The 57,671-nt window shown below is 57.2% G+C and carries 51 protein-coding genes, 1 tRNA gene and 1 riboswitch (2 of these 53 cut by a window edge); of the genes, 26 read left to right on the top strand and 26 right to left on the bottom strand.

Annotation, left to right across the window (positions count from 1 at the left end):
• Positions 1-626: the 5' portion of a DNA topoisomerase IV subunit A gene (parC, locus tag FJW00_RS16135; RefSeq protein WP_140924928.1), read on the bottom strand. 1,648 nt of this gene lie to the left of the window's left edge; 626 of the gene's 2,274 nt are visible here — the first part of the coding sequence; the start codon lies at positions 624-626; the stop codon falls past the left edge of the window.
• A 193-nt stretch (positions 627-819) separates the two neighbouring features.
• The gene (locus FJW00_RS16130) at positions 820-1,584 is read right to left on the bottom strand and encodes a transporter substrate-binding domain-containing protein (protein WP_140924926.1); all 765 of its coding nucleotides are present in this window, start codon (positions 1,582-1,584) and stop codon (positions 820-822) included.
• A gap of 156 nt (positions 1,585-1,740) precedes the next feature.
• On the opposite strand from FJW00_RS16130, the gene FJW00_RS16125 reads away from it, so the two are divergent.
• Positions 1,741-2,322 (top strand): NAD(P)H-dependent oxidoreductase, encoded by a 582-nt coding sequence (locus tag FJW00_RS16125; RefSeq protein WP_009087272.1) that lies wholly within the window; start codon positions 1,741-1,743, stop codon positions 2,320-2,322.
• A gap of 48 nt (positions 2,323-2,370) precedes the next feature.
• A complete protein-coding gene (locus tag FJW00_RS16120; RefSeq protein WP_009087274.1) occupies positions 2,371-2,679 on the top strand; it encodes a putative quinol monooxygenase in 309 nt (102 codons plus the stop codon).
• A 297-nt stretch (positions 2,680-2,976) separates the two neighbouring features.
• Here the strand turns inward: FJW00_RS16120 and FJW00_RS16115 are convergent, their stop codons facing one another.
• From FJW00_RS16115 to nudF, 6 genes are all read right to left on the bottom strand, one after another.
• Positions 2,977-3,876 (bottom strand): LysR substrate-binding domain-containing protein, encoded by a 900-nt coding sequence (locus FJW00_RS16115; RefSeq protein ID WP_140029536.1) that lies wholly within the window; start codon positions 3,874-3,876, stop codon positions 2,977-2,979.
• Positions 3,877-3,973: 97 nt separating this feature from the next.
• Entirely contained in the window at positions 3,974-5,869 is a 1,896-nt protein-coding gene (gene parE, locus FJW00_RS16110) for a DNA topoisomerase IV subunit B (protein ID WP_009087278.1), read from the bottom strand.
• A 48-nt stretch (positions 5,870-5,917) separates the two neighbouring features.
• On the bottom strand, positions 5,918-6,499 hold the full coding sequence (gene yqiA, locus FJW00_RS16105; RefSeq protein ID WP_009087280.1) for an esterase YqiA: 582 nt from the start codon (positions 6,497-6,499) through the stop codon (positions 5,918-5,920).
• Between the two features lie 3 nt (positions 6,500-6,502).
• Positions 6,503-7,330 (bottom strand): 3',5'-cyclic-AMP phosphodiesterase, encoded by an 828-nt coding sequence (gene cpdA / locus FJW00_RS16100; protein ID WP_009087282.1) that lies wholly within the window; start codon positions 7,328-7,330, stop codon positions 6,503-6,505.
• A gap of 42 nt (positions 7,331-7,372) precedes the next feature.
• On the bottom strand, positions 7,373-7,798 hold the full coding sequence (locus FJW00_RS16095; RefSeq protein WP_009087284.1) for a DUF1249 family protein: 426 nt from the start codon (positions 7,796-7,798) through the stop codon (positions 7,373-7,375).
• Positions 7,795-8,430 carry an ADP-ribose diphosphatase gene (gene nudF, locus FJW00_RS16090; protein WP_009087285.1) on the bottom strand — a complete coding sequence of 212 codons (636 nt, stop codon included), beginning with the start codon at positions 8,428-8,430 and terminating at the stop codon, positions 7,795-7,797. Before nudF ends, FJW00_RS16095 begins: the two co-directional genes overlap by 4 nt.
• A gap of 211 nt (positions 8,431-8,641) precedes the next feature.
• Between nudF and tolC the strand changes: the two genes are divergently transcribed.
• The 3 genes from tolC to FJW00_RS16075 all read left to right on the top strand — a co-directional run bounded on the left by tolC (position 8,642) and on the right by FJW00_RS16075 (position 12,094).
• The gene (gene tolC, locus FJW00_RS16085; protein WP_058956432.1) at positions 8,642-10,111 is read left to right on the top strand and encodes an outer membrane channel protein TolC; all 1,470 of its coding nucleotides are present in this window, start codon (positions 8,642-8,644) and stop codon (positions 10,109-10,111) included.
• A gap of 144 nt (positions 10,112-10,255) precedes the next feature.
• Entirely contained in the window at positions 10,256-10,927 is a 672-nt protein-coding gene (locus FJW00_RS16080) for a DUF1190 family protein (protein WP_009087289.1), read from the top strand.
• A 6-nt stretch (positions 10,928-10,933) separates the two neighbouring features.
• Entirely contained in the window at positions 10,934-12,094 is a 1,161-nt protein-coding gene (locus FJW00_RS16075; RefSeq protein WP_046102560.1) for a glutathionylspermidine synthase family protein, read from the top strand.
• Positions 12,095-12,145: 51 nt separating this feature from the next.
• On the opposite strand, the gene ygiD is transcribed toward FJW00_RS16075, so the two are convergent.
• Positions 12,146-12,931, bottom strand: coding sequence for a 4,5-DOPA-extradiol-dioxygenase (ygiD, locus tag FJW00_RS16070; protein ID WP_140924923.1), 786 nt, complete (start codon positions 12,929-12,931; stop codon positions 12,146-12,148).
• A gap of 156 nt (positions 12,932-13,087) precedes the next feature.
• The gene (gene ribB, locus FJW00_RS16065; RefSeq protein WP_009087293.1) at positions 13,088-13,744 is read right to left on the bottom strand and encodes a 3,4-dihydroxy-2-butanone-4-phosphate synthase; all 657 of its coding nucleotides are present in this window, start codon (positions 13,742-13,744) and stop codon (positions 13,088-13,090) included.
• Between the two features lie 110 nt (positions 13,745-13,854).
• A riboswitch (FMN riboswitch) is annotated at positions 13,855-14,012 on the bottom strand.
• Between the two features lie 170 nt (positions 14,013-14,182).
• On the opposite strand from ribB, the gene ubiK reads away from it, so the two are divergent.
• Positions 14,183-14,578: a ubiquinone biosynthesis accessory factor UbiK gene (gene ubiK / locus FJW00_RS16060; RefSeq protein ID WP_009087294.1), complete on the top strand. Its 396-nt coding sequence runs from the start codon at positions 14,183-14,185 to the stop codon at positions 14,576-14,578.
• Between the two features lie 39 nt (positions 14,579-14,617).
• On the opposite strand, the gene hldE is transcribed toward ubiK, so the two are convergent.
• The 3 genes from hldE to FJW00_RS16045 form a co-directional block, all read right to left on the bottom strand.
• Positions 14,618-16,042, bottom strand: coding sequence for a bifunctional D-glycero-beta-D-manno-heptose-7-phosphate kinase/D-glycero-beta-D-manno-heptose 1-phosphate adenylyltransferase HldE (hldE, locus tag FJW00_RS16055; RefSeq protein WP_140029540.1), 1,425 nt, complete (start codon positions 16,040-16,042; stop codon positions 14,618-14,620).
• A 70-nt stretch (positions 16,043-16,112) separates the two neighbouring features.
• Positions 16,113-18,965, bottom strand: a complete 2,853-nt coding sequence (gene glnE, locus FJW00_RS16050) for a bifunctional [glutamate--ammonia ligase]-adenylyl-L-tyrosine phosphorylase/[glutamate--ammonia-ligase] adenylyltransferase (protein WP_140924921.1) — start codon at positions 18,963-18,965, stop codon at positions 16,113-16,115.
• A 33-nt stretch (positions 18,966-18,998) separates the two neighbouring features.
• The gene (locus FJW00_RS16045; protein WP_140924919.1) at positions 18,999-20,309 is read right to left on the bottom strand and encodes a CYTH domain-containing protein; all 1,311 of its coding nucleotides are present in this window, start codon (positions 20,307-20,309) and stop codon (positions 18,999-19,001) included.
• A gap of 270 nt (positions 20,310-20,579) precedes the next feature.
• On the opposite strand from FJW00_RS16045, the gene FJW00_RS16040 reads away from it, so the two are divergent.
• The gene (locus FJW00_RS16040) at positions 20,580-21,200 is read left to right on the top strand and encodes a TIGR04211 family SH3 domain-containing protein (protein ID WP_009087298.1); all 621 of its coding nucleotides are present in this window, start codon (positions 20,580-20,582) and stop codon (positions 21,198-21,200) included.
• 158 nt (positions 21,201-21,358) lie between these two features.
• Positions 21,359-22,591 carry a multifunctional CCA addition/repair protein gene (locus FJW00_RS16035; protein WP_140924917.1) on the top strand — a complete coding sequence of 411 codons (1,233 nt, stop codon included), beginning with the start codon at positions 21,359-21,361 and terminating at the stop codon, positions 22,589-22,591.
• Positions 22,592-22,606: 15 nt separating this feature from the next.
• On the opposite strand, the gene bacA is transcribed toward FJW00_RS16035, so the two are convergent.
• Together bacA and folB are read right to left on the bottom strand one after the other, a co-directional pair.
• On the bottom strand, positions 22,607-23,425 hold the full coding sequence (bacA, locus tag FJW00_RS16030; RefSeq protein ID WP_009087300.1) for an undecaprenyl-diphosphate phosphatase: 819 nt from the start codon (positions 23,423-23,425) through the stop codon (positions 22,607-22,609).
• 191 nt (positions 23,426-23,616) lie between these two features.
• Positions 23,617-23,976: a bifunctional dihydroneopterin aldolase/7,8-dihydroneopterin epimerase gene (gene folB, locus FJW00_RS16025; RefSeq protein WP_010249061.1), complete on the bottom strand. Its 360-nt coding sequence runs from the start codon at positions 23,974-23,976 to the stop codon at positions 23,617-23,619.
• A 108-nt stretch (positions 23,977-24,084) separates the two neighbouring features.
• Here folB and plsY point away from each other — a divergent pair, with 108 nt between their 5' ends.
• Complete coding sequence (plsY, locus tag FJW00_RS16020; protein WP_009087302.1) at positions 24,085-24,690, top strand: glycerol-3-phosphate 1-O-acyltransferase PlsY; 606 nt, start codon at positions 24,085-24,087, stop codon at positions 24,688-24,690.
• A gap of 29 nt (positions 24,691-24,719) precedes the next feature.
• Here plsY and tsaD read toward each other — a convergent pair whose 3' ends face one another.
• Entirely contained in the window at positions 24,720-25,733 is a 1,014-nt protein-coding gene (tsaD, locus tag FJW00_RS16015; protein ID WP_140924915.1) for a tRNA (adenosine(37)-N6)-threonylcarbamoyltransferase complex transferase subunit TsaD, read from the bottom strand.
• A 277-nt stretch (positions 25,734-26,010) separates the two neighbouring features.
• Between tsaD and rpsU the strand changes: the two genes are divergently transcribed.
• The 3 genes from rpsU to rpoD all read left to right on the top strand — a co-directional run bounded on the left by rpsU (position 26,011) and on the right by rpoD (position 30,163).
• Positions 26,011-26,226 (top strand): 30S ribosomal protein S21, encoded by a 216-nt coding sequence (rpsU, locus tag FJW00_RS16010; protein ID WP_001144069.1) that lies wholly within the window; start codon positions 26,011-26,013, stop codon positions 26,224-26,226.
• 118 nt (positions 26,227-26,344) lie between these two features.
• Complete coding sequence (gene dnaG / locus FJW00_RS16005) at positions 26,345-28,090, top strand: DNA primase (RefSeq protein WP_140924913.1); 1,746 nt, start codon at positions 26,345-26,347, stop codon at positions 28,088-28,090.
• Positions 28,091-28,321: 231 nt separating this feature from the next.
• Positions 28,322-30,163 carry an RNA polymerase sigma factor RpoD gene (rpoD, locus tag FJW00_RS16000; protein WP_009087305.1) on the top strand — a complete coding sequence of 614 codons (1,842 nt, stop codon included), beginning with the start codon at positions 28,322-28,324 and terminating at the stop codon, positions 30,161-30,163.
• A 40-nt stretch (positions 30,164-30,203) separates the two neighbouring features.
• Here rpoD and mug read toward each other — a convergent pair whose 3' ends face one another.
• Entirely contained in the window at positions 30,204-30,734 is a 531-nt protein-coding gene (gene mug, locus FJW00_RS15995; RefSeq protein WP_140029543.1) for a G/U mismatch-specific DNA glycosylase, read from the bottom strand.
• A 374-nt stretch (positions 30,735-31,108) separates the two neighbouring features.
• Here mug and FJW00_RS15990 point away from each other — a divergent pair.
• Positions 31,109-31,184, top strand: a tRNA-Ile gene (locus FJW00_RS15990).
• Positions 31,185-31,402: 218 nt separating this feature from the next.
• On the opposite strand, the gene FJW00_RS15985 is transcribed toward FJW00_RS15990, so the two are convergent.
• Complete coding sequence (locus FJW00_RS15985; protein WP_140924911.1) at positions 31,403-31,786, bottom strand: hypothetical protein; 384 nt, start codon at positions 31,784-31,786, stop codon at positions 31,403-31,405.
• Positions 31,787-31,863: 77 nt separating this feature from the next.
• Here FJW00_RS15985 and FJW00_RS15980 point away from each other — a divergent pair, with 77 nt between their 5' ends.
• The 7 genes from FJW00_RS15980 (at position 31,864) to ddlA (ending at position 39,922) form a co-directional block, all read left to right on the top strand.
• Positions 31,864-32,469, top strand: coding sequence for a sigma 54-interacting transcriptional regulator (locus FJW00_RS15980; protein ID WP_309147972.1), 606 nt, complete (start codon positions 31,864-31,866; stop codon positions 32,467-32,469).
• An 831-nt stretch (positions 32,470-33,300) separates the two neighbouring features.
• On the top strand, positions 33,301-33,615 hold the full coding sequence (locus FJW00_RS15975; RefSeq protein ID WP_009087309.1) for a DUF5862 family protein: 315 nt from the start codon (positions 33,301-33,303) through the stop codon (positions 33,613-33,615).
• Between the two features lie 753 nt (positions 33,616-34,368).
• A complete protein-coding gene (locus tag FJW00_RS15970) occupies positions 34,369-35,058 on the top strand; it encodes a DUF1120 domain-containing protein (protein WP_140924907.1) in 690 nt (229 codons plus the stop codon).
• Between the two features lie 63 nt (positions 35,059-35,121).
• Positions 35,122-35,802, top strand: a complete 681-nt coding sequence (locus FJW00_RS15965) for a fimbria/pilus chaperone family protein (protein ID WP_111208126.1) — start codon at positions 35,122-35,124, stop codon at positions 35,800-35,802.
• 18 nt (positions 35,803-35,820) lie between these two features.
• On the top strand, positions 35,821-38,184 hold the full coding sequence (locus FJW00_RS15960; RefSeq protein ID WP_140924904.1) for a fimbria/pilus outer membrane usher protein: 2,364 nt from the start codon (positions 35,821-35,823) through the stop codon (positions 38,182-38,184).
• Positions 38,181-38,732, top strand: coding sequence for a DUF1120 domain-containing protein (locus FJW00_RS15955; RefSeq protein ID WP_140924902.1), 552 nt, complete (start codon positions 38,181-38,183; stop codon positions 38,730-38,732). The genes FJW00_RS15960 and FJW00_RS15955 overlap by 4 nt, the downstream gene beginning before the upstream one ends.
• Before the next feature lie 92 nt (positions 38,733-38,824).
• Positions 38,825-39,922, top strand: coding sequence for a D-alanine--D-alanine ligase (gene ddlA, locus FJW00_RS15950; RefSeq protein WP_140924900.1), 1,098 nt, complete (start codon positions 38,825-38,827; stop codon positions 39,920-39,922).
• 19 nt (positions 39,923-39,941) lie between these two features.
• Here ddlA and FJW00_RS15945 read toward each other — a convergent pair whose 3' ends face one another.
• The 4 genes from FJW00_RS15945 to FJW00_RS15930 all read right to left on the bottom strand — a co-directional run bounded on the left by FJW00_RS15945 (position 39,942) and on the right by FJW00_RS15930 (position 45,130).
• Entirely contained in the window at positions 39,942-41,363 is a 1,422-nt protein-coding gene (locus FJW00_RS15945) for a GGDEF domain-containing protein (protein WP_140924898.1), read from the bottom strand.
• A gap of 269 nt (positions 41,364-41,632) precedes the next feature.
• On the bottom strand, positions 41,633-43,108 hold the full coding sequence (locus FJW00_RS15940) for a SulP family inorganic anion transporter (protein ID WP_009087324.1): 1,476 nt from the start codon (positions 43,106-43,108) through the stop codon (positions 41,633-41,635).
• On the bottom strand, positions 43,108-43,740 hold the full coding sequence (locus FJW00_RS15935) for a carbonic anhydrase (protein WP_033736060.1): 633 nt from the start codon (positions 43,738-43,740) through the stop codon (positions 43,108-43,110). Before FJW00_RS15935 ends, FJW00_RS15940 begins: the two co-directional genes overlap by 1 nt.
• A gap of 580 nt (positions 43,741-44,320) precedes the next feature.
• Positions 44,321-45,130 (bottom strand): 5'-nucleotidase, lipoprotein e(P4) family, encoded by an 810-nt coding sequence (locus FJW00_RS15930; protein ID WP_140924896.1) that lies wholly within the window; start codon positions 45,128-45,130, stop codon positions 44,321-44,323.
• 106 nt (positions 45,131-45,236) lie between these two features.
• Here FJW00_RS15930 and FJW00_RS15925 point away from each other — a divergent pair, with 106 nt between their 5' ends.
• A complete protein-coding gene (locus tag FJW00_RS15925) occupies positions 45,237-45,944 on the top strand; it encodes a purine nucleoside phosphorylase YfiH/LACC1 family protein (RefSeq protein WP_140924893.1) in 708 nt (235 codons plus the stop codon).
• 150 nt (positions 45,945-46,094) lie between these two features.
• A complete protein-coding gene (locus FJW00_RS15920; protein ID WP_140924891.1) occupies positions 46,095-48,113 on the top strand; it encodes an NADPH-dependent 2,4-dienoyl-CoA reductase in 2,019 nt (672 codons plus the stop codon).
• Here FJW00_RS15920 and rlmG read toward each other — a convergent pair whose 3' ends face one another.
• Positions 48,114-49,232, bottom strand: a complete 1,119-nt coding sequence (gene rlmG / locus FJW00_RS15915) for a 23S rRNA (guanine(1835)-N(2))-methyltransferase RlmG (protein ID WP_058956445.1) — start codon at positions 49,230-49,232, stop codon at positions 48,114-48,116. It abuts the gene before it with no gap.
• 85 nt (positions 49,233-49,317) lie between these two features.
• On the opposite strand from rlmG, the gene FJW00_RS15910 reads away from it, so the two are divergent.
• Positions 49,318-49,821 (top strand): M48 metallopeptidase family protein, encoded by a 504-nt coding sequence (locus FJW00_RS15910; protein WP_009087337.1) that lies wholly within the window; start codon positions 49,318-49,320, stop codon positions 49,819-49,821.
• On the opposite strand, the gene FJW00_RS15905 is transcribed toward FJW00_RS15910, so the two are convergent.
• A complete protein-coding gene (locus tag FJW00_RS15905) occupies positions 49,818-51,506 on the bottom strand; it encodes a chloride channel protein (protein WP_140925023.1) in 1,689 nt (562 codons plus the stop codon). The genes FJW00_RS15910 and FJW00_RS15905 overlap by 4 nt on opposite strands.
• A 146-nt stretch (positions 51,507-51,652) precedes the next feature.
• Here FJW00_RS15905 and FJW00_RS15900 point away from each other — a divergent pair, with 146 nt between their 5' ends.
• The 3 genes from FJW00_RS15900 (at position 51,653) to sstT (ending at position 55,332) form a co-directional block, all read left to right on the top strand.
• On the top strand, positions 51,653-52,639 hold the full coding sequence (locus FJW00_RS15900) for a Gfo/Idh/MocA family protein (protein ID WP_140924889.1): 987 nt from the start codon (positions 51,653-51,655) through the stop codon (positions 52,637-52,639).
• A gap of 256 nt (positions 52,640-52,895) precedes the next feature.
• A complete protein-coding gene (locus FJW00_RS15895) occupies positions 52,896-53,864 on the top strand; it encodes a TerC family protein (protein WP_009087344.1) in 969 nt (322 codons plus the stop codon).
• A 235-nt stretch (positions 53,865-54,099) separates the two neighbouring features.
• Positions 54,100-55,332, top strand: coding sequence for a serine/threonine transporter SstT (gene sstT / locus FJW00_RS15890; protein ID WP_111208118.1), 1,233 nt, complete (start codon positions 54,100-54,102; stop codon positions 55,330-55,332).
• Positions 55,333-55,519: 187 nt separating this feature from the next.
• Here sstT and FJW00_RS15885 read toward each other — a convergent pair whose 3' ends face one another.
• Positions 55,520-57,010: a UxaA family hydrolase gene (locus tag FJW00_RS15885; protein WP_111208117.1), complete on the bottom strand. Its 1,491-nt coding sequence runs from the start codon at positions 57,008-57,010 to the stop codon at positions 55,520-55,522.
• Positions 56,994-57,671: the final stretch of a tagaturonate reductase gene (locus FJW00_RS15880; protein WP_140925021.1), read on the bottom strand. 792 nt of this gene lie beyond the right edge of the window; 678 of the gene's 1,470 nt are visible here — the last part of the coding sequence; its start codon lies off the right edge, out of view; the stop codon is at positions 56,994-56,996. Before FJW00_RS15880 ends, FJW00_RS15885 begins: the two co-directional genes overlap by 17 nt.

Below are 57,671 nucleotides of genomic sequence, written 5' to 3'. Positions count from 1 at the left end.
TGTTCCAGCGTGGTTTTTGGCGAGTCGATCAGGGCAATCGCCGCCTGCGCCACTTCACGCAGGTTGTGCGGCGGGATGTCGGTCGCCATACCGACTGCAATACCGGTGGTGCCGTTGAGCAGAATGTTCGGCAGGCGCGCCGGCAGCATCTTCGGCTCCTGCAGCGTACCGTCGAAGTTCGGCTGATAATCGACCGTCCCCTGCCCCAGCTCGCTCAGCAGCACTTCAGCATATTTTGACAGGCGCGATTCGGTGTAACGCATCGCGGCAAACGACTTGGGATCGTCCGGCGCCCCCCAGTTTCCCTGGCCATCAACCAGCGGATAGCGGTAGGAGAAAGGCTGCGCCATCAGCACCATCGCTTCGTAGCAGGCGCTGTCGCCGTGCGGATGGTATTTACCCAGCACGTCACCGACAGTACGCGCCGATTTTTTAAATTTTGCGCTGGCGTTCAGTCCCAGTTCGGACATGGCGTAGACAATACGGCGCTGGACCGGCTTTAACCCGTCGCCAATATAAGGCAGGGCGCGGTCCATGATGACGTACATCGAATAGTTTAAGTACGCGTTCTCGGTAAACGTATGCAGGGCAAGACGCTCTGCACCATCCTGAGTCAGTTCACTCATTAATTTCTCATCCTCACATCGTGGCCCACAACGGCGGGACACCCGGCGGTGGTTTGGCGAGGATAGTACCTTATTCGCTGGTGTTAGTCACAGGGGAAGCGCGGGTCTGCGCGCCGTGCACCCGCGCGATTTCAGCCGCCCGAGGCGTGTCAGTCAGCGACCGGCACGCCTCGCGTCGTCAGGCAGGAGCAGGTCAGCGCGCGGTCCCCATCCACTGGCGGGCAATATCACGGTATTCCCCGGTCGCGGTGCTGAGGTGCAGCCACTGATCGACATAGAGCTTCCAGCTGATGTCATCACGCGGAATCATGTACGCCTTCTCACCATACTGCAGCGGCTTGTCAGCATTCAGGGCACAGAGCGTCGGATAGTGCTGCTGCTGATAGCGCGCTTCGGAGGCGTCAGTGATCATGACATCCGCCTTGTTGTCCACCAGCTGCTGAAAGATGGTGACGTTATCGTGGAACAGCGTCAGTGATGCGCTGGGCAGATGGCTGTGAACAAAGGCTTCGTTGGTGCCGCCTGCCGGTTCAATCAGGCGCACATCGGGACGGTTGAGCTGCTCAATCGTCTGAAAGCGCGCTTTATCGGCGCAGCGCACCAGCGGGATTTTGCCATCGACATCCAGTGGCTGGGCGAACCAGGCAGTCTGCTGGCGTTTCAGGGTGACCGAAATGCCCCCGACGGCGATATCACACTGCTTCGCCAGAAAGTCGGGCATCAGGGTTTTCCAGGTGGTCGGCACCCACTGCACCTTAGCGTTCAGCGAGGTCGCCAGCGCGTCAGCCATCGTGATATCCAGGCCCTCATACTGACCATCGGGACGCAGGAAGCTGTAAGGCTTGTAGTCGCCGGTGGTACAGACTTTCAGGACTTTAGAACTGAGGATAGTGTCGAGATGAGATTGAGCCTGGACAGCACCGCTGGCCAGCAGCAAAGCGAAGACGATTTTTTTCATTGGTGTTTTTTTCATGATGAGTTTGCCCACTCATCGTGCCATAGACGGGCCGATTATTGCTGTCATAGCAAAAGTCTTGTGATCAACGTCCCATTTTTCTGCGGCCGCAGCGCGCGTAAGCTGAGCCCCATATTCAGACAATGAGGTAAACAGTTGATGAGCAAAATTTTAATTATCGATGGCGGCAAAACCTTTGCCCACTCTAAAGGCGAACTGAACCACACCCTGACCGATGTGGCGGCCAGTCAGCTGCGTGACATGGGACATGAGGTTTCTGTCACCGTCGCGGACAGCGACTACGTGGTAGCGGATGAAGTACAGAAGTACGTTGAGAGCGATGTGGTGATTTATCAGATGCCGGGCTGGTGGATGGGTGAGCCCTGGACCGTGAAGCGTTACATCGACGAAGTCTTCACCGAAGGCCACGGCTCGCTCTACGCCAGCGATGGTCGTACCCGCTCCGATGCTGCGAAAAAGTATGGTTCCGGCGGCCTGCTGCAGGGCAAAAAATATATGCTGTCACTGACCTGGAACGCGCCGCTGCAGGCCTTTACCGATCCGGAGCAGTTCTTTGAAGGCGTCGGCGTGGATGGTCTCTATCTGCACTTCCACAAAGCGAATCAGTTCCTGGGAATGGAGGCGCTGCCGACCTTTATCTGCAACGACGTGATTAAAGCCCCGGACGTGCCACGCGACATCGCCGCTTATCGGAACCATCTTAGCCAGGTTTTTGCCTAAGATAGAGGGTGGAGACTTACACTTTTCCCACGAAAGAGGAATTCGCGAATGTTAACTGTCGTAGCAGAAATTTGTGTCAAACCCGGACGCCGTCAGGCCGTGCTTGATGCCGTGAACAAGCTGATCCCGCAGGTGCTGGCAGAAGATGGCTGCCATCAGTATGACGCGCTGCTGGATCATCAGGCTCAGGTGCCGTGGAAGCAGAACTCCCCCGACTCTATTTTCATGCTGGAACAGTGGGAAACGCTGCGCCATCTGGAGCAGCATCAGCAGATGCCGCACATGGATGCCCATCGCGCGCTGATCAAAGATGACGTGGTGGATGTGAAGATTCTGGTGCTGGAACCCAGCGCCTGATTGTTGCTGAAGCTTTAATCCCTGTGGTGTAACCGGGGTTAAGGCTGGTGATAAAACCCGGCCAGATTCGCTTTGCGATCGAGCCGGCACAGGGAACAGGGTCAGATCGGAAAAACGCAAAAACGTCATCCATGACTGCTCGGCCCGCGCCGTCCATGGCGCGGGACGTTTTCCTCTTCTGACCCTGTTCCCTGCGCGCTGAGCTAATACATTGCGGCCAGACGTGCCCGAATGCGGGTTTAGAACTCATCAGAACCCCTGTCCCGCGACAGGGGTTTTTTATTTCTGACAAACGGCTCAGAGCAGCTGTCGACGATCGATCTCGCTGCGGAGAAAATCCAGGAAGCAGCCAATGCGCGAAGAGAGCGTGGTGTTTCGGTAGTAGACCGCATGTACCGGCAGTCGCAGCTCGCGGGTTTCCGCTGTCAGCACCGGCACCAGTCGCCCGGCGGCGCAATCTTCCCGACTGACAAAGTCGGAAAGGCGCGCAATCCCCTGTCCTGCCAGCGCCAGCTGCCGGATGGTCTCTCCGCTGGAAGCCGCGATCGTCGGCTTAACCCGCATAAACTCCCCTTCCGCCTGCCAGATCGGCCAGAGGTTATGGATCTCAGGATGACTGAAGCCAATGGTCTGATGCTGCGCCAGATCGGCAACGCTTTGCGGTGTGCCCGCCTTCGCCAGATAAGCCGGACTTGCCATCAGCCGGATCGCGCTGCTACCCAGCATCCGGGCGCGCAGCGTGGAGTCGCGCAGTTCACCAATGCGAATGGCCACGTCGGTCTGCTGCTCCAGCAGATCGATCAGGATATCGTCGGTATTCAGCTCAAGCTGGATCAGCGGATAGCGGGCGCGGAAATCCTCCACCAGCGGCACGATCACATGCAGCATAAAGGGCGTCGCTGCGTTGACCCGCAGCCGTCCTGACGGCATTTCACGCCGCAGGGCAATCTGCTCTTCAGCCTGTTCAACCGAGGCCAGAATCTGGCGCGCATGCTCCAGAAAGACCTGCCCCTCTTCGGTGAGTGCCAGCCGTCGGGTGGTGCGATGCAGCAGCGTGGTCTGCAGTTTACTCTCCAGCCGCGACAGTGCCCGACTGATACCGGAACTGGTCTGCGCCAGCTGAGAGGCCGCCGCCGTAATCGAGCCGCTGTCCACCACCGCCACCCAGGCGCGTAGCTCTTCCAGGGTAATTTTCACAAGGGTTACTGTCTCTGCTGAGTGGACTGGCTTTCCGGCCACCGTTCACGGGTGATGCGTCGGGCATAAAAGAACAGGACGCTTTCGCGTCCTGCTTTTACACTTCGATGTCGGCCATATCGCCTTTTTCCTGCAACCAGTTGCGCCGGTCTTCGGAACGTTTTTTCGCCAGCAGCATATCCATCATGCGCAGGGTCTGATCCGCATCCTCGTCGCTGATGGTCAGCTGCACCAGACGGCGGGTATTGGGATCGAGCGTGGTTTCACGCAGCTGCAGCGGGTTCATCTCACCCAGCCCTTTAAAGCGCTGTACGTTAGGTTTACCCTTTTTGCGTTTCAGCTGCTCCAGCACGCCCTCTTTCTCATCTTCGTCCAGCGCGTAGTAGACCTCTTTGCCGAGGTCGATACGGTAAAGCGGCGGCATGGCGACGTAGACGTGCCCGCCTTTAACCAGGGAACGGAAATGCTTCACGAACAGCGCACAGAGCAGCGTGGCGATGTGCAGCCCATCCGAGTCCGCATCTGCCAGGATGCAGATCTTGCCGTAACGCAGCTGAGAAAGATCTTCGCTGTCGGGATCGATACCGATCGCCACCGAAATATCATGCACTTCCTGCGACGCCAGCACCTCATCGGAAGAGACTTCCCAGGTGTTCAGGATCTTGCCTTTCAGCGGCATGATCGCCTGATATTCACGATCGCGGGCCTGCTTGGCCGATCCGCCTGCCGAGTCCCCTTCGACCAGGAACAGTTCTGTCTTATTCAGATCCTGGGCGGTGCAGTCCGCCAGCTTGCCTGGCAGCGCCGGCCCGCTGGTGAGTTTCTTACGCACCACCTTTTTGGCGGCCCGCATACGCCGCTGGGCGCTGGAGATCGCCAGTTCAGCCAGCAGTTCTGCCGTCTGGATGTTCTGGTTCAGCCACAGGCTGAAGGCATCCTTCACCACGCCCGACACAAAGGCGGCACACTGACGTGATGACAGGCGCTCTTTGGTCTGACCGGCAAACTGTGGATCCTGCATCTTCACCGACAGCACATAGGCACAGCGATCCCAGATATCTTCCGCAGAGAGCTTCACGCCACGCGGCAGGATATTGCGGTATTCGCAGAACTCACGCATCGCATCCAGCAGCCCCTGACGCAGACCGTTAACATGGGTTCCGCCCTGCATGGTCGGGATCAGGTTGACGTAGCTCTCCGTTAACAGCTCACCGCCTTCCGGCAGCCATAACAGTGCCCAGTCCACCGCCTCCACATCACCGGCAAAACTGCCGACAAACGGTTTTTCAGGCAGCGTAGGCAGGCCGTTCACGGCTTCACACAGATAGTCGGTCAGGCCATCTTCATAGCACCAGCGCTGTTCGGTGTTGTTGAGCTTGTCTTTAAAGATTATCTCAACGCCCGGACAGAGCACCGCTTTGGCTTTCAGCAGATGTGAAAGGCGCGAAACCGAGAAACGCGGGCTGTCGAAGAAGCTCTCATCGGGCCAGAAGTGGACGCGCGTACCGGTGTTGCGTTTTGCCACCGTGCCGGTCACGGTCAGATCCTGAACTTTGTCGCCATTCTCAAACGCCATGTCATAGATCTCGCCATTACGGCGCACCGTGACTTCGACGCGTTTAGAGAGGGCGTTAACGACCGAGATCCCGACGCCGTGCAGGCCGCCCGAAAACTGGTAGTTCTTGTTGGAAAACTTGCCGCCCGCATGCAGGCGGCAGAGGATCAGCTCGACGGCTGGCACGCCCTCTTCCGGGTGAATATCCACCGGCATGCCGCGCCCGTCATCAATGACTTCCAGCGACTGATCGGCGTGCAGAATCACTTCAACCCGCTTCGCGTGGCCGCCCAGCGCCTCATCGACGCTGTTATCAATCACTTCCTGACCCAAATGGTTGGGCCGCGTCGTATCGGTGTACATCCCCGGGCGACGGCGAACAGGCTCAAGGCCAGTCAGGACCTCAATGGCATCCGCGTTATAATTTGATTGACTCATCGTAAATGTCTGTCAGATGGGTGAAATGGGGTGCGATTTCCGCGTTACTCAGGTGTGATTCAGACCAAGAAAGTCCAGAATCTGCGGGAAATGGCGCTCGAATCCAGTAAATGCATGATTTCCGCCCTCTTCTACCGTGTGGCGACACGCGCTGTAGTAGTCGAGCGCCTGACGGTAATCGAGAACTTCATCGCCGGTTTGTTGCAGCAGCCAGAGTAAATCGGGCGCTTCCAGCGGTTCGATCTGCATCACTTTCAGATCGTAAATGTGGCGTGACTCTAACACATATTGCTGGCCGGTGTAGGGATTCTGATTGTCGCCGAGGAAATCGGCCAGCAGCTCAAAGGGGCGTACCGCAGGGTTGACGACAACCGCCGGCAGCATAAAGCATTGTGACAGCCAGGTGGCGTAATAGCCCCCCAGCGACGAGCCGACCAGCCCCAGGGTTTCACCGCTGTGGCTCAGGACCAGCTCTTCCAGCAGGGCGGCAGCGTCCGCCGGAAAGGTTGGCAGCTGCGGCACAATCATCTTAATCGACGGATGATGCGTCTCTAACCATTGCCGGAACTGCGTCGCCTTCGCCGACTGCGGCGAGCTGTTAAAACCGTGCAGATAGAGCAGTGCCGCCACGCGTCAGTATCCTTCTGAGTCTAAATCGGGACGAAAAGCGTCGGTGTCGAGCCGGTTAACCTCGGTCTCTACGCCGCCATCCGGATGCAGGGTAAACCAGCGCCAGCCTGGCGCGACGGTATCAATCGCAAAGCTGGTGCAGTGGGGTTTGAACTGCACGCAGGTCGATGGCGTCGCCAGCACCCGGCGGCCATGCCACAGCAGATCCAGCTCCTGATGAATATGACCACACACCAGCGTCCGGGCCAGCGGATAGCGCTGTAGCACCGCGTCAAGCTGATGGGAATTGCGCAGGCTATGCTGGTCGAGCCAGGTGCAGCCTGAGGCCAGCGGATGGTGATGCAACAGGACCAGCGTGTGTCGTTGTGGAAAGCGGGCCAGCGCATTATCGAGCCACTCCAGCTGGTAGTCGCTCAGCATGCCGTGCGGCACACCGGGCACCTGGCTGTCGAGCAGAACGATCTGCCACTGATCGCCCAGCAGCACCTGCTTGTGGGCATTGATATGGGCGGCTGCCAGCGTATCGACCATCGCGGGCTGGAAATCGTGATTTCCCGGCAGCCAGACGCAGGGGCGGGGCAAACGTGAGATACCCTCAGCAAAATGCTGATAGGCCTCCACTGAGTGGTCCTGAGCCAGATCGCCGGTGGCAATGATCAGGTCGTAGTCGCGCTGCTGCGCAGTAATTGCCTCCACGACCGCTTCATAGCTCGACCAGGTATTCACCCCAAGTAGCGACTCATGTTTTCCAGCGAACAGGTGGGTGTCCGTGATTTGTAAAATCCTGATTTCGGAACCGTTCGCCACAGGAAGAGTTAGCAGGCTATCCAAAGCGTTTCCTTCGTCTCCACGCCATTTACTGCATTATACGCATCAGCAGACCGGAACTGCCATTGCGCCATGTGCCAGGCAGTAGCGCAGCCAGTCTGCGAGAAACTGGTTTATCTGATGTTTTTCATCGCGCTGATGCAATTTTTTATTAGGATAATCATAGCGCGCTTTAAAGCGATAGATCTGTTGAGTTGAACACACTTCAGCGACCATCGCATCGTGATAGAGCCGTACCGACATCGAAGGCAGGCTCCAGTAACTCACGGCAGGCGCGACCTGGCGAATCTCCACCAGCGTGGTGTAGCGGGTCGACTCCTGGATGGTCAGCTGATAACGGGCGCCACTCACCTGATAGATCACCGATGCACCCGCCTCATCGCTGCGCGGCAGCAGGCGGCGTAACTGGGCGAAATTGGTTTCGCAGAGCCGCATCATTTCGGGGAAATCAGGGGTATAGCGCTGTTTCATTTTTGTATCCACTCTTCACGTAGTTTTTCATGGTGCAACGCCAGCCATTGCAGGGCGATGACAGACGCCGCATTATCGATAATCCCCTCTTCCACCCAGCGATAAGCCTGTTCGCGGCTCACCACATGGACAAGAATATCCTCATTCTCTTCCTCCAGACCATGGCATCCCTCTGCCAGGCTGGCATCCACTTCCCCAATCAGCACCGACAGTCGTTCGCTGGTGCCGCCAGGGCTGGCCAGATAGCTCAGCATAGGCTTAATCCGGCCGACCTCTAATCCTGCTTCTTCCACGGCTTCACGACGCACGACCTGCTCAACAGACTCCCCCGGCTCGATAATGCCGGCGACCATCTCCAGCAGCCAGGGCGAGGCACTGCTGTCATAAGCCGGGATGCGGATCTGTTCAATCAGCACCACTTCATCACGTAAGGGATCATAAGGTAGCAGCACGGCGGCATGTCCGCGCTCAAAAACTTCGCGCTGCACTTCGCCGCTCATTTCGCCATTAAACTGGCGGTGGCGGAAGCGGTAACGTACAACGGAAAAAAAACCATCATAGACGGTTTCGCGTGTAATAATTTCTACATCGTTTTTTGTGAAAGTCACGGGGGATTTTTTTTCTTCCGGCATCATCAGGTTCCTTATGCAGATTGGGTGGAGCGAAAAAAGCCTCTGACCGTGCTCCATGTAGGGTGTTCTTTCTGAATTATTTACGTAAATTAGAGGGAGAAGGCACGTTCAGCCAACTTATCTCACAGTTGCCCTCTGCTAGAATCGGCGATAATTTTTGGCTTACCCGGCAGCGCACGCACTGCAATTTGCTGCAACAAAAGGAATGCAAATGAAAAAACTGCTCCCATTTTTTATTGGGCTGAGCCTGGGCGGTTTCAGCTTTACCGGCCAGGCCGAAGATCTGCTGCAGGTTTACCAGCAGGCACGTCTGAGCAACCCGGATCTGCGCAGCGCCGCAGCCGATCGCGATTCTGCTTTTGAGAAAATTAACGAAGCGCGTAGCCCATTATTACCACAGCTCGGCCTGGGTGCAGATTACACCTACAACAGCGGTTATCGCGATAACAGCGGACTCCATTCCAACACGACCAGTGGCTCGCTGCAATTAACCCAGACCATTTTCGATATGTCGAAATGGCGCGCGCTGACCCTGCAGGAAAAAGCGGCCGGTATTCAGGATGTGACCTATCAGGTTGCACAGCAGGATCTGATTCTGAACACCGCCACCGCCTACTTCAACGTGCTGAAAGCGATTGATACGCTTTCTTACACCGAAGCGCAGAAACAGTCCATCTATCGTGAGCTGGACCAGACGACTCAGCGCTTTAACGTCGGCCTGGTGGCCATCACTGACGTTCAGAACGCCCGCGCGCAGTATGACAGCGTGCTGGCTAACGAAGTGACCGCGCGAAACAATCTGGATAACAACGTAGAGACGCTGCGTCAGATCACCGGCATGGACTACCTGTCGCTGGCGTCGCTGAACATCGACCGTTTCAGAACCGATAAGCCGGAAGCGGTCAGCGCGCTGCTCAAGCAGGCCGAGAGTCGTAACCTGTCGCTGCTGTCTGCACGTCTGAACCAGGATCTGGCCCGTGAGCAGATCCGCTCCGCGGAAACCGGTCATATGCCGACGCTGGATCTGACCGCCTCTACCGGCATGTCGAACAGCAAATATGGCGGCAGCCGTGCTAACCAGAGCGCAGGCTCTACCGACTCCATCACCGGTTCAAACCAGGTGGGTCTGAGCTTCTCTCTGCCGCTTTACAGCGGCGGCGGCGTGACCTCTCAGGTGAAACAGGCGCAGTACGGTTTCGTCAGCGCCAGCGAACAGCTGGAAAGCGCTCACCGCACTGCGGTGCAGACCGTGCGCTCATCGTTCAACAACGTGAACGCCTCGATCAGCAGCATCAACGCCTATAAACAGGCCGTTGTCTCTGCGCAGAGTTCACTGGATGCGTCAGAAGCCGGTTATCAGGTGGGTACACGTACTATCGTCGACGTGCTGGATGCGACCACCGTACTCTACAATGCCAAGCAGCAGCTTTCTGATGCGCGCTACAGCTACCTGATTAACCAGCTGAACATCAGCTATGCGCTGGGCACGCTCAACGAGCAGAGCCTGCAGAAACTGAACAGCCAGCTGGGTAAAGAGATCCCGACCTCTCCGGAAACCGTGGCACCGGAAAACGCGCAGCAGACCGCGCGCGTGGACAACGGTCCGGTCGCGACGGGTTCAGCAGAGGCTGCACGTCCTGCCGCTGCCCGCCAGAAAAGCGGTAACCCTTTCGGTAACTAATCAGCACTGACGGGCTGCTTTGCGGCCCGTCTCTCTGTTGAACGTATAACTAAGTAAAGATCCCTGCGGCATCAGGCCTTCAGCTTCAATTTTACCCCCCCATCCCCTATTCTATGCGCTACCTTTGGGCACAGGATAATCATAATGAAACGCACAAAATCTATTCGCTATGCCGCTTTTCGTAAGAGCTGGCAGGCGCGCCATTTAACGCCTGTTGCTATCGCGGTTTCAGCGGTATTTATGCTGGCAGGCTGCGAGCAGAACGATGAAACGGTTTCGATGTATCAGAACGCCGATGACTGTTCTAAAGCCAATCCGGGTCAGAGTGCGCAATGTACCACCGCCTTCAATGAAGCCAAAAAAGAGGCGGAGCGCACCGCGCCAAAATATGCCACACGTGAAGATTGTGTCGCTGAATTTGGTGAAAACCAGTGTCAGCAGACCCCGGCTCAGGCGGGCGCCGGCACCACCAATGCTGAAGCCCAGCAGAGTGGCGGCAGTTTCTGGATGCCGCTGATGGCCGGTTACATGATGGGTCGCATGATGGGCGGTGGCGCAGGCTTCGCACAGCAGCCACTCTTCTCGTCGAAAAACCCGCGCAGTCCGGCAAACGGCCAGTTTGTCGATGCCTCCGGCCGTAATTATGGTGCCGCGACCTCCGGCAAAACCATGAACGTGCCGAAAACGGCGCTGGCTCCTAAACCGGCGACGACCTCGACCATTACCCGTGGTGGCTTCGGTGAAACCGTGGCGAAGCAGAACAGCATGCAGCGCAGCAGCGCCAGCGGTACTTCCAGCCGCTCAATGGGAGGCTAATCCCCGATGGAACGCATTGCCATTTCAGAGCGTCCGGGCTGGCGCGAAAAAGCCACCGAGTTCGGTTTTCGTTTTCACACCATGCATGGCGAGCCCTACTGGTGCGAAGAGGCGTACTACCAGTTCACGCTGGCGCAAATCGATCATCTGGAAGAGGTGACGGCTGAGCTGCACCAGATGTGTCTGCAGGTGGTGGAAAAAGTGGTCAACAGTGAAGCCCTGCTGACCCGCTTCCGCATTCCCCGGCACACCTGGGATTTTGTGCGGGATTCGTGGCGTCAGCGTCAGCCCTCGCTCTATTCGCGCCTCGATCTCGCCTGGGATGGCAAAGGCGACATCAAGCTGCTGGAGAACAATGCCGATACGCCGACCTCGCTGTATGAAGCGGCCTTTTTCCAGTGGCTCTGGCTGGAAGACCAGCTAAATGCCGGACAGCTCCCGGCTGGCAGCGATCAGTTCAACAGCCTGCAGGAAAAACTGATCGAGCGCTTTGCCACCCTGCATCAGCAGCATGGGTTTAACCTGCTGCATTTCGCCTGCTGCCGTGACACCGAAGAAGATCGCGGCACGGTGCAGTATCTTCAGGACTGCGCGACCGAAGCGGGTCTGCCGGTTGAATTTCTCTACATTGATGAAATTGGCCTGGGAGAAAAAGGCGAGTTTACCGATGCGCAGGATCAGGTGATCAGCAACCTGTTTAAGCTCTATCCGTGGGAATTCATGCTGCGTGAGATGTTCTCCACCAAGCTGGCTGATGCTGGCGTGCGCTGGCTCGAACCGGCCTGGAAGAGCATTCTGTCGAACAAAGCCCTGCTGCCGATGCTCTGGGAGATGTTCCCGAATCACCCTAATCTGCTGCCCGCCTGGTTCGCGGAAGATGATGTCCCGCCGATGGAAAAGTATGTGGTTAAGCCGCTGTTTTCCCGCGAGGGCGCGAACATCCGCATCATCGAGAAGGGTCAGGAGATCGCCCGCGTCGACGGGCCTTACGGTGAAGAAGGAATGATCGTCCAGCAGTTTCATCCGCTGCCTAAGTTTGGTGACAGCTACACGCTGATCGGCAGCTGGCTGATTGACGATCAACCCGCCGGTATCGGCCTGCGTGAAGATCGCGAGCTGATCACTCAGGATCTTTCACGTTTCTATCCGCACGCGTTTATCGGTTAACGCAGCGCGACAAGAACAGGCCAGCCTCTGGCCTGTTTTTTCTCATCAGCCCTAACCTGCCTGAACCGACAACATGCTGATGGCACCCATCTCCATACCCTCAACCGGAAGGGTGATGGCGTCATCCGGCTGACGCGCACCCAGCACATAGAGCAGCGGCAGATAGTGCTCAGGCGTCGGGTTCGCCAGCGCCGCATCAGGATGCGTCATAAAGTTCACCAGCGGATGGGAAGCGGCATCGCTCTGCACCTCAAGGTTATCGCGGACAAACTGCTCAAAGCGGCTGGCCCAGGGATAGACCTCGTCCCCGCCTCCCCAGCGCACCTTACGCAGGTTATGCACCACGTTACCACTGGCGACGATCATCACGCCCTGATCGCGCAGTGCGGCCAGTTTCTGCCCCATCTCAAAGTGAAATGCAGCAGGTTTTGTGCCGTCGATGCTGAGCTGCACCACCGGAATATCGGCCTGCGGGTACATCTTAATCAGCACGCCCCAGGAACCGTGATCGAACCCCCATTCATGATCCAGCGTTACCGCCACCGGCGCCAGCTGCTCCACCAGCTGCTGCGCCAGCTCAGGCGAGCCCGGTGCGGGATAGCGGGTGTCAAACAGCGCCTGCGGAAAGCCACCAAAATCATGAATGGTTCTGGGAGAGGACATCGCCGTTACCGCCGTACCGCGCGTATACCAGTGCGCAGAGACCGCCACAATCGCCCGCGGGCGTGGCAGAGTCTCACCTGCATGGCGCCAGGCGGCCGTATAACGGTTCTCTTCAAGGGCATTCATTGGGTTGCCGTGGCCCAAAAACAGCGCCGGCATGCGTAACTGGCTCATTCGTGATCCCCCGGGATCGGTTAGGTGATAGCCACTACGATACGCGCATTCCCGACGTTAGCACGCTGATAAGCGTGATGATGATTATCAGAAAATTTGAATAACTCAGAAAGGAAAACAGGTCACGCTGCGTGACCTGTTTTTGACTGTCGGCGATTAGCTGGCGTGACGCGTCTCGTGTTCACGACGCCAGGCAATCAGATCTTCAATGGTCACCACCGGCATGTTGTGCTGACGCGCGAACGCAATCGCCTCAGGCGCATGCGCCATAGTGCCGTCGTCGTTGGTCAGTTCACACAGTACGCCTGCGGGCTTAAAGCCGGCCAGCGTCACTAAATCGATGGTCGCTTCGGTATGACCGCCACGGCTTAAGACGCCGCCTTCACGCGCACGCAGCGGGAAGACATGGCCAGGGCGATGCAGATCGGTGGGTTTAGCGTCATCAGCAATCGCCGCACGGATCGTGGTAATACGGTCCTGAGCAGAAACGCCGGTGGTAACGCCCTCTGCAGCCTCGATGGTCACCGTGAAGCCGGTGCCAAACGAGCTGGTGTTGTTCTCCACCATCATTGGCAGGTCGAGCTGCTGACGACGTTCCTCGGTCAGGCAGAGGCACACGATGCCGCTGCCGTGACGAATGGTCAGGGCCATCTGTTCAACGGTCATGGTTTCTGCGGCGAAGATCATATCGCCTTCGTTTTCACGATTTTCATCGTCGAGCACCATCACACCGCGTCCCTCACGCAGGGCGGCGATAGCACGTTCTACACGCTGTTGAGGCGTGCCAAATTCAGAAAGTAGCGTCTGATTCATGGTAATAAAAACCTTAAAATGTATGGGTTACCAGAATCAGGGCATGCTTAGGAGTGACGTCAAAAAGACGTGGCAATAACGTGATGCAGACACAATTGTCCGACAGGTGTCGTTACCCTCTCCCATCCGGACTGTAACCGTCGGCCCCGGAATTGCACCGGATCTGCTGTCCTTTACCCCGCTTTTCAGTGGAATAAAGCGCTCGCGGGCTTTCAGCCGAGGCTGATTTACCGCCGGTGGGGAATTGCGCCCCGCCCTGAGAATAAGCAAATCAACTATAACGCCGATCGTTTGTAGCGGCAATCATCAATAGCGCAATTGCTTTTGCATTTTCTGCGTTACCGATTTGAGGTTTATCCTTTTCATTTCTGGCATTACACTTAACACTTATTACGTTGGTAAACACGCTGACACAGCTCCCGTAACCAGGAAATCATCATGATCGACACGAAAAAAATTGAACAACTTGCCCGCCAGGTTCACGACGCGATGCCTAAAGGCGTTCGCGAGTTTGGCGATGATGTCGAAAAGAAAATTCGTCAGGTTCTCCAGGCGCAGCTGACCCGGATGGATCTGGTTAACCGTGAAGAGTTTGATGTGCAGACGCAGGTGTTACTGCGTACGCGTGAGAAAATGGCGGCACTGGAGCAGCGTCTGGCCCAGCTGGAAAGTCAGGGTTCATCAGCAGGTACGCCGCCGACCGCGACCGCACCGGTTGCCCCTGCTGCGCCGGTTACCCCGCCGTCATCCGTAGCGACCTCCCCTGCCGCAGCACCGGTATCAACACCGGCTGCCGATGTCGTGAAACCTGCTGCGGATAACAAGCCAGAATAAGCCGTTAAGCGGGAGCACGGCTCCCGCTTAATACCGCTGTCAGCGGCTGCGGATGGTTTTGATGATGTTGGTGGTCGAGATACCGTCTTCGAAGTTCAGCACCTGTACGTCACCGCCATTTGCCCACACCTCTTTGCTGCCCGCGATATCTTCCGGCTTGTAATCGCCGCCTTTGACCAGCAGGTCCGGCAGAATGCTGGCGATCAGCCGCTGCGGGGTATCCTCTTCAAACAGCACCACCCAGTCGACCGCTTCCAGCGCACCGAGAACAATCATGCGGTTTTCCTGCGGATTGACCGGACGGCTCTCCCCTTTCAGACGTTTGGTTGACGCATCGCTGTTAACCGCGACAATCAGCCGATCGCCGAGTTTGCGGGCGTTCGCCAGGTAAGAGACATGACCGGCATGCAGAATGTCGAACACCCCGTTGGTCATCACTACTTTTTCACCGCGGCGGCGCGCCATCTCAACGGCGGCTTTTAACTGCGCTTCCGTCATGATGCCGAACCCCTGCTCCGGTCGGGCATGAATGGCGTTTTCCAGCTCAACGGTACTGACCGTCGAGGTTCCCAGTTTGCCGACCACGACACCGGCCGCTGCATTAGCGAGGAAACAGGCTTCTTCCAGTGAATCGCCTGCCGCCAGTGCCGCCGCCAGTACGCCAATGACCGTATCGCCGGCACCGGTCACGTCATAGACCTCCTGCGCCTGAGTCGGCAGATGCAGCGGCGCTTTGCCTGGCTGCAGCAGCGTCATGCCATTCTCGGAGCGGGTCACCAGCAGCGCAGAGAGATCGAAATCGGCAATCAGCTGCATGCCGCGCGAGACAATCTCCTCTTCGCTTTTGCATTTGCCGACCACGGCTTCAAATTCTGAAAGGTTTGGCGTCAGCAGCGTCGCGCCACGGTAGCGGGCAAAATCGGTGCCTTTCGGGTCGATGAGAACCGGCACACCGGCGTCACGCGCCAGAGTAATCATGGTCTGCACGCTTTCCAGCGCGCCTTTGGCGTAATCGGATAGCACCAGCGCACCGGCAGCCACCAGGGATTCGCGCATCTTCTGATGAATCGGTTCCGGATCGACCTGATCAAAGCCCTCTTCAAAGTCGAGGCGGATCAGCTGCTGATTGCGGGAAAGCACGCGCAGTTTGGTGATGGTCGGATGGCTTTTAACCGCCACGAAGTCACAGTGTACGTTGACATCTTTCAGCGTGCTGCTTAACACGCGCGCCGCATCATCTTCGCCGGTCAGGCCAATCAGGCGTGACGCGGCACCGAGTGCTGCAATGTTCATCGCCACGTTTGCTGCGCCGCCAGGACGCTCTTCAACCGTGTCCACTTTCACCACCGGCACCGGTGCCTCAGGGGAGATACGGCTGGTTGGGCCATACCAGTAGCGGTCCAACATTACATCGCCGACGACCAGCACTGAGGCTTGACCGAACGCGGGCAGAGTCACTTTCATTCCAGACACTCCAGACTGCATTAAAAATAGTGCGCGGATGATAGCACAGTTGCGATTTGTGCTATCAGCATCACGCCAGGATAGACGCAGGCGTTACCAGCCAGCGCTGCCAGCTGCTCAGCACCGTCTGCTGCTCCGCGCCATAGGCCTCTGGCTCCACGTGGCCAGGCAGCTCCTGCAGCGCGCGATGGTGCAGGGCGTCGCGCAGGGTAACGTAAGCCTGCGTCAGGGCCTCCGCTTCATCGGCGGCCATTTTGTGGTACGTCGCCATCAGCTCAAAAATGCGCACATTATCTGACCAGCGGGTGAGTTCAGGCTGCTCAGCGGCGTAGCGTAAGACAAGATATTGCGCGATGAATTCAATATCGGTGATGCCGCCCGCGTCCGTTTTAATATCCCAGCGACCTTTGTGCTTGTTGCTGAGGTGAGTGCGCATCTTTTCACGCATCTCACGCACTTCGGTCTGCAGGGCTTCCGCGCTGCGCGACTGCGAGAGGATCGCCCGGCGAATGGCATTGAAGCGTTCCCCCAGCGCCGCCTCGCCAAATACCACGCGCGCCCGGACCAGTGCCTGATGCTCCCAGGTCCAGGCTTCGTTGCGCTGATAGTCGTCAAAGGCGTCAAAGGTACTGACCAGCATGCCCGCCGCGCCGGAAGGACGCAGCCGCGCATCCACTTCATAGAGAATGCCGGAGGCGGTGCGGGTACTGAACAGATGCATGATGCGCTGAGCAAGGCGCAGATAGAACTGACGGCCATCGATGCTGCGCTCGCCGTCCGTCACCGCGTCTGCCGGGCAGTCATGCAGGAAGACCAGATCGAGGTCAGAACTGTAACCCAGCTCCCAGCCCCCCAGCTTGCCGTAGCCCAGCACGGCAAAGCCGCGCTCATGTTCGCTGGTCAGGTGCGAGGGGCGGCCGTAGCGCTGCACCATCATCGTCCACGCCTGCCGCACCACGGAGTCGATAATCGCCTCTGCCAGCCAGGTCAGGTGATCGCTCACTTTCATCACCGGCAGCGTGCCCGCGATGTCGGCGGCGGCAATACGCAGATGCTGAGCCTGTTTAAACTGCCGCACCGCTTCCAGCTGCTGCTCTTCATCCTCGGTGGGAATACGCAGCAGATACTGTCGCAGTTCGTCACGATAGGCGTCGGTGGCGGTGGGCTGATAGAGCGTGGCGGGATCGAGCAGCTCATCCAGCAGCAAGGGGTGACGTGCCAGCTGGCTGGCCACCATCGGTGAGGCGGCACACAGCCGGATCAGATGCCGCAGCGCGCCATGATATTCGGTGAGCAGCTCCAGATAGGTGCTGCGGGTCAGCACGCCAAGCAGCAGCGGCGTCACGCGGCTGAGCGTGACCGCCGCGTCTTCGCGCAGGCAGACTTCGCTCAGCAGCCGCGGCATCAGCTGATCCAGCGCCTGACGGCCACGCGGGCCGATGGTGCGCCGGCTGATGTCCTGACGAAAAGCTTCCAGCGTCTGATGCAGTGACAGCCGCTGATCGTCGCTGAGCTGCGGCACCAGCGGAGCCAGCTCGCTGTCCTCCAGCTGGTCCTGCCACAGAACCTGAAACTCCGCCAGCTCACGCTGGTCGTCGATGTCCGGGGTGTCCTCACCAATCAGCTCGTCAAAGATAGTGCGCACGGCCGCCATCTGGCTGTCGAGCTGCGTCATCAGCGTCGCCCAGTCGGCACAATCCATTGCCCATGCCAGCCGGGCGCGATGCAGCGCATCCTCCGGCAGGGTCTGTGTCTGCTCATCGCCCAGGCTCTGCAGCAGATTCTCAAGCCGCCGCAGAAACAGGTAGGCCTCGCGTAGCGCATCGACCTGTTCAGCAGGGAGCAGAGCCAGCGTTTTAATCGCCTCCAGCGTTGGCAGCAGCGCACGCAGCTGAAGTGAGCGCTCACGTCCGCCCCGAATCAGTTGAAACACCTGCACGATAAATTCGGTTTCGCGAATGCCGCCCGCGCCCAGTTTGATGTTGTTTTTCAGTCCACGTCGCCGCACTTCGCGGCTGATCATCCCTTTCATGTTACGCAGCGACTGAATCACGCTGAAGTCGATATAGCGCCGGTAAACAAAGGGCCGCAGCATCTGCTGCAGCTCAAGGCTCCAGCGATCCTGGTCATCGCCCATCAGCCGCGCCTTGACCATGGCATAGCGCTCCCAGTCGCGCCCCTGCTCCTGGTAGTAATCTTCGAGCGCGGCAAAGCTCATTACCAGCGGGCCGCTGTCGCCAAAGGGGCGCAGCCGCATATCCACCCGATAAACAAAGCCATCCATGGTGGGCTGATCGAGCACTTTGATCAGCCGCTGCCCCATACGGGTAAAGAACTGCGCGTTGTCGAGTTCACGCCGTCCGCCACGCGTGGTGCCGTTTTCTGGCCAGGCAAAAATCAGGTCGATATCAGAGGAGAAATTGAGTTCGCCGCCGCCCAGCTTGCCCATCCCCAGGATCAGCAGCGGCTGTGCCTCACCATCGGCATTGCAGGGTGTGCCGAAATCATGACAGCAGGCCTGCCAGACCCAGTCACGCGCCCGGCTGATCAGCACTTCCGCTAACACGCTGAGCTGCTGCAGGCTCTGTACGGTCGAGGCCTGTTGCAGGGCCTGCATCCAGGCGACCCGCACCAGCATACGACGACGAAACAGCCGCAGTTCCCGCATCAGGCTCGCTTCACTGTCAACCGTACTCAGCGCCTGATTCAGCCACGCGGCATAGTGTTGCCACTCATCAGGCTGCGGCGGCTGGTCGCGTATCGCCTGCCACCAGTCGGGATGTTGTTGCAGGTTTTCCAGCACGAAATCACTGAAAGCCAGCCCGGCAGCCTCCTCCGGGCTGAGCGAGGCCAGCGGCACCTCAAGCTGTCGGGCGGCCTCTTCGGCCTGATTGCGTAACAATGCGGGAAGTGCTGACAACATAACGCCCTCCTTGATGGCGTGACCTGAAAGCGGTTAGCGGCCTGTGCCGCTGGTGAGCCAGAACGGCGACTGTTTCATTGCCTGCGAGGCCAGCCAGGCTAAGCCCGACTCCTGCTTTTCATGAATGGCTGACAGCAGCTGCTGCCAGGGTTCCAGCCAGCTGGCGACGGTTTCAGGCGCGTAGGATCCGGCCAGCAGGTGAACCGTCAGCAGCTGACGCGCCAGACGGGTCGCCTTGTCCTGATATTCGTTCGGCTGTTTCACCGTGCTGAAGGTCTCTCTCAGATCGGCATTCACGCGGCTCAGCATGATGTCGCTGAAGCGTTTAAAGGAGCCCTGTAGCTTGGTTTCCCCTTTGACGTCGATCCACTGACGCCACTGAGATTCCGCCAGCCAGTGCGTCAGAGCCAGCTGGGTCTCAACGGAGAGTGAAGAGAGACAGAAGGCAGCAGCGGCCTGCTCTTCATTCACCAGCGTCTCTTCCAGCGTGGTCAGTTGCTGACGCAGCGCGCTGCTGGCTTTGCGTGGCACCAGAGCACCAAACAGGCTGAACGCCTGGCGCAGCAGATCCAGCGCTTCGCGCACCGCATCCTGTGCTGCCGCGTTGCCCCGCAGCCAGACCTCTTCATGATATTGCCAGTGGCTGAGACCAGCCGACATGGCGGCGACCATCCCCTGCTCCACGGTGGCTTTCGCCCCCGCTTTGAGCAGCGGGAACGGCTTGATCAGGCGCGGCGGATTCCCCTGCGCCAGCTGATAACCCCGGGCGGCTTTACTCAGGCTGCCCATCCGCAGTCCCCCCTGCGCCACCAGCTGCTGTGCAAAGGTCAGCAGATCCTGACGTTCGCCACGCTTCAGCTCAAGCTCGACCTCGCACAGCGGTTCGCTGAACTCACCGGCCGACACCTCGCCCTGGTCAAACGCCACTTCAATTTCGCTGTTTCCAGCGGTAATCAGCCAGATCTCGCGCTGGAAATGGGTGGTGAAAAGCGGCTGTAAGCGCGACTGGAGCGCCGCGACATCGGTGCCCTGCGGCCAGATCGTGGCGGGCAGGCGCGCAATATCGAGCACCGGTTCGCTGAGTTCAACGTTGTATTCCGGGCGCTGATGCAGTCCGCCCAGCGTCTGCCCCGCGGCCTTCAGGGTCATCTCATACTGTTTATCGATGCCACGAATGCGTAAGCCCATGTCCCAGCGTCGCAGCTGGTTGTCATCGGTCTCAAAGTAGATGTTGGTCAGTTCACGGGCCGCCTGATGCTGATGCGGCAAAGTGGAGAAGTACTCAGCCAGTTTCCCGGCCGCTTGTGGAGTTGCAATGAACTTTAGTTCGATTTCGATGGTCATAATTTTTTATTCACTACGCCGCTGGCACTTAAGAGGGTTTTTCCTGCATATTTCAGGCGATTATCAGCAGGCTGGTTACGCTGTCGCCTGAGGGCAAGGGGTTATGAGGCGAAGATTAATGCACAGAAGCGGCGCTGTCTCTGCTTTCTTTGCGCTTTGCAGACCTTTTCGCACTCCCATGAGACCAGGATAGTTCTCATTCAGATTTATGCGGGGCCTCTCCAGACTGTGCCGGTAAATTTTTAGTCAGATTAAGCCAAACGAAATCGAATGAAAAAAATCACACTCGCTGGAATCACTTTGCTGGCCCTCAGCACCCTTGCACCTGCCCACGCCGACGAAAAACGCTATGTCTCTGATGAACTCTCGACCTGGGTGCGCAGCGGCCCCGGCGACCAGTTCCGCCTGCTCGGTAAGCTGAACGCCGGGGAAGAGGTGCAGCTGTTACAGACCAACAATGATACTCATTATGGCCAGATCCGCGATTCGGAAGGCCGCACCACCTGGATCCCCCTGTCGCAGCTCAGCGCAAATCCGAGCCTGCGCACCCGGGTGCCGCAGCTTGAGCAGCAGGTCAAAGATCTGACCGCCAAGCTGGATAACATCGACAACAGCTGGAACCAGCGCACCGCCGAGATGCAGAACAAAGTCGCCAGCAGCGACGGTGTCATCAACGGGCTGAAAGACGAAAATCAGAAGCTGAAAAATGAGCTGATCGTCGCGCAGAAGAAAGTCAGCGCCGCCAACGTTCAGCTGGATGACAAGCAGCGTACCATCATCATGCAGTGGTTTATGTATGGCGGCGGCGTGCTGGGCGTCGGCCTGCTGCTGGGTCTGTTACTGCCGCACATGCTGCCGCGCCGCAAGAAAAGCGATCGCTGGATGAACTGACCGCATTCTGCCGGTTTTAAAGGGGGGATCAGACGATCCCCCCTTTGGCATGTCTGCAATCCGGGCAATCTGTGCAACAATAAAACCAGATGCACCGCTGATTTCAGGCGCGGGATGCGCCCGGCGTGCCGATCATTTCTTTTTCTCTGGAGTTTTACGTGAAGACGTTTCTTGTTGGCGGTGCGGTGCGTGATGCGCTGCTGAATCTGCCGGTTACAGACAAAGACTGGGTGGTGACCGGTGCCACGCCTGAAGCCATGCTGGAGCAGGGCTATCAGCAGGTCGGTCGCGATTTTCCCGTTTTCCTGCATCCTGTCAGCCGCGAAGAGTATGCGCTGGCACGAACCGAGCGGAAAAACGGGAAAGGCTATACCGGATTTGTGACCTGGTCTGCTCCCGACGTGACGCTGGAGCAGGACTTACAGCGGCGCGATCTGACGATTAACGCTATAGCGCAGGATGAGCATGGCAAACTGGTCGATCCCTACAACGGCCAGCGTGATATCGCTCAGCGCCTGCTGCGCCATGTTTCTGCGGCTTTCAGTGAAGACCCGCTGCGGGTTTTGCGGGTCGCGCGCTTTGCGGCGCGTTTTGCTCACCTCAACTTTCGTATCGCCCCTGAAACCCGGCAGCTGATGCAGCAGATGGCGGAGAGCGGAGAGCTGGCAAATCTTACGGCTGAGCGGGTGTGGAAGGAGACGGAAAAAGCGCTCAGCACCCGTAATCCGCAGGTCTATTTTCAGGTACTGCGCGACTGCGGTGCGCTGCAGGTGCTTTTCCCCGAACTGGACAATCTGTTTGGCATCCCGGCCCCTGCGAAGTGGCACCCGGAGATCGACACCGGCGTCCACACGCTGATGACGCTGGCGATGGCTGCCGCGCTCTCCGGAGAGATCGAGGTGCGCTTCGCCACGCTGTTCCATGACGTCGGTAAGGCACTGACGCCGCCTGAGCTTTGGCCCAGCCATCATGGTCATGGTCTGGCGGGTGTGCCGCTGGTTGAGGCGCTGTGTCAGCGGCTGCGGGTGCCCAACGCGATTCGCGATCTGGCCCTGATCGTGACCGAATTTCACGACGTGGTGCACACCATTGAGCGGCAATCCGCGGCGTCGCTGGTGGCGCTGTTCGACCGGATTGATGCGTGGCGCAAGCCGCAGCGCGTCGAACAGATGGCGCTGACCAGTGAAGCGGACGCACGCGGGCGTGCCGGGCTGGAGAGTATGGCCTATCCGCAGGGTGACTATCTGCGTCGCGCTTTTGCGCTGGCCCAGGCGGTTCCCACTAAAGCCGTGATCGAGGCGGGATTTAAAGGTGCGGAAGTGCGGGAGGAGTTAACGCGACGACGGGTTGACGCCGTCGCGCAGGGTCTGGCGATCGGGCAGACTGACTAGCAGTCTGCCTGCGGTTTACATGAAGACCATGTAGACCGCTGCCGCGACGATAAAGCGGTAGATGGCGAACGAGACAAAAGAGATGCGTTTGATCAGCTCAAGGAAGGCTTTGATCGCAATCAGCGCCACGATAAATGCCGTCACAAAGCCCACCGCGAACATCGGGAAATCGGCCATCGTCAGGAAGCCGATGCTCTTGTACATATCCAGCACGGTCGCGCCCATCATCATTGGCACGGCCAGGATGAAGGAGAACTCCGACGCGGCATAGCGGCTCACGCCCATCAGCATCCCGCCAGAGATAGTGGCACCGGAACGGGAGAAGCCAGGCCACAGCGCCAGGCACTGGAAGCAGCCAATCATAAACGCCTGACGATAGGTAATATCATCGACGCCCACGGCTTTCGGCTGTTTTGGCTTCAGGAACTCGGCGGCCAGCAGCAGCACACCCCCGACCACCAGCGCGTACATCACGTTGATCGGATTAAACAGCGTTTTAATCTGATCGTGCAGCACCAGACCCACAACCACCGCCGGTACCATGCCCAGCAGAATATGGATCAGCGACAGACGACCGCTGCCGACGCCCTCATGTTTCACTTCGCCAAAGTGGATGCCGATCAGCCCGAACAGACGGCGCCAGAACATCACCACTACGGCCAGAATCGATCCTAACTGGATCACAACTTCAAAGGTCTCGGCTTTTTCACCCTCAAAGCCCAGCAGGTGACCCACTATAATCATGTGCCCTGTGGAAGAGACCGGTAAAAATTCGGTCAGCCCTTCCACAACGCCCAGGATTGCAGCTACCCAAAGCTGATGAATATCTGCCATCAAATGTTCCCTCTATCCGTTTCAAAACCATTAAAAAGGCGGTAGCGCGCTGCTATCGCCTGAAATCATGCCGCTGTTAGCCTGAAGTAAACCTTAAGGTCTAAACCGATTCGCCTGCTGTAACGTATCGGTACAGGCTATGACAGACAGTAATTTGGTTTGGTTTCATTGTGATGGCAATCACATCGTATTTATTTAGGAATAGTCCCGCGCTCGATTCGCACGCCAACCTGCGCCGCCTGGGCCACCGCGCCCGGTTTGCTGACCTTTATGCGTACGCCAGGCGAATTGAAACGGTTCATCAACAGATCCGCAATTTCTTCAGCAACCCGTTCCACCAGAGCGAAACGGCTGCCGGTCAGATGCGTCAGAATGGCCGAGGAGACATCGGCATAGCTGAGGCAGTCCTTCACATCGTCGCTGCTGGCCGCCAGCCGGTTATCCCAGGCCATTTCGACATCGAGCACCAGCTTCTGCTGTATGCCCTGTTCCCAGTCGTAAACGCCAATGGTGGTGAACACCGTGAGTTGTTCTATAAATACGATATCCATGATAAGACTCTCTGTTTTTGGCTAAGCCGGATACCACTTCCGGCGGATTATGCGTATTATCCACGGTTGAAGAGATCAAAACGACCCTGAAGGGAACGGTACGGTGTTATGAGTGCTTTCGCGCTTGGTATGATTATTTTCGCGTATCTTTGCGGTTCGATTTCCAGTGCCATTCTGGTCTGTAAAGTCGCTGGCCTGCCCGATCCCCGCACACACGGGTCCGGCAATCCGGGGGCGACCAACGTGCTGCGCCTGGGCGGTAAAGCCGCAGCCGCCACCGTATTAGTGTTTGATGTGCTGAAAGGGATGGTGCCGGTCTGGCTGGCCTGGCTGATGCACGTTCCCCCGCTTTATCTTGGCCTCACCGCGATTGCCGCCTGCCTGGGTCATATCTATCCGGTGTTCTTTCGCTTTCGCGGCGGAAAAGGGGTGGCGACGGCATTCGGTGCCATCGCGCCCATTGGCTGGGATCTGACCGGCCTGGTGACCGGCACCTGGCTGTTAACGGTTCTGCTCAGCGGCTACTCGTCACTGGGCGCTATCGTCAGCGCGCTGATTGCGCCGTTTTACGTCTGGTGGTTCAAACCGCAGTTCACCTTCCCGGTTTCCATGCTCTCCTGTCTGATCCTGCTGCGTCATCACGATAATATTCAGCGGCTGTGGCGGGGACAGGAAGGCAAGATCTGGAAGCGCAAAAAGAAATCTCAGCCATAAAAAAAGCCGGCAAGCCGGCTTTTTTCACATCAGATGGCGGGCAGTTCCGCCAGCGGCCAGCGCGGCCGCACGCTGACGCCTAACCCCCCGCGCGTTCCTCCTTTCAGTCGCACCATGCCCGCATACGCGATCATCGCACCATTGTCGGTACAGAACTCAGGACGGGCGTAGAAGACTTCACCGCCGCGCTTTTGCATCATGATCGCCATCTGCTCGCGCAGCGTCCGGTTGGCGCTGACGCCGCCCGCAATCACCAGACGCTTAAAGCCGGTCTCATCCAGTGCGCGCTTACATTTGATCGCCAGCGTGTCCACTACCGCATCCTCGAAGGCGCGGGCGATGTCGGCTCGGGTCTGATCGTCATCCGGATTAGCGCGAATAGTGTTCGCGGCAAAGGTCTTCAGCCCGGAGAAGCTGAAATCCAGCCCCGGACGATCGGTCATCGGACGCGGGAAGGTGAACCGCCCCGCCGTGCCCTGCTGCGCCATTTTCGACAGCATCGGCCCACCCGGGTAATCGAGCCCCAGCAGCTTCGCCGTTTTATCAAAGGCTTCACCTGCCGCATCATCAATCGACTCACCCAGCAGGAGATATTCCCCGATGCCGGTGACGCTGATCAGCTGAGTATGTCCGCCCGACACCAGCAGCGCGACAAACGGAAATGCCGGTGGATTCTCTTCCAGCATCGGAGCCAGCAGATGACCTTCCATATGGTGAACCGGCACCGCCGGCACTTTCCAGGCAAACGCCAGTGCACGACCGATCGTCGCCCCGACCAGCAGCGCACCGACCAGTCCTGGCCCGGCGGTATAGGCCACCGCGTCGATCTGCTGTGGTGCCAGACCGGCTTCTTTCAGCGCCGCCTGAATCAGCGGCACGGTTTTACGCACGTGATCGCGTGAGGCCAGTTCCGGCACTACACCGCCATAATCTGCGTGCACTTTAACCTGGCTGTAGAGCTGGTTAGCCAGTAATCCGGCCTCGTCATCATAGATTGCGATGCCGGTTTCATCGCACGACGTTTCAATACCCAGAATTCGCATTGCATCACCTCATTCTTGCGGCGCGCAGTTTATCACAGCAATGGGAGATGCAGCGCGGCCATCCCGCGTAAAAAGTCATTTTCTGTCGGCTAAAGAGTGCGCTATACTCCCGCCCCTGGAAAAACCGGCAGCCGCACAGGCAAACGCTCCTGTTGGTTTCAAATTGTCCATGGTGCTTTACAAACCAACCTGGGTTGGAGTAAAATGCTGCACCATTTTGAAATGTGCTGGCGCCGCAGTCAGCAGCAAAACCGAATTTTATCGAGGTGAGAGTTACATGCCGGTAATTAAAGTACGTGAAAACGAGCCATTTGACGTAGCACTGCGTCGCTTCAAACGTTCTTGCGAGAAAGCAGGCGTTCTGGCTGAAGTTCGTCGTCGTGAGTTCTATGAAAAACCGACTACCGAACGTAAGCGCGCTAAAGCGTCAGCAGTTAAGCGTCACGCCAAGAAACTGGCTCGCGAAAACGCACGCCGCACTCGTCTGTACTAAGTCGTTCCGGAGGTCCGCCTCCACCGCGTGATTCACGCAGACAGAGTCAAGTAAAAGGCCGTGCTTTCCGAAAGGAAGCGCGGCTTGTTGCCGTTTATGAGCTGAAAAACCGGGGCGTATGGCTGGACGAATTCCACGCGTATTTATCAACGATTTACTTGCCCGCACGGATATCGTGGATCTTATCGATGCCCGCGTTAAGCTGAAAAAGCAGGGTAAGAATTTCCACGCGTGCTGTCCTTTCCACAATGAAAAAACCCCCTCTTTCACCGTAAACGGCGAAAAACAGTTTTATCACTGTTTCGGCTGTGGCGCACACGGCAATGCCATCGACTTTTTAATGAACTTTGATCGTCTGGAGTTTGTTGAGAGTATCGAAGAGTTAGCCACCGCCCACGGTTTAGACGTGCCTTATGAAGCAGGCAGCGGGCCCAGCCAGATGGAACGCCATCAGCGCCAGAGCCTGTATCAGCTGATGGAGAGCCTGAACGGTTTTTATCAGCAGAGCCTGCAGCAGTCCAGCGCGCAGGCAGCCCGCGACTATCTCGATCGTCGTGGTCTGAGCGCCGAAATCATCGATCACTTTGCGATAGGGTATGCCCCCGCCGGCTGGGACAACGTTCTCAAGCGTTTTGGCAAGCAATCCGAAGACCGCGAGTCACTGATGGAAGCGGGCATGCTGGTCAGCAATGACAAAGGCCGTACCTATGACCGGTTTCGCGACCGCGTCATGTTTCCGATTCGCGATAAGCGTGGCCGCGTCATCGGTTTTGGCGGACGTGTCCTGAGTAACGAAACGCCGAAATACCTGAACTCGCCGGAAACACCGATTTTCCATAAAGGCCGCCAGCTCTATGGCCTGTATGAAGCAGTAAAAAATCATCCTGAACCCGCCCGCCTGTTAGTGGTCGAGGGATACATGGACGTGGTTGCGCTGGCGCAGTATGGCATCGATTATGCTGTTGCGTCGCTGGGCACCTCCACCACGGCTGAACACATTCAGTTGCTGTTCCGCAGTACCGACACCGTGATCTGCTGTTACGACGGCGACCGGGCCGGACGTGAAGCAGCATGGCGTGCGCTTGAGACCGCATTGCCTTACATGAATGATGGTCGTCAGCTACGCTTTATGTTTTTACCCGATGGCGAAGATCCGGATACGCTGGTCCGCAAAGAGGGTAAAGCCGCTTTCGAGGCGAGGATGGAGCAGGCAATGCCGCTCTCTTCGTTTCTGTTTGATAGCCTGCTGCCGCAGGTGGATCTGAGCTCACGCGACGGTAAAGCGCGCCTGAGCACGCTGGCTTTACCACTGATTACGCAGATCCCCGGTGAGACCTTACGTATTTATATGCGTCAGGAGCTGGGAAATAAACTGGGTATTCTCGATGACAATCAGCTTGAAAAGCTGATGCCAAAGCTGGCCACAAGCGGAACGGCGCCGGTTGCCCCGCCGCTTAAGCGTACCACCATGCGCGTGCTGATTGCGTTACTGATACAGAACCCGCAGCTGGCGTCGATGGTGCCTTCGCTTGACGGGCTGTCTGAGTCAAAAATGCCGGGTTTACCGCTGTTTATTGAATTAGTCGGTCGCTGTAATGAGAATCCTGGATTGACCACCGGACAGCTACTAGAGTTATATCGCGGAACAAATTTTAGTCAGACGCTTGAAACGCTGGCGATCTGGAACCACATGATAGTAGATGAAGAAGCCGAAGCGGTGTTTCAGGACTCGCTGGCCAGCGTCTACGACTCAGCTCTGGAAGAGCGTCTGGAGTTTCTGATAGCGCGTGAACGCACCCAGGGACTGAGCGCCGATGAGCGCCGTGAGCTCTGGACACTCAGTCAGGCGTTTGCCCGAAAATAATTTAGCACGCTGCCCGTTCTGATGGAGGGCGGCGTGGCTGTTTTAAGGCCGTGGGCGTTAAGCCAGGCCTGTACCACCAACGATTTATACACGCGGCTTAAGTGCCGATTACTGATGGGCAAAGCCCACGCCGCGACGAAGGCAGCGGCAAGAATTAAAGGCCTTCACTGCTATTGTTGGCTCGCTGCCGACCGACACCAATCTAATTAACAGAAGTGTGGATACCGTCTTATGGAGCAAAACCCGCAGTCACAGCTCAAGCTTCTTGTCACCCGTGGTAAGGAGCAAGGCTATCTGACCTATGCTGAGGTCAATGACCATCTGCCGGAAGATATCGTCGACTCCGATCAGATCGAAGACATCATCCAGATGATTAACGACATGGGTATTCAGGTGGTTGAAGAAGCCCCTGATGCCGACGATCTGATGCTGAACGAAAACAGCTCCGATACTGACGAAGATGCCGCGGAAGCTGCCGCTCAGGTGTTATCCAGCGTTGAATCTGAAATCGGGCGTACGACTGACCCGGTTCGCATGTACATGCGTGAAATGGGTACCGTTGAACTGCTGACGCGCGAAGGCGAAATCGACATCGCGAAGCGTATCGAAGACGGTATCAACCAGGTTCAGTGTTCCGTTGCCGAATACCCTGAAGCGATTACTTACCTGCTGGATCAGTACGACAAAGTTGAAGCAGGTGAATCACGCCTTTCCGATCTGATTACCGGTTTCGTCGATCCTAACGCAGAAGAAGATCTGGCCCCAACGGCTACGCACGTGGGCTCTGAGCTGTCTGAAGCCGATCGTAACGACGACGAAGATGAAGACGAAGACGAGGACGACAACTCCGAGGACGATAACTCCATCGATCCGGAACTGGCGCGCGAGAAGTTCTCCGATCTGCGCAAGCAGTACGAAACCACCCGCAGCGTGATCAAAAGCAAAGGTCGCAGCCATGCCGCCGCCGTTGCTGAAATCCAGAACCTCTCTGACGTCTTCAAACAGTTCCGCCTGGTACCGAAGCAGTTCGATTACCTGGTAGGCAGCATGCGCACCATGATGGAACGTGTCCGTACCCAGGAACGTCTGATCATGAAGCTCTGTATTGAGCTGTGCAAAATGCCGAAGAAAAACTTCATCACCCTGTTCACCGGCAACGAAACCAATGAGAGCTGGTTCAAAGCGGCGCTGGCGATGAACAAGCCGTGGTCTGAAAAGCTGCTGGAAGTGCAGGATGACGTTATGCGTTCCCTGCAGAAGCTGGCGCAGGTCGAAGAAGAGACCGGCCTGACCATTGAGCAGGTTAAAGATATCAACCGTCGCATGTCGATCGGTGAAGCCAAAGCGCGTCGCGCCAAGAAAGAGATGGTGGAAGCGAACCTGCGTCTGGTTATTTCAATTGCCAAGAAATACACCAACCGCGGTCTGCAGTTCCTCGACCTGATTCAGGAAGGTAACATCGGCCTGATGAAAGCGGTAGATAAGTTTGAATATCGCCGTGGTTACAAATTCTCGACCTATGCGACCTGGTGGATCCGTCAGGCGATTACCCGCTCTATCGCGGACCAGGCACGTACCATCCGTATTCCGGTGCATATGATTGAGACCATCAACAAGCTCAACCGTATTTCGCGCCAGATGCTGCAGGAGATGGGTCGCGAGCCGACGCCGGAAGAGCTGGCTGAACGCATGCTGATGCCAGAAGATAAAATTCGCAAAGTGCTGAAAATCGCTAAAGAGCCGATCTCGATGGAGACGCCGATTGGTGATGATGAAGATTCACATCTGGGCGATTTTATCGAAGACACCACGCTGGAGCTGCCGCTGGATTCTGCTACCTCAGAGAGCCTGCGTTCTGCCACCCATGACGTACTGGCTGGTCTGACCGCGCGTGAAGCGAAAGTGCTGCGCATGCGTTTCGGTATCGATATGAACACCGACCATACGCTGGAAGAAGTGGGCAAACAGTTTGACGTAACGCGTGAGCGTATTCGTCAGATTGAAGCGAAAGCCCTGCGTAAACTGCGCCATCCGAGCCGCTCGGAAGTGCTGCGTAGCTTCCTCGACGATTAAGTCCGACAAAAACCCCGGTTCGCCGGGGTTTTTATGCCTGCTATTTATCCGCCCTGCTCTCCTCCGGATGCAGCTCCCGGTAAAGCTGATGATAGGCTTCGACCATCTCCTCCAGTGAGGCGCGATTAAGGCCGCTGGGATTCGGCAACACCCACACCTGGGTTTTCCCCATAAAGACGGGCTGCTTACCCCATTCCACTTTTCGCTGCTGAAAGGCATGACGAAACGCATCCTTACCCAGGATGGCGAGCGCGGCGGGCTGATAATTCAGCACCTTTTCCATCAGGCGTCTGCCGCCCTCACGTAGTTCATCCGTGGCAAGCTGGCTCGCCTGCACCGTGGGTCGCTCAACCAGCATGGTGATACCGCAGCCGGTTTCGGTTAAGCGCTGTTCCTCTTCCGGTTTCAGCTGCTCACGGGTGAATCCGGCCTGATGGATGACTTTCCAGAACCGGTTGCCGGGATGCGCAAAGTGAAAGCCCTGATGGGCGGTTGACTGGCCGGGGTTAATGCCGCAGAACAGCACATCAAGCCCCGGAGTGATGATGTCGCGGATAGCGTGTTCACTCATGCCTTTCCCGCCCTGCTGTCGCTACGCTGTGGCGTAAGCGCTCTGCTGCTCTGCTTCTCCATAGAACGTCCTGTGCTCTCTGCCGCGTAATCTCTGGCTAAGATAGTAGTGATTACGCTCAGTACATTCCAGCCTTCAGGACTCAGCGCGTTACGCTTTCGACGTGACAGAGGCAGCACACGGCTGCTGCAGCCTGATGTCCAGTTTCGCTAAAGGCATGGCGTCGCATTTTCCACGCTGTTTTAAAACTTCGCTAACGCCGTTCGCCAGTTTTGTTATAGAAATCAGCAGGTAAATCGCTGCTGTTTATTTCAGCAACCGATGGCGGAGTGCTGGATCGCCCTGAAGAGATACTTTATAATCCCCGCTCCGCTGGCCCCTTAGCTCAGTGGTTAGAGCAGGCGACTCATAATCGCTTGGTCGCTGGTTCAAACCCAGCAGGGGCCACCAAATTTTAGTTTTAAAATCATGTGATTAAGCCACCTATATCCTGGTGGCTTTTTTGTTTCTGCAAATTAATGCCCCCCTTTTGTTCCCCCACATTTTTTCTTTAACTTCACAATTGCATGTAAGAACGCCAAACTCAGTGAAACTGAAACACAGCTCTTCGAATCCGCATCCTGTAACCTCATCACTTCCTTGCTCGTTATCGAACCTTGCTGAACTGTTCAATTTTTGTGCTTACTATATCCGAGGAGTGTAGCCTCATCCGACCTTTTTAGAAGGGTGATTTCTTTAGGAAGAAATTCACTTCCTCCTTCTGTTTTGTCAGTTAATACCAGGCTTTCCCCTTCTAACTTTACGTCAACAACTGCAAATAAATATTTTTTACCCATAATAATTTCATAGACATATCCAACGCCCGAATTTCTAAAGGGTTGTTTGTATCCTTTCAATAAGAAGTAATCAGTAATTTGTGGTGTTGCTCGAATGAAATCCCTGATAGCTGGAGTTGAAATTACTCCATCGAATTTACCATTATAAACATTCAAATCCATTATTATTTGATCATCGTTTTCTAACCACTCATTGATGGCGTAGATAAATACCACTACTCAACCAGATTATAATTTTCTTAACTAAATCTGAGTCTGCAGTCGAAATTGTAAAATAGCCCCAACAATAGATGATGATCAACGCGATAGGCATTGTGCTCTGTGAGGCGGATAAAGAGAGTAAGCAGGCCAGTGTTTATGTGACTCATTATCTTCAGCCTCAGGTGGCTCAGCGTGAACAGTCGCGCATGCTGCTGGCCGGCTCTGCAGCTCAGCAGGTAATGACAAGTGGAGAGATGCTGCTGACACATGTTGGCCCGAACGAGGAGCCAGAAGATCATGAGCGTTCCCTTTTTCACGAGTCCTGGCGCGATCAGAGCAAAACCCTCACTATCCTGCCACTGGGTTTTACCCTAAAACGCTGGGGGGTGCTGAAACTGGTTCAGTGCCAGTTCAACAGTTTGACTGCAGCCAATCTGCAGGTGTTGCAGCAGATTGCTGAGCGTATTGCGATTGCGGTAGATAATGCGCTCGCCTGTCAGCAGATTAAGAGCCTGAAAGAGAAGCTGCTGTATATTTTACAGGAGCAGGAGTTCGAGCGTGTCGGGGGAAACAGGCTGATCCCGGTGGATGTAAGATTGATCGCCGCCACCAATCGCGATCTTCGGCAGATGGTGGCAGACAGAACGTTTCGCGCGCCCTGGGGGCTGGCCTGCCAGCGAATTTCAGCACATCTGTAATAAGTCATCATGTATGACGCGCTGCTTTTTCTATTACACCGATGAATTCACAGAACATCGGATTAAATCTGACTGATTCCGTGAAGCTCTTCTGTTAACAGATGCCATGCTCCCTTTTTTCCGGTGATATTCATAGGGGACCGACAAGACGGCTGGTCCTATAACCTGACGGCGCCCTGTTTAAAAAAGAGACCCATAGCCTACTTATTATGCTTAATACTCCGGTTTATCCGCGGTGATAGCGGTTATGAATTATTGATACAGAAAAAGGCAAATCAAACTCTAAAGTAAAAACCCTGACATCAGACAGTCACTCAGATGAACAGGCAGCCATTTTAGCCAGACGACGATGAGTCGACTCACTGATAAAATGTAAAAATAAAAAACAAATGATGCAAAATGAGGACAAATAAGTGATTTCAGCCATCAGAAAAAACTTTATTTATGCATAAAAAAATATATTGTTACATTCCGCAAAACAGCTTATTACAGAGAGAAGATTTTTCCGTTATTCATCGCCAGGCCAGCCCGATAAAACTCAGTGAGCCGGGGTACAGTTTTAAAGATGATTCAATTCACCACGATTTTCAGTCAGGCAACGTTTCCCGCTGCAGGCATAGGCGGAAGGATTTCCGCAGTATGGTAAATGGTATTATTTAACAGGCCCTCTTTTCGTCCATGTAGCATTAGTCGCTTAAGGTGTCGGCCTGGAGGTAAAGAACTCAGCGTAATGCAGTGGCGTGCTTTTAAAAGGCATCAGCTTCATAACGCGGGTATAACAGCAGTAAAGATGCTTTAACTAACCGAAAATACATTAAAAGGAATTGAAATATGCGTGATTTAACTCTGTGTGAAATTGAAACCGTAAGCGGTGGTGAATTTGTCTCTACCATTGAAGGGGCGCTTGAAGGGGCTATCTGGGGCTTTATCGAAGGTCTGGCAACCGGGGTCACGGTCGGTGGAAGTGCAAGCCGCAGTGCTGTATTCGGACCTATTGCTCAGCTCTGTGGTGCGGTTCTGGGCGGCGTCATTGGCCCGGCCGTATGCGTCATTATGGGTGCCTTGTGGGGAAAAGATGCTGTCGCCGCATACGCTGCTGACTTCCGCGTCAACTACGGTACCAGCGGTTCACAGTTGCTGGTATAACAGCACAGCCCGTTATCACCGATCAAATAAATGCTGAGGTAAATCCTTACCCCTCCCGGATAAACTCAGCCTTTAAGTTTTGCCGTAGCGAATGGCAGAAATTGACCGCTAAAATAACGGACTTCAAAAATCCCCGCCCTTATGCTGGCATTCGTTGTGATCGAATCTATCGAAAACAAGCGCGTTAAACGCCGCTGATAATGATGCTGATTTAAGGGCGGGGGTGGCATGATGCCGATCAACGTTATCCCCGACACCCCGATCGCTGACAGCCGCGTTCAACACTCACCCAGAGCATACCTCACCTTTTGCGCATTAGCAGGCAGGATTGCTTACGCTCCCCAAAACTGTCCGCGCTTAGACATCTTTTTTTTAAAATAAATCTATTTCAGGGGAGGTTGTTATTACCATTTTCTCCCTGCCGTTAATTTTAAATTATAAATATAAGGTTAAACAGAAAAAACTATAACGCATCAAACATGCTATAAACACTCACCTTCAAATGAAGCCACTTTTACTTATTCATTAACTAAACCATTAATAAAGTTCTATGTTAGCCTGACCTTCCTGAATCAAAATTAAAAATCAGGAGAAGGCGATTAATCAGTGCGCTCAGTTTAAGGGATAAGAATATTATGCGCCTCATATCTCTTATTCATTATCACTTTGCACGCTGATTACTCCGCACAGCAAAGAGAGCGTTCGGTCTGTTCAGAACTGCTCATTTATAACAAATCTGATAAGAAAGATAATATGAGAAAATTATTATTAAGCACCGCTATTATTGCCGCGATGGCGTCCGTCAGTTTTGCGGGTCAGGCTGCAGAATCTGCGACCCTTTCCATCACGGGTACCATCACTCCAGCCGCCTGTGGTGTGGCATTAAGCTCTGCAAGCATTGATCTTGGCACCATCGCCGCAGCGACACTGCTGAAGGACAGCAATGTTAAACAGGGCAACACCGTTACCCTGAATGTGGATTGTGAAGCGCCTGTCGCGATTGCCGTTCAGACCACAGATAACCGTGCGGCAAGTGCCATGACGCTGGCGAACATGTCTGAAGAGATGAAAGCAACCGTTTCAGGCTTATCAGATGCACACATTTTCGGCTTAGGGACAGACAGCGCTCAGGGACACGTGGGGGCGATGGCACTGGCGATTACCGACGCAACCGCCGACGGTGCAGCGAATGCCAATGTGCTGACCAGTAGCGATAAAGCGGCATGGTCCCTCACTCATGTGACGGCTACAGCACCCGCAACGCTGACCAAAAATGGCTATTTTACCCTGGCGGCGGATGCCAATAGCACCACCCCGGCAGCCATGACTAAAGCCTCCTATTCCATTGCGTCAAGAATGATTCTGAAGAAAGCGGATGCCTACCCGAGCGGTGAAGAAGTGCCTATTGACGGTAACGTCACTTTCTCTGTGGTTTATCTGTAATTTTTCATGATTGTCAGCGAAGGCCGTCCGGCCTTCGCGTTTTAAATACAGGGTAAAAATAAAATGAAAATAATTCTCTCTGTTGCCATTCTCTTTTCCTTGTCTGTATCCGGCGTATTTGCAGCCGGCATGAAGCCTGAAGTACCGGCTTTATTTCTTGATGACCAGAATCGTGAAGTGACGGTTAATGTACTGAACACAGACAGGGATACGGCGCTGCTGCACAGCAGCCTGCAGACAATTCCTGAAGACCCTGAAAACCGGCTGATTATTACCCCTCAACTGGTTCGTGTCGATGGAGGGAAAAACCAGCAGATCCGGGTGGTGTTAAAAGAGGGTGTCAGGCTGGATACCCAGAAGATGCAGCGAATTAATTTTGTCTCTATCCCGCAGGATGATGGTAAAAAGAATCGCGCCCGCATTCTCATTGGCCAGAATATTCCGGTCATTATCTCCCCCGCCAGCCTGCCGGTAAACACCGCGCCCTGGACAGGGCTGACCTTCCATCTTTCAGGTGCCTCTCTGCACATTGAAAATCCGACACCTTATATCGTCAGGCTCACCAGAGAGATTAATTTACTGCCCGGCAAAGGGTCGGTTGAACTGAAAAATTCCTACATTCTTCCGGGTGAAAAGTTTGATGTGGCTCTGCCTGCTGCCTCCGCGAATAAGGTGAAAGCCCTGCTTCTGCACCCCGTCACCCGATATGGAATTTTAACCGCCCCTTTTAATGTGCCGCTCTGAGCCCGTTCACCTTTATCCATGAAACAATTTCTGATACTCAGCCTTGTGGTCAGTTCAGCCTGTGTGCAGGCGGCAAACCGCTATGACAAAGAGATGCTCAAAGCGCTCGGCTACGACGCCAGTGCCGCTGAACTGCTTGATGCAGGTACGCACTTTCTGCCGGGGAAACAGCCCGTCAATATTGTCGTTAACGGTCAAAGCAAAGGGGTGCATATCCTGACGTTTGATCAGGCCGGTAATCCCTGCTGGCCAGCCGATCTGCCAGAGAAGCTGGGGATCATCCCCGATCGTTTTCAGCAGGCAGAGGATGCGCGCTGCCTGCAGCTGCCCCCGGAAAGCCCGATTCTGCTGGAGCAGCAGGTTGATCGCAGCAGCCTGCTGCTCAAGGTCCCGGCAGGCGACCTGTCTGCGCATCCGCGCTTCTCCAGCGGGGGAAATGCGCTGGTGGTGAATTACGATGGCCGACGCTATCAGTACCAGACGCGCGCCGGACAAAACCACCACTCGCAGACGCTGACCTCCGAGATTGGGGGCAATATCAACAACTGGGTACTCCGCAGCGGGCAGAGCTATACCAGCCAGAATGAACACCACCAGCTGACCCGACTCTACAGTTATGCCCAGCGCTCCCTTCCCGGCTGGGCGTCGGTCGTGCAGATAGGTGAGATCACCGCGGGCGACACCCTGTTTTCCGGCATCAACCTGCTGGGCGCACAACTCATGCCAGAACGCAGTGCAGAAAATAGCGGAAACAGCGGCGTGTCGCTGAATCTGCTCTTCTCACAAGCCGGTACTGCCGAGGTCTGGCAGGCGGGCATCCTGCTGAAGACCTATCAGGTCACAGCAGGCATGAACACACTGGCTGACATCCCGGCGATCAATCAGTCCGATGATTTTGAGATCATCAGCCATGACCAGTCCGGTCATCGTCAGCAGCAGACGATCCCCTATATTCAGGCTCAGACCACGGTTTCTCTGGCGAATGCCGGACTCTCTCTGGCCGCCGGACGTCTGCGCCTGACCGATGAGTCGTTCCCGGTGTTCGTCGGTTCCGCCGGACTTTATCAGAATGGTTTCATGGCCGTGACGGCAGGCGGGCTGATGAGCGAGCACTATCAGGCCGCCTCCTGGCGCACCACGCTGCGGCTGACAGAACGCCTTATCGCTTCCCTGACCCAGACTGCCTCGCAGGTGCAGGATTCGGCCGGGGAGCGAGGCAACATGCAGGGCCTCAATCACCAGCTCAGCATCAGCGCAGGCGTGACGCCCCGATTATCACTGACCTCTTCCGCCAGCTTTCGCAGCCGTGATTTCAGGGATCCAGGCAGCTCATGGCGCGCCGGAGACGCCCGTCAGGAGAATGGACAGATCCGGTCACAGTACGCCGCGGGGATAAGCTATAGCCAGCCGCAGCTCGGCGTACTCGCCTTTTCCGGCAGCATGTCACAGAGCTGGCAGAATGCAGAAAGTCTGGGCTACCTGTTCAGCTGGGGCCGCACCTTCGGAAAAGTGAACGTCAATCTCGGCATCCAGAAAAACCGGCTCACGCAGGATCAGCGCCACACTGATGACCATTACGTTTACCTCAATTTCGCGGTTCCGCTCGGCAGCCGCAGCAGCGTGCGCAGCTGGGTTAGTGACACCCGGGGAAAAACACGCGCCGGCATGGGTGTTGACAGCATCCTGAATGATAAATTTGCCTGGAGCGTCTCCGGGGAGAAAAGTCAGCGTGAGGATGCGTCAGTTGCGGGTTCCGCAACCTGGACCACCAAATACAGTCAGCTGAGCGGCGGCGTTTCGCATAATGAAAACAGCACCAGTTACAACGCGGGCGCGCGCGGCAGCGCCGTCCTGCATAGTGAGGGAGTGACCTTTTCGCCCCGCAAAACAGGCGATACCTTTGGCATTATTTCCCTCAACAGCCCCCAGCCTGACGTCAGTATCCACACCCCTGGCGGCGTGGTGTGGAGCGACCACACGGGTCATGCCATCACCTCCTGGACACCGTGGCAGAAGAATACCGTACAGATCGAAAACCAGAGCCTGCCTGACAATGTCCAGGTCATCAGCGGTATTGCAGACATCACGCCTTACCGCGGCGCGGTAGTGCCGGTGATTCTGCCCGCCTATACGGTTCGCCGGGCGCTGGTGAGCTTCCCGCCAGAGCAAAGTCCGGCACCGGGTGCCCCTGTCAAAAATGGCAAAGGTCATCTGATCGCCTTTGTGAATGAAGATGGCACGCTCTTTTTCGACGACCTGCCGGACGAGCCGCTATTCAGCCTCGACCGCAATGGCAGCCAGTGTGCCATCGATATGCTTACGCCCTGGTATAACCAGCCCGGCACCCTTTATGCCTCACTTTCCGCGAGATGCGTCCCATGAAACAGCCCTCTGTTCTGCCTCTGCTGCTGGCTTTCAGTGGCCTTTTTGCCGCACTCCCTGCCCGTGCGGCGTGCGAAATTCAGCTCAGCGATCCACGGATTGATTACGGTGAAATGACACGGGGCGAGCTGCTCGGCCGCCCGGGCAATGCGCTGACTGCCGTCGAACTGCGGATGGGTGACCCGCGAGAGTCAGAGATCACGGTCATCTGTGACCGCCCGACACCGCTGAAACTGATGTTCAGCGGGCCCGCGAAAAACGCCGACAGCTATCTGTTTGGCGAACAGGGCCGGGCGACACTGACCCTGCATGATGTGACGCTCGACGATCGTCCGGTCACGATCGAACGAGCCGGAACAGAGGCGGCAGCGATGACGTTCAGCGCCGGTCTGCCTCTGCAGTTCCGCAAAGAGGGCCAGATCGCCTCCGGCAGCACGCTGCGTGCAAAAGTGACGATAGTCACCTGGCTGGCTGCCGATGCCACCCGGGTGAGTGAGCGGAAACAGTGGCAGCTTAACGGCAGCTTTATCGTCAGTGATGAGGGTTAACGGCCGCTGAAAAATTATCTCGCGCCTTACCCTGTTTTCCCGCGCAACCCGCATGCTATCTTAAGGTTTTGATTTTTCAGTGGGCAAAATTGATGACTAAGTTGCGGGTAGGGATCGTGTTTGGCGGGAAATCGGCTGAGCATGAAGTGTCGTTGCAGTCGGCCAAAAATATCCTTGAGGCGATAGACAAAACCCGGTTTGACGTGGTGCTGCTGGGCATCGACAAACAGGGGCACTGGCGTCTTAACGATGCGTCCAACTTCTTACTGAACGCTGAGAATCCGTCACTGATCGCCCTGAATCGCGCGGCTGACGATGTGGCGCTGGTACCCGGTCATTCTCAGCAGCAGGTTATCACCCGTCACAACGCACATCCGCTGTCGCAGATCGATGTCATCTTCCCTATCGTTCACGGCACGCTGGGTGAGGATGGCTCTCTGCAGGGCCTGCTGCGGATGGCTTCGTTACCCTTTGTCGGCTCCGACGTGCTCGGTTCTGCGGTCAGCATGGATAAAGATTTTACCAAACGCCTGTTACGCGATGCCGGTCTGAAGGTCGCCCCGTGGCTGAGCGTCACCCAGGCGCAGCGCGCCCAGCTGGATGCAGAGGCTGTCATTGCCCGCTTTGGCCTGCCGCTGTTTATTAAACCCGCCAATCAGGGTTCATCGGTCGGGGTCAGCAAAGTGGACAGCCCGGCGGAATTTGACGCCGCGCTGGCGCTCGCCTTCTCCTTTGACCGTAAAGTGCTGATCGAGCAGGGCATTAAAGGACGCGAAATTGAGTGCGCGGTGCTGGGCAACGATGCGCCCGAAGCCAGCCCCTGCGGCGAAGTAGTGGTGCATGATGCCTTCTACTCCTACGACACCAAATACATCTCGGAAAGCGGTGCGCAGACGGTGGTGCCCGCCGCCCTCTCCACGGAAACCAGCGATGCCATTCGTGAGGTTGCTATTAAAGCCTTCACGGCACTGGAGTGTTTTGGTATGGCGCGCGTCGATGTGTTTTTAACCGACGGCGGCGAGATTATTGTCAACGAAGTGAATACCCTGCCCGGCTTCACCAATATCAGCATGTACCCGAAATTATGGCAGGCAGCCGGACTCAGCTATCAGGATCTGATCAGCCGCCTGATCGACCTGGCCATCGAGCGCCACCAGCAGGCCAGCACCCTGAAAAGCAGCGTCAGCTGAGTACATCGGCGGCGTGGCGTCAGGCCACGTCGCTGGTGAAGGTACGGTAGTTAACCGGTGAGGTCTGGTTGCGGCCGTTGCGTTTCGACAGATAGAGGTTTTTATCTGCCGCTGAGATCAGCCGGTTGATGACGGGGGGCCACTCCGTCGCCTCAGCGGCGCTGTCATGCGCCAGTCCCAGACTGACGGTCACCGTCACGGTATTCCCCTGCAGCCAGAACTTCTCTTTCGCCATCGTCTGCCGGATATTCTCAGCCAGAAAATAGAGTCTCTCCGGGTTCTGATCGAACAGCACCACCACAAACTCCTCGCCGCCAAAACGGCAGATGCGTCCCGCTTTGCCCACCACCCGCTGCATCCGGCGCGCGATCTCTTCCAGCACGCTGTCGCCCGCATCGTGACCGAAATTGTCGTTAATGGCTTTGAAGTAGTCGACATCCAGCAGGATAACGCCCGCTTTGCGTTCAGGGAAGATGGGTTCACTGCGCAGGCTTTCATAGAGACCGGAGCGCGACAGCAGCCGGGTCAGGAAGTCGTAATTCGCCCGCAGCGCCAGGCGCTGGTTAAGCTGGCGGATCGCATCCATACTCGCGGCCACGATCAGCGGGCTGATGGAGATGGTCGCTACCCCCAGACGGGCCGAAGTGAGATGGTTAAGCGGCAGCATCGCGTCGCTGCCCTGAATGTTCATCACGCCGTGCGACACCAGGATAATTTCGGTAATGCCGGTCAGCAAAATCACCAGGCTGGTCAGCGGCATGGGCAACACCACCGCACACCAGATCAGCGCAGGAACCGGGAACGTCAGGCTGCCCGCGCCACCCATCATCGCCCCGATTGTCAGCGAACCCGCCACGGCGATAACCGGGAGCAGCTTGCGGATGTGCAGAAACTGGCGGGGCGACAGCGACGACCAGTCGCGGGTCAGCAAAAACGGCAGCAGCATCAGCCCGGTGGAGAACTGCTCGCTGAACCAGTCAGCCCATGCCACCGCCAGCCCGGTATCAAAATCAGCCTGCTGCGCCAGCGCCCCCCAGCTGGCACAGGTGAACGCCGCCAGCAGGCAGGCCGGGAAGATTCGCAGCACGCTGGTAATCCGTTCACTGCCGGAATCGTGCTGGAGATGCCTCACCAGCAGCGTCACCGCCACCAGCACAAACAGCACATTCGCCACGTTAAGGGTTAACGCTGAGAACGCCCAGCCCGAAAAAACGGTGTCGTTGAACACCATGGCGGCCAGGATAGCCAGGTAGTAGCGGCCCCGGTGCAGAAAGGGATAGCGGACGATGACGCCCGTCACGATCGCATTAACCGGCCAGAAGAGAGAGAGCTCTTTGGGAAAGCGCAGATGTCCGCCGATAAAACAAAACAGCAGCGTGATTAAAAACAGCAAAACTGCGTTCTTCTTTGCGTTGTGCTCTTCAAACAGCGGTGTGCGCATGCGTCCGGACCTTATCGCGGTGAGGCTGGCTCTCCACGCCAGCCTGAACAGGCGCGTGGTGTCAGAATGATTAAATCCTGAATGCCCTCAATGTCATCCTGCGATAAAACCCCACTTCATGGGCTAACTCAATAAAATGCCCCGGCGCCGGGTAAGCACAGCAGATGACAGCAGAAAACGGGGCTTTATTATGCCCCGCCAGTAAAAAAATCGGCTATCCGAGATATCCGATTTTTGCTCTTCTGCTGATGCTGCCGTTGCGCTTCGGGCTATTTTACGGCCACCGGCCACTGACTCAGGCGGATGCCGCGCTTGTCCGCGTTGTCGCCAAAATCTTTCAGCACCGCTTTCACATCGGGATCGATATATTCCGCATTGTCATTATCGATAATCACCACGCTGTTCTCCGGGATCTCATCCAGCAATCCCTGCAGCTTTGGGTTGTGCATAAACGTCAGGTTCTGCTGAAAGCGCAGGACGTAGTGATCGTCATAACGGGTGAGCTGCAGCGCGTTGCGATGGCTTTTATAGATGCTGTAGAGGATCTGCGTGGCGATACCGATGCCGATGCCGACCAGCATCCCCAGCGTAATAATGCCGACGATGGTCGCCAGGAACGGCACGTACTGCTGGGCCCCCATCCGGAACTGTTCGACAAAGAGTTTTGGGGTTGCCAGTTTATAGCCGGTGTAGAGCAGCACCGCGGCCAGGCTGGCCAGGGGAATGGCGTTCAGCATCTCACTGAACCACATGCCGCAGATCAGCAGCAGCACACCGTGAATGAAGATGGAGAGCTTTGTCTGCGCCCCCGCGCTGACGTTGACCGAACTGCGCACGATCACCGCCGTTATCGGCATTGCGCCCAGAAAACCGGCGGTCAGATTACCGATACCCTGAGCGAACATCTCTTTGTTGGGCGACGGCGCGGGCGTCTGCGGACGCAGCTTTTTCAGCGCTTCCTGACTCAGCAGGGTTTCCAGGCTGGCAACCAGAGCCAGCGTCACGGCGACGACCCAGACCTGCGGATTCTGCCAGGCCATCCAGTCAGGCGTTTCCAGCTCAGCCACCAGCGCAGAGACGCTGTCGAAGGCGGGCAGCGAGATGCGTGCCAGCCCCTGCGCCATCTCCGGGAACAGCCTTCCGCCTGCCACCGTGGCGACGCAGCCGACCAGCACCGCAATCAGCGGCCCAGGGATCCAGGCCAGCGCCTTAATACGTTTGATCGGGGCGGTTGTCCAGAGGCATAGAATGGCTAAACCGACCGCCGCCACGACAATCGACGGCAGTGAGAAGGTCATCTGCCCATTCACCAGCGAAACCAGCTCCGCATCGCCCGCCGCGCCCAGCGCCACCGGGATCTGCTGCATGATCAGCAGCAGGCCAATCGCCGCCAGCATGCCTTTAATCACGCTGCCCGGCACCAGCGAGATAAACCGTCCGGCGCGCAGCAGACCCAACAGGCACTGCAATGCCCCGGCGATAATCAGCGCGGTGAGGAAGGCGGAGAAGCTGCCCAGCGTCGCCATCGAGGCGACAACGATAGTGACCAGACCCGCCGCCGGACCGCTGACGGCAAAGCGGGAGGGACTTAACGAGGTGACGACCAGACCGCCAATCACCCCGGTCAGCAGACCGGCAAACGGCGGCAGCCCGCTGGCCTGAGCGATACCCAGACAGAGCGGTAAAGCCACCAGGAAAACCACCAGACCCGCCGGGATGTCGCGGCGCAGGGTATCAGAATTCATCATGAAGGCTCCTCTGAAGATTGATGAATCAGCTCTTTGAGATGGCCGGAGCGCAGGTCATAAACACAACCAAACACCTCCAGTTCCTGGCCCGATTGCCAGATTTGCCTGACCGGCTCAGACTTCACCAGCCTGGCGAATTGCGCTTTAACGTTGGCTTCAACCAGCCGATCGCGTTGTTCATCGGGGGTGGCGTCTGCTGGCCCTTCCTCGGCCAGCCCCTGCTGAATGTCATCACGCAGCCGCTGAATACGCCTTCCCAGTGCGGTGTCCTGCCCTTCCAGCACGCTGCCTGGCAGGTTCTGTGCGGCTTCTACCCCGCCGCAGCCGTAATGGCCGCTGAGCACGATGCGTTTCACGTTGAGAAAGAAGAGCGCGTATTGCAGCACGCTCAGCAGATTGTCATCCTCCTCCAGCACCATGTTGGCGATATTGCGGTGCACAAAGAGTTCGCCTGGGTGGGAGCCGGTCAGCACTTCGGCCGGAACACGGCTGTCTGAACAGCCAATCCAGAGCGAGTGCGGTTTTTGCTGATGAAGGGATTTTTTGAAATAGTCTGGATTACGCTGGCGGCGCTGTAATGCCCAACTGCGATTTTTCGCTAATAAGGGTTTAAGTGTCGTCACATTCATCTTCTCTCTACTACCGGGATGTCGCATCCTGGCTGATCACAAAGTGTATCGGCTCACAAATAGCGTGAGAGCCGCCAGGTAAATAAGAACCAAGTCACAGAAAAAGGTTATAGACGTTAACCATTGCCAATGCACGAGCAATATTTCACAACGCTTTAACATGGCGTGATTTGTCAATTAAACGTCAGCAAGAGTCAGAAGAAAGTAAATTTAATTCAGCAGGAGAAAAATGAGGGCACATAAACAGCGAAGATTAAAATAAGATATATCAGTTAGTTAAAAAATATAAAATAAAAGGCTTAATTTATTGCTGACAAATAAATACAAACACTAACCGCATGGCTTTTTTTCACCCTGCCCGTTCGCCCCACTTTTACCAGGATTACTCTTAATTAAAAAATTAACCATTAGCACAATCAACCATCTTAATAGTAAAGAGCCAGTCAAATACGCCTGCTTTGAGATAAGAATAAAGCGAGAGATGATTAATTTGATTCGCAGCAAAATAGTGACAGCGGAAAGTAAATCAGGACCAGAATTTAACAGAGCCTGAACGGGTCAGGCTCTTTTTCTTGACGAATTATTTACCGTTCCAGCTTTGCAGGCGCGATTCCCGCACGGAGAGCTGCTGATCCGGCGTCAGCTTATTGTAATTCTCCGCCATACCGCTCTCCCAGTCGCCGTAAAGCGGGTTCGGCAGCACGATGAACTGCGTGCCAAACTGCTGATGATTGAGATTCACAAAATCGCGACGCTGCTGATTGCCCTGATGCCAGGTCGCTCCGCCGAAATCGTTGAGGTTATCGCCCACGTAGAGCACCACATTGTAGCCCGCATTTTTGATGGCATCGAAACGCGCCTGCTTGTTGGAGCTGTCGGTATTCAGGCGCACCGTTTTTTCACTGACGTCAGGAAAACCGAGCTGCTGCATATTCGCCACCGTGGCGGCGTAATCTTTCTGATCGCGGTTCGACACATAGAACAGTGTGCCGCCGTTCTGGGTGACGTGGCGTGCAAACTCGACCGCGCCGGGCACCGCTTTCGCCTGTCGCACCTGGGTCCAGGCTGACCAGCTCTTGCTGCTGAACGGCTGACCGTTTTTCGCCTGCCAGGCGCTGTAGGCGCTGTTATCCAGCATGGTTTCGTCCAGATCGACAATTACGGCTTTCGGTTTGCCGGTCAGCGACGGCGCCTGATCGAACGCCATGCGTGCGGTGTTGAACGCCTGCCAGGTCAGCGCCTGATATTCGCCGGACTGCTGGAACCAGTTGACCGCCAGCACCGACTGCTGCCCGAGCTGCTGCTGAGCGGTCTGGTGTGACGAGGAGGCGCAGCCGGTCAGCAGCAGGGCAACCAGTCCGGAGGCGGCAAGTTTTGCGGAGGTTTTCATCATTTCATCCTTAAGGTGAGAAAGGGCTGAGGAGACGCTTCAAAAATGTAGCAGTTAACGTAAGCTGTTGGCAGCCCAATGCACGCTGTTATCACAGGAGATTCCTATGGCCGTTATCCCGCGCTCGCCGTTGCTCGACTCGCTGGACTGGGTGGATTATGCCTTTCAGCCCGCCGGTGAGCCACCGCCCGCCGACGGCGCCTGGGGGCATCAGCGCCACAGTGCCACGGTCGTCTTCGACGTCGAAAACACCCCATCCAAAAGCTGCGAGTCGGATGGCATTATCAGCAGCGGGACGCGCCCGGTGGCGGTGTATACCGCTGACTGCCTGCCGGTGCTGATCGCCGATCCTCAGCAGCGCATCGTGGCGGCGGTGCATGCCGGACTGAAAGGCACGCTGGCGGGCGTGCTGATCCGCGCCGTGGAAAAACTGTGCGAACAGGGCAGCGCGCCAGAGAATCTGGTCGTGGCGATCGGCCCGGCACTCGGCCCCTGCTGTTATGAGCTGGCCGAGCCTCAGCTGGCGGAGATCGCCCGGAATCCGGCGCTGGCCCACGGGCTGCGCTGGCACAGGCAGCAGCCGGTCAATGGTGAGGCTCAGCGCCCGCAGGCGACGGCGCGTCAGCAGGGTGTCTGGTTCGATCTGCCGGCGCTGGCGACGCAGATGCTGGTCGATGCGGGCGTTCCGGCTGCGCAGATTGATAATGTCGGCGTCTGCACCTACTGTATGGCCGAGAGCGGTTCAAGCTACCGCTTCAACACCCATACGGGCAGCGGCTATCACTCCCGCTACTCCTGGATCCGGCGGCGATAATCGCGCCCGCCCTGAAAATCGGCCACGGCGGACGCACGGCCTGTCGCGGCTGATGTTGATTTCACTCACACCCTGACACTCTTTCACTTTTTTTTAACACAGAAATGGCTAGAGTTAACTCATCCGACCACTTTATCGTGAGTGCTGATCATGGCCGTCCATTCCGACTATCCCGCGCTGTTCAGGCCGCTGGACCTGGGTTTTACCCGACTGAAAAACCGTTTCCTGATGGGCTCCATGCACACCGGCCTGGAAGAGCACCCGGATGGCGCAGCCCGGCTGGCGGCTTTCTATGGCGAGCGGGCGCGCGAAGGCGTCGCGCTGATTGTCACCGGCGGCATTGCCCCTAATGCGCAGGGCGTTACCACCGCTCACGGCGCGATGCTGACAGAGGAGACGCAGTGTCACTGGCACCGGCAGATTACCGATGCCGTTCATCAGCATCAGGGCAAAATCGCCCTGCAGATCCTGCACACTGGCCGTTACAGCTATCAGCCCGATCTGGTCGCACCCTCAGCCCTTCAGGCGCCGATCAATCCGTTTACGCCCCAGGCGATGAGCGAGGCGGCGATTGAACAGACTATTGATGACTTTGCGCGCTGCGCCCGCCTGGCCCGAGAGGCCGGCTACGACGGCGTCGAGATCATGGGCTCTGAAGGCTACCTGATTAATCAGTTCCTGGTGAAGCACACCAACCAGCGCAGCGACCGCTGGGGCGGCGACTTCCGCCAGCGAATGCAGTTTGCCCTGGCGGTCACCCGCGCGGTGCGCGCCGCCACCGGCGACCGTTTTATCATTATCTTCCGGCTGTCGATGCTCGATCTGATCAAAGAGGGCAGCACGCTGGAGGAGACGCTGCTGCTGGCGGGCGAGCTGGAGCGGTGTGGGGTCACGCTGTTCAATACCGGTATCGGCTGGCATGAAGCGCGCATCCCGACCATCGCCACCTGCGTGCCGCGCGCGGCCTTTGCCTGGGTCACGCAGCGCCTGCGTGCTCACGTGTCGGTGCCGGTCATCGCCACTAACCGCATCAACCACCCCGCCGTCGCCGAAGAGCTGCTGCAGTCAGGCTGCGCCGATATGGTGTCGATGGCGCGCCCTTTTCTCGCCGATGCCGCCTTTGTCAGCAAAGCGCAGCGCGGCGAACCGGACAGCATTAACACCTGCATCGCCTGTAATCAGGCCTGCCTCGACCAGGTGTTCGCCGGAAAGATCACCTCCTGCCTGGTCAATCCGCGCGCCTGCCACGAGTCGCTGATGCCGGTTATCCCCAGTCGCGCTCCGCGCAGGCTGGCGGTGGTCGGGGGTGGCCCGGCCGGAATGGCCTTTGCCCTGCAGGCGGCCGGGCGCGGACATCAGGTGACGCTGTATGAAGCCGCCGCCGATATCGGCGGCCAGTTCAATATTGCCCGGCTGATCCCCGGCAAAGCGGAGTTCAGTGAAACCCTGCGCTATTTCCGCCACCAGCTGGCGGCCGCCGGGGTGACGGTCAGGACCGGCTGCCGGGTCACAGCCGAGGGGCTGGGTGATGCCGATGAGGTGGTGCTGGCCACCGGCATTCAGCCACGCACGCCGGATATTCCGGGCATCGATCACCCTAGCGTCCTGAGCTACCTTGAGGTGCTGCGCGATGGGCGTCCGGTGGGGAAAAGCGTGGCGATTATCGGAGCCGGTGGCATCGGTTTTGATGTGGCTGAGTTTCTGTCGCAGCCTTCGCATGACGCGGATCGCGCGGCCTTTTACGCTGAGTGGGGTATCGATCAGAGCCTGACGCAGCGCGGTGGTGTGGTGGCCCCCGAGCCGCCCGCCGCATTACGGCAGATCTGGCTGCTGCAGCGCCGCACAGGCAAACCCGGCGCCGGGCTGGCAAAAACCACCGGCTGGATCCACCGGGCCAGTCTGCAGGCGCGCGGCGTGGAGATGTGGGGCGGCGTGGAGTATCTGGCGATTGACGATCGCGGGCTGCACCTGCGGCGCAACGGTGAAACCCTGCTGCTGGCGGTCGATAATGTGATTATCTGCGCCGGACAGGAGCCGCAGCGCGAACTGGAAGCGGCGCTGCGTGCACGGGGACAGAAGGTGACGGTGATCGGCGGTGCCGATGTGGCACAGGAACTGGATGCGCGCCGCGCCATCGCACAGGCGACCGCGCTGGCGCTGCGTGTCTGACTAGCGCATTTTCACTGCGCGCAGCACTACAAACTTCTGGTTAGAGGCGACCAGCGTGCAGTTGCCGAACAGCTTTTTCAGCTTCTGGTGATAGTCGAGGTGGCGGTTGCCGACGATGCGCAATTCGCCGCCATATTGCAGACAGCGTTTGGCATCACGGAACATCTGCCACGCCAGGTGATCGGTGACGGCGTGCTGCTGGTGAAACGGTGGGTTGCACAGCACCGCGTGCAGCCGGTCCGAGGGATAGCCGCTCAGCACGTTGTTGACCAGGAACTGACAGCGTGACAGATCCTCCGGACGGTTCACTTCCACGTTAAGCTGGCTGGAGGCGACCGCCATGTAGGACTCATCCAGAAAATGCACCTCAGCCTGCGGGTTCTGTGCCAGCGCCATCAGCCCCACCACGCCGTTACCGCAGCCCAGATCGACAATCTCGCCTTCGATATTTTCCGGCAGATGCTGCACAAACAGGCGTGCGCCGATATCCAGCGAGCTGCGCGAGAAAACGTTGGCGTAATTGTGGATCTGATAAGGGGTGCCATCCAGCGGCCAGACCTGCGTGGGACGGGCTTCGCGCAGGGCAGGCTGGCTGAACTGACTGAAGATCAGCCGCGCTTTTTTCCACGCCAGCGAGGTTTTCGTCTCGCCGATGATCTGTTCAAACAGCTGCAGGGTGGAGTTATGGATCTCTTTGGCGCGGGCCGCCGCCAGAATCACCGTCTCCGGGGTCACCACTTCACGAATCGCGCGCAGCTGATGCTCCAGCAGCGCCAGCGTCTTCGGCACTTTAATCAGCACCGCCGCCGGGGAAGCAGGCAGCGCCGCCAGGCTGTCAATAAAGTGGACGTCGCTGTCATCCATCCCGTTGAAAGAGAGGTTCTGCCGGGCGGCCTGCTGGCTCAGCCAGGAGTCGCTGACGTGCCAGACGGGACGCGGATTGAGACCACAGGTTAAGGCACCAAAACTGTCGTTGAATACCAGCACCGGCCCCTCTGGCAGCGCCTGCTGCAACAGATACTCATCAGCCGCATCCCAGGCTTGTAATGGACTTTCGTCACGCATCTGCGGGAAGCGATGCAGGATCAGTGTGCGATCGTTCAGTTCAAGTTGGCTCATGAATTCTCCGGCGTGGTACACTTTGATTAATTTTCGCCCCGATAAAAAGGGCGCGCAGTATACTCTTTTTCGCCTGGAATCCCTAATGTCCTCACTCATCTACCTTCAGGGTTATCCTGCTCCCCTTCTTGAGCAGGTGCAGACCCTGATTACCCATCAGCGCTTAGGCGCGTTTCTGCAGGAGCGCTATCCCGATACCCACGATGTCGTGAGCGATAAGGCGCTGTATGACTACACTCAGGCGCTGAAAAACCGCTTTATGCGCAACGCGCCGCCGATCAGTAAGGTGGTGTGGGACAACAAAATTAAAGTGATGAAGCATGCGCTGGGGCTGCATACCGCTATCTCGCGCGTGCAGGGCGGCAAACTGCGGGCAAAAGCGGAAATCCGTATCTCCACCTTTTTCCGCCTCGCGCCGGAGCCTTTTCTGCGCATGATCGTGGTGCATGAGCTGGCTCACCTGAAAGAGAAAGATCACGATAAGGCGTTTTACCAGCTCTGCTGCCATATGGAGCCGGATTACCACCAGCTCGAATTTGATGCGCGGCTCTGGATGACCGACCAGGCGATGCGCGGCAACGCGGCTTAAAGAAACTCCTGCGCTTTCTGGATCAGACTGGTTTTGGTCAGCGCGCCCTGAAAATGGCGCTCAGCGGGGTTGTTCAGCACCGGCAACCGCTCCAGCGTGACGGCGGCAAAGGCTTCCCACCCTTCACGCATGCTCTGGTTCTGATAGATCACCGGGAAATCCTGATCCATCACGCACTGCACCGGCGAGTCGAGGGTAATCTCCTGTGCCAGCACCCGGCGTGAAATCTCATGAATGGAGACCACGCCGAGGAAAGCCCCCCCGGCGTTGATCACATAGACGTAGCGTTCGCGCTTCAGTGAACTGACCGCCAGCGCCTGCCCCACCGACGCTTCCGGCTGCAACGCCGCGCCGGGAATAATCAGCTCGGCAATGCGCATGTTATCGAAATCATATTTCGCTTCTGAACGGCTGAAGTGATGGCTTACTACCGGGTAGGTGCTGGCCGATTGCAGCCGATAGACCACCATGGAGGCCAGCACCGTGGCGATCATCAGCGGAAACAGCAGGCTGCTGTTGAGGGTCATCTCCAGCACCATCAGCATCGCCATCAGCGGGGCCTGGCTGACCGCCGCCAGCACCGCCGCCATGCCGATGGCGGCATAGAGCAGCACATTGCCGAGCGGCAGATGCAGCATCGCCCCCAGCGTCGCCAGGATCACGCCGAGCAGCGCGCCGATCAGCAGTGACGGCGTAAACAGCCCGCCGACCGCATTCGAGCCCACCGAGAGGCTGGTGGCAACGGTTTTCAGCAGCAGCAGAAGCAGCAGGCCCGGCAGCAGATAGTGGCCCGCCATTACCTTCACAATCACTTCGTAGCCGTTGCCGAGGATATCGGTCGAGAGCAGTGCCAGTAAGCCCACGGCCAGTCCGCCTGCACCGAGGCGCAGCGGCAGGGAAGCGACCCGGCTGAACAGCGCTTTACTGCGGGCAATACACTTAATCAGCAGCCAGCCCGCCAGCCCGGCGCACAAACCAATCAGCACCGTCATCAGCAGGCTGCTGAGATCCATGGCAAAGTTCGCCTCCGCCAGCGGGTAGAGCGCGCTGCGAAAGCCCAGCGTCCACATGGTCATCACCGCCGTGGCGGAGGCGATAATCAGCGGGATCAGCCGCTGCAGGGCGGAGATGCCGAAGGCGATTTCGGCGACGAAGATCGCCGAAGCCAGCGGCGCATGGTAGACCGATGAGAGCCCCGCCGCCGCCGCCATCGCCACCACGTCACTATTTTTCAGGTTAAGCGAGGCGGGCAGCAGGCGGCCAATCGCGCTGCCGCACAGCGCCGAAAGCTGCACCATCGGCCCCTCTTTCCCTATCGACGCGCCGCTGCCGATACTGGCGATGGAGGACAAGGCGCGGAACAGTGAGGTTCGGGTCGGCACCGCATCGAGCCGGGCATTGATCACCTCAAGATAGTCGGTTTTCACCGTCTGCTGCTGCTCAATGGCGACCGCATAACGCAGAAAAAAGCCCGCCAGCACACCGCCAGCCCCCACCAGCAGCGGCCAGAAAATCCACGGCCAGAGCGGCAATAACCCGCTAATCTCCCCGCTGCGGGCAAACAGCAGATGGTTGATCAGTTCAATCACGCCGCGAAAAGCCAGCGTCACCAGCGATGCGGCACATCCGACCGGAATGGCGATCAGCAGTGTGGTCCAGTTTAATGCGTGCTTACTTGCTTTCACCTGCGCTCCCTGGTTGGTGCCTGACATTCATCGCTCCCGCATAGTATTGGAATCGGGATCGCAGGATCAATCCCTGCCCGCCCCTCCCCATTGCACCGCGCCGGAGAGATGTTACTCTGCCGCTTTACCGCTGCCGGAGAGAAAACGTGATTCGTTTTGCCATTGTGGGAACAAACTGGATAACACGCCAGTTTATTGATGCCGCGCATGAAACCGGCGGGATGCAACTCTGTGCGGTCTATTCGCGCAGTCAGCAGCAGGCGGACGCCTTTATCGCCGACTATCCCTGCCAGGCAACCTTTACCTCGCTGGAGGCCCTGGCCGCCAGCCCGGCGATCGATGCGGTCTATCTTGCCAGCCCTAACGCCCTGCACTGCCAGCAGGCACTGCTGTTTATGTCGCACGGCAAGCATGTCATCTGTGAAAAGCCGCTGGCTTCCAATCTGGCCGAGGCGGAGCAGATGATCGCCTGCGCCCGGGAACATCAGGTGGTGCTGTTTGAGGCGTTCAAAACGGCCAGCCTGCCCAATTTCCTGCATTTAAAAGCAGCACTGCCCGCCGTGGGGCGGATGCGGAAAGCCCTGCTGAGTTACTGTCAGTATTCATCGCGCTACCCGCGCTATCTCAACGGTGAAAATCCCAATACCTTTGATCCGCGCTGGTCGAACGGCTCAATCATGGATATCGGTTATTACTGCCTGGCCTCGGCGGTAGCACTGTGGGGCGCGCCGCAGCGGGTGCAGGCCAGCGCCACCCTGCTTGAGAGCGGCGTGGACGGGCATGGGGTGGTGGTGCTCGACTACGGCGATTTTGACGTGACGATTCTGCACTCGAAAGTCAGTGACTCCAGCCTGCCCAGCGAGATTCAGGGAGAAGCCGGATCGCTGCTTATTGAGAAGTTATCGGAGTGTCAGCAGCTGACCTTTATACCCCGCGGCGGAGAAAAGCAGGTGTTAAGTCAGCCGCAGCATAGCAACACGATGCGTTATGAAGCGGCCGAATTTGCCCGGCTGGTGGCGCAGCGTCTGGTGGCGCATCCCGGGCTTGCGATCTCACGCACCACGGCGGCACTGCTGACTGAAATCCGTCAGCAGACCGGTGTTATCTTCCCGGCCGACCGGAGGGTTGTGTAAATATTTCTAAATATGTCTGCGAGCTGTTGCTTCCTGGGCGGTGAAACCGTAACGTAGCTTTCTGCAAAGGGGAGTAACTTGTAATCTGATTGATCGTCACTACGTTGCGCAAGCATCCGGTCGTCAGGCAACCCGGAATCAATTTCTGTGTTGTAAGTGAGACCTTGCCGGAAGGCGAGGTTTGCTTACACAAAAATAAGCGGCTGATGTCTTCTGACTTCAGCCGTTTTTTTTATTTTTCAGACAGGATACGAATATGCAAACTGTGGGGACACCTTTACTCTGGGGCAGCTTTGCGGTTGTGGTGCTTATCATGCTGGCTATCGACCTGCTGTTGCAGGGACGCCGCGGCGCGCAGACCATGTCTTTTAAACAGGCGGCGATCTGGTCGCTGATCTGGGTTTCCGTCTCACTGCTGTTCAGCGCCGCTTTCTGGTGGTATCTGGAAGGCAGCGCAGGACGCGAAGTGGCTAACACCCAGACACTCGCCTTCCTGACCGGTTACGTGCTGGAAAAAGCACTGGCGGTGGATAACGTCTTTGTCTGGCTGATGCTCTTCAGCTACTTTTCTATTCCGGCCAACCTGCAGCGTCGCGTGCTGATCTACGGGGTATTAGGCGCTATCGTGCTGCGTACCATCATGATTTTCGCCGGTAGCTGGCTGGTGACCCAGTTCAGCTGGATCCTCTATGTGTTCGGTGCCTTCCTGCTGTTTACCGGGGTGAAAATGGCGCTGGCGAAAGAGGATGATGGCGCAGTAGGCGACAAGCCGGTGGTGCGCTGGCTGCGTAAGCATCTGCGCATGACGGACGATCTTGACGGCGAGAAGTTCTTTACCCGCAAAAACGGCGTGCTGTTTGCGACACCGCTGCTGCTGGTACTGATCATGGTGGAGCTGAGCGACGTGATCTTTGCGGTCGACAGTATTCCGGCGATCTTCGCCGTCACCACCGACCCGTTCATCGTCCTGACCTCCAACCTGTTTGCCATTCTGGGTCTGCGTGCCATGTACTTCCTGCTGGCGAACGTGGCAGAGCGCTTCTCGATGCTGAAGTATGGCCTGGCGATTGTGCTGGTGTTCATCGGCTTTAAGATGCTGATTGTCGACCTCTACCACATCCCTGTCGGCATCTCGCTGAGTGTGGTCGGTCTCATTCTGGCATCAACCCTGCTGATTAATGCCTGGGTTAACCGCAAAAGAGACCAGAAAAAGCTCGCACCATAATTACCTGCGGGGGCAGCGGATGCCCCTGTTTTATTTTGTGGCAGCCTGCCGCGCCATTTCATCCCTCTGTCACACTTCCGCTATCCAGCATAATAAAAATCTGACGCGCTCCACAGCGGCAGAACTTTCTCTTTTCTCGTCCGATCTTTTCCTTATACTCCGCCGGGCAAACCGTTTTAGCCGATGCAAAACATCGCGCCTGAAACTACATTCGCGACAAAATATAGAAACTATTATGCAGAAAACTCTCTCCGCACGTCTGGGTACGCTGCTCGCCGGTAGCCTGGTGAAGCAAATCATGATTGGGCTGGTCGCCGGTGTCGCGCTCGCCTGGATCTCACACGATGCCGCGTTAGCGGTCGGCCTGCTGGGCGAACTGTTTGTCAGTGCGCTGAAAGCGGTTGCTCCCTTACTGGTTCTGGTGCTGGTCATCGCCTCGATTGCGAACCACCAGCAGGGCCAGAAAACCAACATCCGGCCGATTATCATGCTCTACCTGCTGAGCACCTTTTTCGCGGCAGTGGTCGCGGTGCTGTTCAGCCATCTGATCCCGCAGACGCTGACGCTGGCGGTCGGGAGTACCGAAATCGTTCCCCCTTCCGGCATCACGGAAGTCCTGCACGGGCTGCTGATGAGCATGGTGTCGAATCCGATCACCGCGCTGATGCAGGCGAACTATATCGGTATTCTGGTGTGGGCGATTGGTCTGGGTCTGGCGTTCCGTCACAGCAGTGACACCACCCGCGCCTTTCTTAATGACGCGTCCGAAGCCGTGACCTGGCTGGTGCGCTGCGTCATCCGCTGTGCGCCTGTCGGTATTTTCGGTCTGGTGGCGTCAATTCTGGCCTCCACCGGCTTTGGTGCGCTGTGGCAGTATGCGCATCTGCTGGCGCTGCTGCTGGGCTGTATGGTGCTGATGGCGCTGGTGGTGAACCCGCTGCTGGTGTTCTGGAAGATCCGCCGTAACCCTTATCCGCTGGTCTTCACCTGCCTGCGCGAAAGTGGCGTCACCGCCTTCTTTACCCGCAGTTCTGCCGCCAACATTCCGGTGAATATGGCGCTGGCGAAACGTCTGAAGCTGGATGAGGATACCTATTCGGTGTCGATTCCGCTGGGCGCGACCATCAGTATGGCGGGCGCGTCAATCACCATTACCGTGCTGACGCTGGCGGCGGTGCATACGCTGGGGATCAGCATTGATGTGCCGACTGCCATTCTGCTGAGTCTGGTGGCCTCCCTCTGTGCCTGTGGCGCATCGGGTGTGGCGGGCGGTTCACTGCTGCTGATCCCGGTGGCCTGCAACATGTTTGGTATTCCGAATGACCTGGCGATGCAGGTGGTGGCTGTCGGCTTTATTATCGGCGTCCTGCAGGATTCGGCAGAAACCGCGCTGAACTCGTCAACGGATATTCTGTTTACCGCCGCTGTCTGTCAGGCAGAAGCGGAGCGCGAAACCAGCCGGGCTTAAGATCGTTATCACCGTCGGTTAATCCTCTGCCCTTCGCGAATGGCAGAGTCCGATCGCAAAGTCGCTTTACGCATCCCTGCTCGCTCGGCCCGCGCCTTCCCTGGCGCGGGACGCTTTGCTCTTCGGACTCAGCCATCCGCTCTCTGAGCTTTTGAGCGTTCTGAACGATCAGGATCGCTTGTTGATTTCAGAGCGTCACCCCGCTTTTGAAAATCGCCAGCTCGCGGAAGTCGTTCTTTTCGTTGTTGGTGGGCTGACCGCTGGCAATCGCCACGATGGTATCGACAAAATCTTCCAGCATCGCCTCCATGCTCATCCCTTCAATCAGCCGTCCGGCATTAAAGTCGATCCAGTGCGGTTTTTTCTCCGCCAGCGGCGTATTCGTCGCCAGCTTCACCGTAGGCACAAACCCCCCATAGGGCGTGCCGCGTCCGGTACTGAACAGCACCATGTGGCATCCGGCACCCGCCAGGGCGCTGGTGGCGACCGCATCGTTGCCCGGTGCACTCAGCAGATTCAGTCCCGGCGTGGTTAATCGCTCGCCATATTTCAGGACATCGACCACCTGGCTCTGCCCCGCTTTCTGGGTGCACCCCAGCGACTTTTCCTCCAACGTAGTAATGCCACCCGCCTTGTTGCCCGGCGAGGGATTCTCATAGATCGGCTGCTGGTGATCGATAAAGTACTGCTTGAAGTCGTTGATCATCGCGACCGTTTTATGGAAGGTCTCCTCGTCGCGACAGCGGCTCATCAGAATCCGCTCCGCGCCAAACATCTCCGGCACCTCGGTCAGCACGGTGGTGCCGCCGTTGGCGATCATCTGGTCGGAGAAACGTCCCAGCAGCGGGTTGGCCGTGATGCCGGAGAAGCCGTCCGAGCCGCCACACTCCAGCCCGAACTTCAGCTCGCTGAGCCTGCCCGGTTCACGCCGATCGTGACGCATCTTCTGATAGAGCGCATGCAGACGTTCCAGTCCGGCTTCCACCTCATCGTCATGCTGCTGGCACACCATAAATTCCACCCGGTCACTTTCAAAAGCACCGAGGGTGTCACGGAAGACGTCGACCTGATTGTTCTCACACCCCAGACCAATCACCAGCACTGCGCCCGCGTTGGGATGCCGCACCATGTTTTGCAGCATGGTGCGGGTGTTGTCGTGATCCTGCCCCAGCTGCGAACAGCCAAAGGTGTGGCTGAACAGGAACGCGCCATCGATATCTTCCGCCTGCTGCGTCTCCTGCAGGAAACGCTGCAGGATCTGACGCGCAATGCCGTTGACGCAGCCGACGGTGGGCAGGATCCACAGCTCGTTGCGGATGCCGACCTCGCCACTGGCGCGCCGGTAGATCTGCACCTCGCGATCGCCACGCTGCGGCGGCAGCGTCACGACGTCGGGCTGATAAGCATAGTGGTCCAGATCGCTGAGATTGGTGCGGGCATTCTGCGAGTGGATCAGCTCTCCGGCCGCCACCGGCTGCGTGGCATGGCCAATCGGCAGGCCATATTTGATTACCAACTCATTCTGCCCGACAGGCTGCAGGGCAAATTTATGCCCGCGCCCGACGGCCTGGTGCAGCACCACACGCTGTGGTGGCAGCTCAACCGTCGCGCCCGCGGCTAAGTCACGTAACGCCACGGCGACATTGTCGCGGGGATCGATTTTAATTGCGTCTTGCATCGCGTGACCTCAGTTGACTCAGCGCCTCACGAACGCCGTGGACGGTAATGTTTTGCAGGTGCCGGGTAACCGTCTCAGCCAGTCCGGGCTGACGGGTTAAATCTTCGCCCCAGTGCTGCGCATCGCTGAGCACGTTCTCCACCAGCTGCTGCAGCGACATCGCGCCGCTCTCCTGCGCCTGCCAGGCATCGGCATAGCGCTGTAACCAGCGAGGATCATCCTGCAGCGGCCACGCTTTTCCGGCAAGCCTGCCGCGATAAAAGGCGATCAGCGCCGCCAGCGCAAAGGTAATGTGCGCCGGCCACTGCCCGGTTTGCTGATGTGCGGTAAGCAGCGGCGTCAGCAGACGGGTGCGGAATTTGGTCATGCTGTTCAGGGCAATCGACAGCAGCGCATGGCGAATAAAGGGATTACGAAAACGGCGCAGAACCGCATCGGCAAAGGCATGAAGCTCCGCAGCAGGCAGATCCAGCGTTGGGATGACATCCTCGCGCAGTAACGACGCCACAAACCCGGCAATAGCCGGATCGGCCATCGCCTCGCCCACGCTCTCCAGACCGGCCAGAAACGCCACCGGCACCATCGCGGTATGGGCACCATTCAGGATCGCCACCTTCTGCGCTTTATAGGGCGCGATGTTGTCCACATGCCGCACCTGCGG

It is taken from the genome of Pantoea anthophila (assembly GCF_006494375.1).
In the GTDB taxonomy this organism is placed as follows: domain Bacteria; phylum Pseudomonadota; class Gammaproteobacteria; order Enterobacterales; family Enterobacteriaceae; genus Pantoea; species Pantoea anthophila.
The sequence above is the reverse complement of the archived record's forward strand: the minus strand, read 5'-3'. Positions and strand labels throughout refer to the sequence as shown.

Excerpts from the sequence above, each read along its gene's own strand:
- FJW00_RS16120 (WP_009087274.1), top strand. The coding sequence starts at position 2,371 with ATGTTAACTGTCGTAGCAGAAATTTGTGTCAAACCCGGACGCCGTCAG.
- ddlA (WP_140924900.1), top strand. The coding sequence starts at position 38,825 with ATGACTAAGTTGCGGGTAGGGATCGTGTTTGGCGGGAAATCGGCTGAG.
- FJW00_RS15965 (WP_111208126.1), top strand. The coding sequence starts at position 35,122 with ATGAAAATAATTCTCTCTGTTGCCATTCTCTTTTCCTTGTCTGTATCC.
- FJW00_RS15980 (WP_309147972.1), top strand. The coding sequence starts at position 31,864 with ATGATCAACGCGATAGGCATTGTGCTCTGTGAGGCGGATAAAGAGAGT.
- rpoD (WP_009087305.1), top strand. The coding sequence starts at position 28,322 with ATGGAGCAAAACCCGCAGTCACAGCTCAAGCTTCTTGTCACCCGTGGT.
- plsY (WP_009087302.1), top strand. The coding sequence starts at position 24,085 with ATGAGTGCTTTCGCGCTTGGTATGATTATTTTCGCGTATCTTTGCGGT.
- folB (WP_010249061.1), bottom strand. The coding sequence starts at position 23,976 with ATGGATATCGTATTTATAGAACAACTCACGGTGTTCACCACCATTGGC.
- hldE (WP_140029540.1), bottom strand. The coding sequence starts at position 16,042 with ATGAAAGTGACTCTGCCCGCGTTCGGTCAAGCCTCAGTGCTGGTCGTC.
- FJW00_RS15960 (WP_140924904.1), top strand. The coding sequence starts at position 35,821 with ATGAAACAATTTCTGATACTCAGCCTTGTGGTCAGTTCAGCCTGTGTG.
- glnE (WP_140924921.1), bottom strand. The coding sequence starts at position 18,965 with ATGTTGTCAGCACTTCCCGCATTGTTACGCAATCAGGCCGAAGAGGCC.
- tolC (WP_058956432.1), top strand. The coding sequence starts at position 8,642 with ATGAAAAAACTGCTCCCATTTTTTATTGGGCTGAGCCTGGGCGGTTTC.
- nudF (WP_009087285.1), bottom strand. The coding sequence starts at position 8,430 with ATGCCGGAAGAAAAAAAATCCCCCGTGACTTTCACAAAAAACGATGTA.
- ygiD (WP_140924923.1), bottom strand. The coding sequence starts at position 12,931 with ATGAGCCAGTTACGCATGCCGGCGCTGTTTTTGGGCCACGGCAACCCA.
- dnaG (WP_140924913.1), top strand. The coding sequence starts at position 26,345 with ATGGCTGGACGAATTCCACGCGTATTTATCAACGATTTACTTGCCCGC.
- FJW00_RS16095 (WP_009087284.1), bottom strand. The coding sequence starts at position 7,798 with ATGAAACAGCGCTATACCCCTGATTTCCCCGAAATGATGCGGCTCTGC.
- sstT (WP_111208118.1), top strand. The coding sequence starts at position 54,100 with ATGCAGAAAACTCTCTCCGCACGTCTGGGTACGCTGCTCGCCGGTAGC.
- FJW00_RS16075 (WP_046102560.1), top strand. The coding sequence starts at position 10,934 with ATGGAACGCATTGCCATTTCAGAGCGTCCGGGCTGGCGCGAAAAAGCC.
- tsaD (WP_140924915.1), bottom strand. The coding sequence starts at position 25,733 with ATGCGAATTCTGGGTATTGAAACGTCGTGCGATGAAACCGGCATCGCA.
- FJW00_RS15955 (WP_140924902.1), top strand. The coding sequence starts at position 38,181 with ATGAAACAGCCCTCTGTTCTGCCTCTGCTGCTGGCTTTCAGTGGCCTT.
- FJW00_RS16125 (WP_009087272.1), top strand. The coding sequence starts at position 1,741 with ATGAGCAAAATTTTAATTATCGATGGCGGCAAAACCTTTGCCCACTCT.
- FJW00_RS15885 (WP_111208117.1), bottom strand. The coding sequence starts at position 57,010 with ATGCAAGACGCAATTAAAATCGATCCCCGCGACAATGTCGCCGTGGCG.
- FJW00_RS16080 (WP_009087289.1), top strand. The coding sequence starts at position 10,256 with ATGAAACGCACAAAATCTATTCGCTATGCCGCTTTTCGTAAGAGCTGG.
- FJW00_RS15910 (WP_009087337.1), top strand. The coding sequence starts at position 49,318 with ATGTCCTCACTCATCTACCTTCAGGGTTATCCTGCTCCCCTTCTTGAG.
- FJW00_RS15970 (WP_140924907.1), top strand. The coding sequence starts at position 34,369 with ATGAGAAAATTATTATTAAGCACCGCTATTATTGCCGCGATGGCGTCC.
- FJW00_RS15920 (WP_140924891.1), top strand. The coding sequence starts at position 46,095 with ATGGCCGTCCATTCCGACTATCCCGCGCTGTTCAGGCCGCTGGACCTG.
- FJW00_RS15930 (WP_140924896.1), bottom strand. The coding sequence starts at position 45,130 with ATGAAAACCTCCGCAAAACTTGCCGCCTCCGGACTGGTTGCCCTGCTG.
- FJW00_RS15940 (WP_009087324.1), bottom strand. The coding sequence starts at position 43,108 with ATGAATTCTGATACCCTGCGCCGCGACATCCCGGCGGGTCTGGTGGTT.
- rlmG (WP_058956445.1), bottom strand. The coding sequence starts at position 49,232 with ATGAGCCAACTTGAACTGAACGATCGCACACTGATCCTGCATCGCTTC.
- FJW00_RS15975 (WP_009087309.1), top strand. The coding sequence starts at position 33,301 with ATGCGTGATTTAACTCTGTGTGAAATTGAAACCGTAAGCGGTGGTGAA.
- mug (WP_140029543.1), bottom strand. The coding sequence starts at position 30,734 with ATGAGTGAACACGCTATCCGCGACATCATCACTCCGGGGCTTGATGTG.
- FJW00_RS16040 (WP_009087298.1), top strand. The coding sequence starts at position 20,580 with ATGAAAAAAATCACACTCGCTGGAATCACTTTGCTGGCCCTCAGCACC.
- bacA (WP_009087300.1), bottom strand. The coding sequence starts at position 23,425 with ATGGCAGATATTCATCAGCTTTGGGTAGCTGCAATCCTGGGCGTTGTG.
- FJW00_RS15935 (WP_033736060.1), bottom strand. The coding sequence starts at position 43,740 with ATGAATGTGACGACACTTAAACCCTTATTAGCGAAAAATCGCAGTTGG.
- ubiK (WP_009087294.1), top strand. The coding sequence starts at position 14,183 with ATGATCGACACGAAAAAAATTGAACAACTTGCCCGCCAGGTTCACGAC.
- parE (WP_009087278.1), bottom strand. The coding sequence starts at position 5,869 with ATGAGTCAATCAAATTATAACGCGGATGCCATTGAGGTCCTGACTGGC.
- FJW00_RS15945 (WP_140924898.1), bottom strand. The coding sequence starts at position 41,363 with ATGCGCACACCGCTGTTTGAAGAGCACAACGCAAAGAAGAACGCAGTT.
- FJW00_RS16045 (WP_140924919.1), bottom strand. The coding sequence starts at position 20,309 with ATGACCATCGAAATCGAACTAAAGTTCATTGCAACTCCACAAGCGGCC.
- FJW00_RS15925 (WP_140924893.1), top strand. The coding sequence starts at position 45,237 with ATGGCCGTTATCCCGCGCTCGCCGTTGCTCGACTCGCTGGACTGGGTG.
- ribB (WP_009087293.1), bottom strand. The coding sequence starts at position 13,744 with ATGAATCAGACGCTACTTTCTGAATTTGGCACGCCTCAACAGCGTGTA.
- rpsU (WP_001144069.1), top strand. The coding sequence starts at position 26,011 with ATGCCGGTAATTAAAGTACGTGAAAACGAGCCATTTGACGTAGCACTG.
- FJW00_RS16130 (WP_140924926.1), bottom strand. The coding sequence starts at position 1,584 with ATGAAAAAAATCGTCTTCGCTTTGCTGCTGGCCAGCGGTGCTGTCCAG.
- FJW00_RS15895 (WP_009087344.1), top strand. The coding sequence starts at position 52,896 with ATGCAAACTGTGGGGACACCTTTACTCTGGGGCAGCTTTGCGGTTGTG.